This is a genomic window from Bradyrhizobium sp. 18BD (assembly GCF_054185225.1).
Window position 1 is genome coordinate 110,017 of record NZ_JAVAYL010000020.1, and the last position, 54,571, is coordinate 164,587.

The 54,571-nt window shown below is 64.9% G+C and carries 58 protein-coding genes, 1 pseudogene and 1 riboswitch (1 of these 60 cut by a window edge); of the genes and pseudogenes, 32 read left to right on the forward strand and 27 right to left on the reverse strand.

All coding sequences use genetic code 11. From position 1 onward, the window contains the following. From cynS to RAD16_RS30890, 4 genes are all read right to left on the reverse strand, one after another. Window positions 1–13 carry the start of a cyanase gene (gene cynS, locus RAD16_RS30875; RefSeq protein WP_458161593.1) on the reverse strand. 476 nt of this gene lie to the left of the window's left edge, so 13 of the gene's 489 nt are visible here — the first part of the coding sequence; the start codon lies at window positions 11–13; its stop codon lies off the left edge, out of view. A gap of 73 nt (window positions 14–86) precedes the next feature. Continuing rightward, on the reverse strand, window positions 87–1,010 hold the full coding sequence (locus RAD16_RS30880; RefSeq protein WP_458161594.1) for an ABC transporter ATP-binding protein: 924 nt from the start codon (window positions 1,008–1,010) through the stop codon (window positions 87–89). Between the two features lie 5 nt (window positions 1,011–1,015). Next, window positions 1,016–1,855, reverse strand: coding sequence for a nitrate ABC transporter permease (ntrB, locus tag RAD16_RS30885; protein ID WP_458161595.1), 840 nt, complete (start codon window positions 1,853–1,855; stop codon window positions 1,016–1,018). Between the two features lie 4 nt (window positions 1,856–1,859). Further along, window positions 1,860–3,239 (reverse strand): CmpA/NrtA family ABC transporter substrate-binding protein, encoded by a 1,380-nt coding sequence (locus RAD16_RS30890; RefSeq protein ID WP_458161596.1) that lies wholly within the window; start codon window positions 3,237–3,239, stop codon window positions 1,860–1,862. A gap of 160 nt (window positions 3,240–3,399) precedes the next feature. On the opposite strand from RAD16_RS30890, the gene RAD16_RS30895 reads away from it, so the two are divergent. Further along, on the forward strand, window positions 3,400–5,325 hold the full coding sequence (locus RAD16_RS30895) for a sigma 54-interacting transcriptional regulator (RefSeq protein WP_458161597.1): 1,926 nt from the start codon (window positions 3,400–3,402) through the stop codon (window positions 5,323–5,325). 10 nt (window positions 5,326–5,335) lie between these two features. On the opposite strand, the gene RAD16_RS30900 is transcribed toward RAD16_RS30895, so the two are convergent. From RAD16_RS30900 to RAD16_RS30910, 3 genes are all read right to left on the reverse strand, one after another. After that, entirely contained in the window at window positions 5,336–6,214 is an 879-nt protein-coding gene (locus tag RAD16_RS30900) for a sulfurtransferase (protein ID WP_458161598.1), read from the reverse strand. A 69-nt stretch (window positions 6,215–6,283) separates the two neighbouring features. Further along, window positions 6,284–7,396 (reverse strand): acyl-CoA dehydrogenase family protein, encoded by a 1,113-nt coding sequence (locus RAD16_RS30905; RefSeq protein WP_458161599.1) that lies wholly within the window; start codon window positions 7,394–7,396, stop codon window positions 6,284–6,286. 36 nt (window positions 7,397–7,432) lie between these two features. Continuing rightward, window positions 7,433–7,975 carry an OsmC family protein gene (locus tag RAD16_RS30910; protein WP_458161600.1) on the reverse strand — a complete coding sequence of 181 codons (543 nt, stop codon included), beginning with the start codon at window positions 7,973–7,975 and terminating at the stop codon, window positions 7,433–7,435. A 247-nt stretch (window positions 7,976–8,222) separates the two neighbouring features. Here RAD16_RS30910 and RAD16_RS30915 point away from each other — a divergent pair, with 247 nt between their 5' ends. Beyond that, window positions 8,223–8,867: a TetR/AcrR family transcriptional regulator gene (locus tag RAD16_RS30915; RefSeq protein ID WP_458161601.1), complete on the forward strand. Its 645-nt coding sequence runs from the start codon at window positions 8,223–8,225 to the stop codon at window positions 8,865–8,867. Window positions 8,868–8,942: 75 nt separating this feature from the next. Here the strand turns inward: RAD16_RS30915 and RAD16_RS30920 are convergent, their stop codons facing one another. After that, a complete protein-coding gene (locus RAD16_RS30920) occupies window positions 8,943–10,502 on the reverse strand; it encodes an alpha/beta fold hydrolase (RefSeq protein ID WP_458161602.1) in 1,560 nt (519 codons plus the stop codon). Between the two features lie 149 nt (window positions 10,503–10,651). Here RAD16_RS30920 and mddA point away from each other — a divergent pair, with 149 nt between their 5' ends. The 5 genes from mddA (at window position 10,652) to RAD16_RS30945 (ending at window position 15,306) form a co-directional block, all read left to right on the forward strand. Further along, complete coding sequence (gene mddA, locus RAD16_RS30925) at window positions 10,652–11,443, forward strand: methanethiol S-methyltransferase (protein WP_458161603.1); 792 nt, start codon at window positions 10,652–10,654, stop codon at window positions 11,441–11,443. Next, window positions 11,440–12,417 (forward strand): NADPH:quinone oxidoreductase family protein, encoded by a 978-nt coding sequence (locus tag RAD16_RS30930; RefSeq protein ID WP_458161604.1) that lies wholly within the window; start codon window positions 11,440–11,442, stop codon window positions 12,415–12,417. The genes mddA and RAD16_RS30930 overlap by 4 nt, the downstream gene beginning before the upstream one ends. A gap of 36 nt (window positions 12,418–12,453) precedes the next feature. Beyond that, complete coding sequence (locus RAD16_RS30935; RefSeq protein ID WP_458161605.1) at window positions 12,454–13,203, forward strand: hypothetical protein; 750 nt, start codon at window positions 12,454–12,456, stop codon at window positions 13,201–13,203. Window positions 13,204–13,418: 215 nt separating this feature from the next. Next, window positions 13,419–14,627 carry a diguanylate cyclase domain-containing protein gene (locus RAD16_RS30940; protein WP_458161606.1) on the forward strand — a complete coding sequence of 403 codons (1,209 nt, stop codon included), beginning with the start codon at window positions 13,419–13,421 and terminating at the stop codon, window positions 14,625–14,627. Window positions 14,628–14,784: 157 nt separating this feature from the next. After that, complete coding sequence (locus RAD16_RS30945; protein ID WP_458161607.1) at window positions 14,785–15,306, forward strand: hypothetical protein; 522 nt, start codon at window positions 14,785–14,787, stop codon at window positions 15,304–15,306. Window positions 15,307–15,374: 68 nt separating this feature from the next. Here RAD16_RS30945 and RAD16_RS30950 read toward each other — a convergent pair whose 3' ends face one another. Beyond that, window positions 15,375–16,574, reverse strand: coding sequence for a TrmJ/YjtD family RNA methyltransferase (locus RAD16_RS30950; RefSeq protein WP_458161608.1), 1,200 nt, complete (start codon window positions 16,572–16,574; stop codon window positions 15,375–15,377). Between the two features lie 349 nt (window positions 16,575–16,923). On the opposite strand from RAD16_RS30950, the gene RAD16_RS30955 reads away from it, so the two are divergent. Continuing rightward, a complete protein-coding gene (locus tag RAD16_RS30955; RefSeq protein ID WP_458161609.1) occupies window positions 16,924–18,138 on the forward strand; it encodes an NADP-dependent isocitrate dehydrogenase in 1,215 nt (404 codons plus the stop codon). A 99-nt stretch (window positions 18,139–18,237) separates the two neighbouring features. Beyond that, window positions 18,238–18,738, forward strand: coding sequence for a DUF3455 domain-containing protein (locus RAD16_RS30960; RefSeq protein ID WP_458161610.1), 501 nt, complete (start codon window positions 18,238–18,240; stop codon window positions 18,736–18,738). Between the two features lie 4 nt (window positions 18,739–18,742). On the opposite strand, the gene RAD16_RS30965 is transcribed toward RAD16_RS30960, so the two are convergent. Both RAD16_RS30965 and alaS read right to left on the reverse strand, forming a co-directional pair. Then, window positions 18,743–19,969: a cyclic nucleotide-gated ion channel gene (locus RAD16_RS30965; protein ID WP_458161611.1), complete on the reverse strand. Its 1,227-nt coding sequence runs from the start codon at window positions 19,967–19,969 to the stop codon at window positions 18,743–18,745. A gap of 6 nt (window positions 19,970–19,975) precedes the next feature. Continuing rightward, complete coding sequence (alaS, locus tag RAD16_RS30970) at window positions 19,976–22,657, reverse strand: alanine--tRNA ligase (protein ID WP_458161612.1); 2,682 nt, start codon at window positions 22,655–22,657, stop codon at window positions 19,976–19,978. Between the two features lie 233 nt (window positions 22,658–22,890). Continuing rightward, window positions 22,891–22,981, forward strand: a riboswitch (glycine riboswitch). Window positions 22,982–23,127: 146 nt separating this feature from the next. Here alaS and gcvT point away from each other — a divergent pair. From gcvT to gcvP, 3 genes are read left to right on the forward strand one after another with little or no spacing between them, the layout of a single operon-like run. Beyond that, window positions 23,128–24,276, forward strand: a complete 1,149-nt coding sequence (gene gcvT, locus RAD16_RS30975) for a glycine cleavage system aminomethyltransferase GcvT (protein ID WP_458161613.1) — start codon at window positions 23,128–23,130, stop codon at window positions 24,274–24,276. Window positions 24,277–24,286: 10 nt separating this feature from the next. Beyond that, window positions 24,287–24,655 (forward strand): glycine cleavage system protein GcvH, encoded by a 369-nt coding sequence (gene gcvH, locus RAD16_RS30980; RefSeq protein ID WP_458161614.1) that lies wholly within the window; start codon window positions 24,287–24,289, stop codon window positions 24,653–24,655. Window positions 24,656–24,672: 17 nt separating this feature from the next. Further along, on the forward strand, window positions 24,673–27,555 hold the full coding sequence (gene gcvP / locus RAD16_RS30985; RefSeq protein WP_458161615.1) for an aminomethyl-transferring glycine dehydrogenase: 2,883 nt from the start codon (window positions 24,673–24,675) through the stop codon (window positions 27,553–27,555). A 122-nt stretch (window positions 27,556–27,677) separates the two neighbouring features. Here gcvP and RAD16_RS30990 read toward each other — a convergent pair whose 3' ends face one another. Beyond that, a complete protein-coding gene (locus RAD16_RS30990; RefSeq protein WP_458161616.1) occupies window positions 27,678–28,652 on the reverse strand; it encodes a hypothetical protein in 975 nt (324 codons plus the stop codon). 383 nt (window positions 28,653–29,035) lie between these two features. Further along, on the reverse strand, window positions 29,036–30,124 hold the full coding sequence (recA, locus tag RAD16_RS30995) for a recombinase RecA (RefSeq protein ID WP_458161617.1): 1,089 nt from the start codon (window positions 30,122–30,124) through the stop codon (window positions 29,036–29,038). 449 nt (window positions 30,125–30,573) lie between these two features. Here recA and RAD16_RS31000 point away from each other — a divergent pair, with 449 nt between their 5' ends. Further along, window positions 30,574–30,750, forward strand: a complete 177-nt coding sequence (locus RAD16_RS31000; protein WP_458161618.1) for a hypothetical protein — start codon at window positions 30,574–30,576, stop codon at window positions 30,748–30,750. 1,566 nt (window positions 30,751–32,316) lie between these two features. Continuing rightward, window positions 32,317–32,484 (forward strand): hypothetical protein, encoded by a 168-nt coding sequence (locus RAD16_RS31005; RefSeq protein ID WP_458161619.1) that lies wholly within the window; start codon window positions 32,317–32,319, stop codon window positions 32,482–32,484. A gap of 852 nt (window positions 32,485–33,336) precedes the next feature. Here RAD16_RS31005 and RAD16_RS31010 read toward each other — a convergent pair. Further along, window positions 33,337–33,573 carry a DUF2798 domain-containing protein gene (locus tag RAD16_RS31010; protein WP_458161620.1) on the reverse strand — a complete coding sequence of 79 codons (237 nt, stop codon included), beginning with the start codon at window positions 33,571–33,573 and terminating at the stop codon, window positions 33,337–33,339. Window positions 33,574–33,925: 352 nt separating this feature from the next. Here RAD16_RS31010 and RAD16_RS31015 point away from each other — a divergent pair, with 352 nt between their 5' ends. Both RAD16_RS31015 and RAD16_RS31020 read left to right on the forward strand, forming a co-directional pair. After that, entirely contained in the window at window positions 33,926–34,114 is a 189-nt protein-coding gene (locus RAD16_RS31015) for a hypothetical protein (RefSeq protein ID WP_458161621.1), read from the forward strand. A gap of 151 nt (window positions 34,115–34,265) precedes the next feature. Then, the gene (locus tag RAD16_RS31020) at window positions 34,266–34,499 is read left to right on the forward strand and encodes a DUF6894 family protein (protein ID WP_458161622.1); all 234 of its coding nucleotides are present in this window, start codon (window positions 34,266–34,268) and stop codon (window positions 34,497–34,499) included. Between the two features lie 9 nt (window positions 34,500–34,508). Here the strand turns inward: RAD16_RS31020 and RAD16_RS31025 are convergent, their stop codons facing one another. From RAD16_RS31025 to RAD16_RS31035, 3 genes are all read right to left on the reverse strand, one after another. Then, the gene (locus tag RAD16_RS31025) at window positions 34,509–34,763 is read right to left on the reverse strand and encodes a hypothetical protein (RefSeq protein ID WP_458161623.1); all 255 of its coding nucleotides are present in this window, start codon (window positions 34,761–34,763) and stop codon (window positions 34,509–34,511) included. A gap of 132 nt (window positions 34,764–34,895) precedes the next feature. Next, the gene (locus tag RAD16_RS31030; RefSeq protein WP_458161624.1) at window positions 34,896–35,192 is read right to left on the reverse strand and encodes a hypothetical protein; all 297 of its coding nucleotides are present in this window, start codon (window positions 35,190–35,192) and stop codon (window positions 34,896–34,898) included. 86 nt (window positions 35,193–35,278) lie between these two features. Beyond that, a complete protein-coding gene (locus RAD16_RS31035) occupies window positions 35,279–35,410 on the reverse strand; it encodes a peptidylprolyl isomerase (RefSeq protein WP_458161625.1) in 132 nt (43 codons plus the stop codon). Between the two features lie 147 nt (window positions 35,411–35,557). Between RAD16_RS31035 and RAD16_RS31040 the strand changes: the two genes are divergently transcribed. Beyond that, entirely contained in the window at window positions 35,558–36,022 is a 465-nt protein-coding gene (locus RAD16_RS31040) for a PaaI family thioesterase (protein ID WP_458161626.1), read from the forward strand. A 120-nt stretch (window positions 36,023–36,142) separates the two neighbouring features. On the opposite strand, the gene RAD16_RS31045 is transcribed toward RAD16_RS31040, so the two are convergent. Next, window positions 36,143–36,436 carry an HdeA family protein gene (locus RAD16_RS31045; protein ID WP_165425184.1) on the reverse strand — a complete coding sequence of 98 codons (294 nt, stop codon included), beginning with the start codon at window positions 36,434–36,436 and terminating at the stop codon, window positions 36,143–36,145. A 185-nt stretch (window positions 36,437–36,621) separates the two neighbouring features. Here RAD16_RS31045 and RAD16_RS31050 point away from each other — a divergent pair, with 185 nt between their 5' ends. Beyond that, complete coding sequence (locus RAD16_RS31050) at window positions 36,622–36,864, forward strand: PilZ domain-containing protein (protein WP_458161627.1); 243 nt, start codon at window positions 36,622–36,624, stop codon at window positions 36,862–36,864. Between the two features lie 46 nt (window positions 36,865–36,910). On the opposite strand, the gene RAD16_RS31055 is transcribed toward RAD16_RS31050, so the two are convergent. Next, entirely contained in the window at window positions 36,911–38,947 is a 2,037-nt protein-coding gene (locus RAD16_RS31055) for a pyrroloquinoline quinone-dependent dehydrogenase (RefSeq protein ID WP_458161628.1), read from the reverse strand. Between the two features lie 12 nt (window positions 38,948–38,959). After that, window positions 38,960–39,190, reverse strand: coding sequence for a hypothetical protein (locus RAD16_RS31060; protein ID WP_458161629.1), 231 nt, complete (start codon window positions 39,188–39,190; stop codon window positions 38,960–38,962). 167 nt (window positions 39,191–39,357) lie between these two features. Between RAD16_RS31060 and RAD16_RS31065 the strand changes: the two genes are divergently transcribed. The 4 genes from RAD16_RS31065 (at window position 39,358) to RAD16_RS31080 (ending at window position 41,401) form a co-directional block, all read left to right on the forward strand. Beyond that, a complete protein-coding gene (locus tag RAD16_RS31065; protein WP_458161630.1) occupies window positions 39,358–39,762 on the forward strand; it encodes a hypothetical protein in 405 nt (134 codons plus the stop codon). A 128-nt stretch (window positions 39,763–39,890) separates the two neighbouring features. Next, complete coding sequence (locus RAD16_RS31070; RefSeq protein WP_458161631.1) at window positions 39,891–40,472, forward strand: bifunctional transcriptional activator/DNA repair enzyme AdaA; 582 nt, start codon at window positions 39,891–39,893, stop codon at window positions 40,470–40,472. A gap of 16 nt (window positions 40,473–40,488) precedes the next feature. Then, window positions 40,489–40,959 carry a PaaI family thioesterase gene (locus tag RAD16_RS31075; RefSeq protein WP_458161632.1) on the forward strand — a complete coding sequence of 157 codons (471 nt, stop codon included), beginning with the start codon at window positions 40,489–40,491 and terminating at the stop codon, window positions 40,957–40,959. Between the two features lie 121 nt (window positions 40,960–41,080). After that, window positions 41,081–41,401: a hypothetical protein gene (locus tag RAD16_RS31080; RefSeq protein WP_458161633.1), complete on the forward strand. Its 321-nt coding sequence runs from the start codon at window positions 41,081–41,083 to the stop codon at window positions 41,399–41,401. A 71-nt stretch (window positions 41,402–41,472) separates the two neighbouring features. Here RAD16_RS31080 and RAD16_RS31085 read toward each other — a convergent pair whose 3' ends face one another. After that, entirely contained in the window at window positions 41,473–41,940 is a 468-nt protein-coding gene (locus tag RAD16_RS31085; RefSeq protein ID WP_458161634.1) for a DUF6691 family protein, read from the reverse strand. Window positions 41,941–41,945: 5 nt separating this feature from the next. Beyond that, window positions 41,946–42,374, reverse strand: a complete 429-nt coding sequence (locus tag RAD16_RS31090; RefSeq protein ID WP_458161635.1) for a YeeE/YedE family protein — start codon at window positions 42,372–42,374, stop codon at window positions 41,946–41,948. Window positions 42,375–42,544: 170 nt separating this feature from the next. Between RAD16_RS31090 and RAD16_RS31095 the strand changes: the two genes are divergently transcribed. Continuing rightward, window positions 42,545–43,711: a GNAT family N-acetyltransferase gene (locus RAD16_RS31095; protein ID WP_458161636.1), complete on the forward strand. Its 1,167-nt coding sequence runs from the start codon at window positions 42,545–42,547 to the stop codon at window positions 43,709–43,711. A 6-nt stretch (window positions 43,712–43,717) separates the two neighbouring features. On the opposite strand, the gene RAD16_RS31100 is transcribed toward RAD16_RS31095, so the two are convergent. Both RAD16_RS31100 and RAD16_RS31105 read right to left on the reverse strand, forming a co-directional pair. Beyond that, window positions 43,718–44,383 carry a DsbA family oxidoreductase gene (locus tag RAD16_RS31100; RefSeq protein ID WP_458161637.1) on the reverse strand — a complete coding sequence of 222 codons (666 nt, stop codon included), beginning with the start codon at window positions 44,381–44,383 and terminating at the stop codon, window positions 43,718–43,720. 66 nt (window positions 44,384–44,449) lie between these two features. Beyond that, window positions 44,450–45,271 carry a helix-turn-helix domain-containing protein gene (locus RAD16_RS31105; protein ID WP_458161638.1) on the reverse strand — a complete coding sequence of 274 codons (822 nt, stop codon included), beginning with the start codon at window positions 45,269–45,271 and terminating at the stop codon, window positions 44,450–44,452. Between the two features lie 101 nt (window positions 45,272–45,372). Between RAD16_RS31105 and RAD16_RS31110 the strand changes: the two genes are divergently transcribed. Both RAD16_RS31110 and RAD16_RS31115 read left to right on the forward strand, forming a co-directional pair. Continuing rightward, window positions 45,373–45,603 (forward strand): hypothetical protein, encoded by a 231-nt coding sequence (locus tag RAD16_RS31110; RefSeq protein ID WP_458161664.1) that lies wholly within the window; start codon window positions 45,373–45,375, stop codon window positions 45,601–45,603. A 27-nt stretch (window positions 45,604–45,630) separates the two neighbouring features. Further along, window positions 45,631–46,011 (forward strand): annotated as a pseudogene (locus RAD16_RS31115) (hypothetical protein); the annotation flags it as partial. Window positions 46,012–46,174: 163 nt separating this feature from the next. Here RAD16_RS31115 and RAD16_RS31120 read toward each other — a convergent pair. Beyond that, the gene (locus RAD16_RS31120; protein WP_458161639.1) at window positions 46,175–46,729 is read right to left on the reverse strand and encodes an SET domain-containing protein; all 555 of its coding nucleotides are present in this window, start codon (window positions 46,727–46,729) and stop codon (window positions 46,175–46,177) included. 161 nt (window positions 46,730–46,890) lie between these two features. On the opposite strand from RAD16_RS31120, the gene RAD16_RS31125 reads away from it, so the two are divergent. Further along, entirely contained in the window at window positions 46,891–47,493 is a 603-nt protein-coding gene (locus tag RAD16_RS31125; protein ID WP_458161665.1) for a hypothetical protein, read from the forward strand. A gap of 15 nt (window positions 47,494–47,508) precedes the next feature. Here the strand turns inward: RAD16_RS31125 and RAD16_RS31130 are convergent, their stop codons facing one another. Continuing rightward, window positions 47,509–48,240: a TetR/AcrR family transcriptional regulator gene (locus RAD16_RS31130; protein WP_458161640.1), complete on the reverse strand. Its 732-nt coding sequence runs from the start codon at window positions 48,238–48,240 to the stop codon at window positions 47,509–47,511. A gap of 108 nt (window positions 48,241–48,348) precedes the next feature. Here RAD16_RS31130 and RAD16_RS31135 point away from each other — a divergent pair, with 108 nt between their 5' ends. From RAD16_RS31135 to RAD16_RS31160, 6 genes are all read left to right on the forward strand, one after another. Beyond that, window positions 48,349–49,746 (forward strand): carotenoid oxygenase family protein, encoded by a 1,398-nt coding sequence (locus tag RAD16_RS31135; protein WP_458161641.1) that lies wholly within the window; start codon window positions 48,349–48,351, stop codon window positions 49,744–49,746. Between the two features lie 29 nt (window positions 49,747–49,775). Further along, a complete protein-coding gene (locus RAD16_RS31140; protein ID WP_458161642.1) occupies window positions 49,776–50,039 on the forward strand; it encodes a hypothetical protein in 264 nt (87 codons plus the stop codon). Between the two features lie 76 nt (window positions 50,040–50,115). After that, on the forward strand, window positions 50,116–50,691 hold the full coding sequence (locus RAD16_RS31145) for a hypothetical protein (protein ID WP_458161643.1): 576 nt from the start codon (window positions 50,116–50,118) through the stop codon (window positions 50,689–50,691). Window positions 50,692–50,705: 14 nt separating this feature from the next. Next, complete coding sequence (locus RAD16_RS31150) at window positions 50,706–51,260, forward strand: inner membrane-spanning protein YciB (protein WP_458161644.1); 555 nt, start codon at window positions 50,706–50,708, stop codon at window positions 51,258–51,260. Window positions 51,261–51,369: 109 nt separating this feature from the next. Beyond that, entirely contained in the window at window positions 51,370–51,666 is a 297-nt protein-coding gene (locus tag RAD16_RS31155; protein WP_458161645.1) for a hypothetical protein, read from the forward strand. A gap of 16 nt (window positions 51,667–51,682) precedes the next feature. Next, window positions 51,683–52,603: an SH3 domain-containing protein gene (locus RAD16_RS31160; RefSeq protein WP_458161646.1), complete on the forward strand. Its 921-nt coding sequence runs from the start codon at window positions 51,683–51,685 to the stop codon at window positions 52,601–52,603. Between the two features lie 183 nt (window positions 52,604–52,786). Here RAD16_RS31160 and RAD16_RS31165 read toward each other — a convergent pair whose 3' ends face one another. Then, window positions 52,787–54,457 (reverse strand): fumarate hydratase, encoded by a 1,671-nt coding sequence (locus tag RAD16_RS31165; RefSeq protein ID WP_458161647.1) that lies wholly within the window; start codon window positions 54,455–54,457, stop codon window positions 52,787–52,789. Window positions 54,458–54,571 lie beyond the last annotated feature (114 nt).

Here is a 54,571-nt window from a genome sequence, read left to right on the forward strand (position 1 = left end):
CTTCGCGTTTCATGTTGCGTCTCCTTTCAAAAGCATGATCCGGAAAGGTGTGAAGCGGTTTTCCGAAGATCATGCGTCAACAAAAATCAGGCGCTCAATCCGGGAGTGGTCCCCGGCATCCGGGTCTGTCGTGGCTCCTCGCCGTTTGATGCGAGCGAGAGGCCCGGCTTGCCGATATGCACGACCGGCACATTGCGCGGATCGTGATCGGGCTTCTCGGTGGTGAACGTCTTGCTGCGCGTCACCAGGAAATCGATGATGTGGTTGCGCAGCGCGTAATAGAGCGGATGGCGGTGCAGATCGGTGCGGCCGCGGTCCCTCGGCAGCGGATTCTCGACGACTTCGGCGAGCACCGCGCCCGGACCGTTGGTCATCAGGAAAATCTTGTCGGCGAGATAGATCGCCTCGTCCACGTCATGGGTGATCATGAACGCGGTCTGTCCGGTCTCGAGGCAGATGCGCCGCACCTCGTCCTGCAGCGTGCCGCGCGTCAGCGCATCCAGCGCCGAGAACGGCTCGTCCATCAGCATCATCTTCGGCGTGATCGAGAGCGCCCGCGCGATGCCGACGCGCTGCTTCATGCCACCCGAAAGCTCGGACGGCCGCTTGTGCTCGGAGCCGGTGAGCCCCACGAGATCGATGAAGGTCTGCGCATGTGCCTTCACCTTGGTGCGATCCCAGCTCCGCCACTTCGAGCTCACGGCATAGGCGACGTTGCCGAGCACGGTGCGCCAGGGCAGCAGCGCATGGCTCTGGAAGATCACGGCGCGGTCGAGGCTGGTGCCCGAGATCGCCTGCCCGTCGACGATGACCGCGCCCTCGCTCGGCGCATCGAGGCCGGCGAGGATATTGAGCACCGTGGTCTTGCCGCAGCCGGAATGGCCGATCACGCAGCAGAACTCGCCGCGCGCCATCGACAGCCAGAGATTCTCGAACACCGTGGTCGTGGCGCCGCCTGCGCCCGGATAGCGCTTCGCGATGCCTTCGATGGAGACGAATTTGTCGGTCATGGCCCCTACTCCGGAAAGGTGACCATGCGCGTGAAGCGCGCGAGGATCTGGTCGAGCAGCATCCCGACGATCCCGATCAGCAGGATCGCGATGATGACGTTGGTGATCGACAGGTTGTTCCACTCGTTCCAGACGAAGTAGCCGATGCCGGTGCCGCCGACGAGCATTTCCGCTGCGACGATCACGAGCCAGGCGATGCCGATGGAGATGCGCATGCCGGTCAGGATCGTCGGCGCCGCCGCCGGCAGGATCACGGTGAAGGCGCGCCGGACGGTGCCGACCTCCAGCGTCCGCGCAACGTTGATCCATTCCTTGCGCACGCTGGCGACGCCGAACACGGTGTTGAGCAGCATCGGCCAGATCGAGCAGATGAAGATGACGAAAATCGCCGAGATCGAGGAATCCTTGATCGTGTAGAGCGCGAGCGGCATCCAGGCCAGCGGCGAGATCGGCTTCAACACCTGGATGAAGGGATCGAGCGCCTGGCTGAGCAGCGGCGACATGCCGATGAGGAAGCCGAGCGGAATGGCGACGAGCACCGCGAGAAGATAGCCGGTGCCGACGCGCGCGATGGAATAGGCAAGCTGGATGCCGAGCCCCTTGTCGTTCGGCCCGTTGTCGTAGAACGGCCGTTTCAGATGCTCCCAGAGCTTGGCGCCGACGTCGAGCGGCCCGGGCATCGCCGACTTGCCCTGCGTGGCGGTGAGGCCCATCAGCTTGGCGTATTCCGGGCTCATCGTCGTAACCGGCGCCGTCGAGCGCGTGGCGAGATGCCAGATGCCGAGGAACGCGGCCAGCAGCGCGATCGAGACGAGGCCGGCGCGGAGGCGGAGGGAGGATGTCATCTCCTCACGACGCCTTTTTGATCTTGAAGCTGGCGACGTAATCCTCCGGCTTGGCCGGATCGAACGTCTTGCCCATTACCGCGAACGATTTGTAGCTGCTCGCCGGCGGCGACAGGCCCATCTCGGTCATCAGCTTCTTGGTGTCGGTCGCCAGATACACCTGCTCGGCGACCGCCTTGTAGTCGACATCGCCCTTGATCTGGCCCCAGCGCTTCATCTGCGTCAGCATCCACACCGCAAAAGACTGCCAGGGGAATGGATCGAAATCGACGCGCTTGGCGTCGGTCTTCACCCCGCCGAGGCCGTCGGCATAGGTGCCGGTCAGCACCTGCTCCAGCACCGTGACGGGCGCGTTGATGTAGTTGGCGGGCGCGATGGCCTCCGCGATCTGCTTGCGGTTCTCCGCCTTCGACGCATAGGCGGTCGCATCGACGATGGCGCGGGTCAGCGCCGCAAAGCTGTTCGGCGCAGTGATGATGAACTCCTTGCTGGCGGCGAAGCTGCAGCAGGGATGGCCGTCCCAGATCTCCTTGGACAACAGATGCATGAAGCCGACGCTGTCATAGATCGCGCGCTGGCAGATGTTGTCGGGCGCGAGGAAGCCGTCGATGTTGTCGGCGCGCAGGTTCGCGACCATCTCCGGCGGCGGCACTGAACGGAGTTGCACGTCGGTATCGGGGTCGAGCCCATGCTCGGCGAGATAATAGCGCAGCAGATAATTGTGCATGGAGTAGTCGAAGGGGATCGCGAATTTCAGGCCCTTCCAGTCCTTCGGATCGCGCTTGTCCTTGTGCTTGGCGGCGAGCACGATGCCCTGCCCGTTGATGTTCTCGATCGCGGGCACGGCGAAGGGAATGGCGTTGGCACCAAGGCCGAGCGAGATCGCGATCGGCATCGGCGCCAGCATGTGCGCGGCGTCGTATTCCTTGTTGATGGTCTTGTCGCGGATCACGGCCCAGCCGGCTGTCTTGACCACTTCGACATTGAGGCCGTGCTTGGCATAGAAGCCCATCGGCGCCGCCATGATGATCGGCGTCGCGCAGGTGATCGGGATGAAGCCGACCTTGAGGTCCTTCTTCTCGGGCGCGCCGGTCTGCGCAAAGACCTCGGTCGCCGTCTTCAGCGGGAAGAACTGCGACAGCGCTGCAAGCGCGGTGGACGCCCCGACCGATTTCAGGAAGGCGCGCCGCGCCACATCCTGCGGAAACATCGCGCGCATCACGGCGGAGGCGACGACGCCCTCGTAACGCTTCTCCTCGCTCTCAACGGGATCACAACGCAACGCCGCAGCCTGCTCGTGCTCCGCCGCGGACTGGTGCTGGCCACAAACGCAGCCGGGTCGAAGGTTGCGATCGGGATCAAACGGATTGTCGAACGTGGACATCGAACCTCCTGCGCGTCATTGCGAGGAGCAATTACGCAAGGAGCATGCCACCCCTTTCCGGGCAGCCAGTGCCCTGATGATGCAGCACTTTCGGGCGCGCTTGGCCATTACGAAAACTCGTGATAAACGGAATCTCGTAGTTCAATGACGAGATTTCGTAATGGTGCCGACGTCAATGCCAGGCCACGACGATGCGGCCCCAGCGCTCGACCCGCGCGTCGCAGCATTTGAATCCTCGGTCGAGGCAACGCTGCTGGTCGATCCCTATGGCGACCAGATCGTGGATGCCAATCCGGCCGCCTGCACCCTGCTCGGCTACGACCGCGCCCTGCTGCGGCAGACCAAAGCCAGCACCCTGCACGCCGGCGAGCTTCCGGCCCTCACCGTCTTCACCCAGGCGGTGCTGCACAAGGGCGCCTACTGGACCACGACGCTCAATCCGCGCCATGCCACCGGCCAGGATCTCAGGCTCGAATATTCGGGCTGCATCCTGCCCCATGACGGCCGCACGCTGGTGCAGCTCACCCTCACCGATCTCGACGCCCGCCGCCGTCGTAATGTCGATGCCGCCGCCGAAGACCACATGCGCAGCGGCATCTCCACCTGGCAGCGGGTCGAGCGCGTCTTCCAGGACATCGAGCGCGAGAACCAGTTGATCCTGCGCGCTGCCGGCGAAGGCATCTATGGCGTCAATGCCGAGGGCAAGACCACCTTCGTCAATCCCGCCGCCGAGCGCATGCTGGGCTGGACCGCCGAGGAGCTGGTCGGCAAGGAGATCCATCCGATCGTGCACCACACCCATCACGACGGCAGCCACTATCCCGATCACGACTGCCCGATCTATGCGGCGTTCCGCGACGGCGCCGTGCACCAGGTCGATGGCGAAGTGTTCTGGCGCAAGGACGGCTCGCCGGCCTGGGTGGAATACACCTCCACGCCGATCCGCGACCGCGGCGTCGTGGTCGGTGCCGTCGTGGTGTTTCGCGACGTCAGCCAGCGCCGCGAGGCCGACGAGAAGCTGCATGCCGCGCTCACGGAAGTGGACCGCCTGCGCGAGCGGCTGGAGCTGGAGAACGCTTATCTGCAGGAAGAGATCCGCATCGAGACCAATCCGCGCGGCATCATCGGCGGCAGCGAGGCGATCCAGAAGACGCTGCGCCAGGTCAAACTGGTGGCGCCGACCACCGCGGCCGTGATGATCACCGGCGAGTCCGGTACCGGCAAGGAGCTGATCGCGCGGGCCATTCACGAGGACTCCACCCGCAGCGACCGGCCGCTGATCCGCGTCAACTGCGCCGCGATCCCGCGCGAATTGTTCGAGAGCGAGTTCTTCGGCCATGTCCGCGGCGCCTTCACCGGCGCGACGCGCGACCGCATCGGCCGCTTCGAGCTCGCCGACGGCGGCACGCTGTTCCTCGACGAGGTCGGCGAGATCCCGCTCGAATTGCAGGGCAAGCTGCTGCGGGTGTTGCAGGAGGGGAATTTCGAACGCGTCGGCCAGGAGCGTACCCGCGCGGTCGACGTCCGCGTCATCGCCGCGACCAACCGCGACCTCAAGCAGGAGGTCCAGCGCGGCCGCTTTCGCGAGGACCTCTACTTCCGTCTCAACGTGTTTCCGATCGAGACCGTGCCCCTGCGCGAACGGCGCGAGGACATTCCCCTGCTCGCCCAGCATTTTCTGACGCGCGAGAGCAAGGCGCTGAAATCCAATCTGCGCCTATCGGAAGGCGATGCGCGGCGGCTAACGCGCTACGACTGGCCCGGCAATGTCCGCGAATTGCAGAACGTGATCGAGCGCGCCGCGATCCTGTCGCAGAACGGCCGCCTGCGCATCGACCTGCCCGATCCGTCCGGCATGCAGCCCCCGGCCGGCGCGTCGCGTCAGAAGGCCGACGCGCGTCCGGCGGTGATGACGTCAGCGGAAATGCGCGACCACGAGCGCGCCAACATTTTGGCCGCACTCGAGGCCTGCGCCGGAAAAGTGTTCGGCCCCGGTGGCGCGGCCGAGATGCTCGACATCAAGCCGACCACGCTGGCCTCGCGGATCAAGGCGCTGGGGATCGCGCCCCGTCCGCGGGCCATGTGATCGCGCGTGCTCAGGCCGCCTTGGTGGTGACGCCGGATGCGATGGGCAGCCCCTGCTCGATCGGCAGCGAGGGATCGCGCGACCATTCGTTCCAGGAGCCGAAATACATCCGCACATCCTTCACGCCGGCGTTCTTCAGCGCGAGGAAGGTGTTCGAGGCGCGCGCGCCCTTGAAGCAGTAGAGATAGACCGGCGTCGTCGTCGAGATGCCGACGGTGGCGCATTCCGCCAGGATCTCGTCCTTCGACTTGAAGCGCGGGCCTTCGGCGGTCGGCTTCATCATGCGATACCATTCCAGCCACACCGCGCCGGGGATACGGCCCTTGCGCGGGCAGAAATCCTTGCCGTAGGGCGACGAGCTGTCGCCGATCCACTCGTCGACGTCGCGCACGTCGAGGATCGCGATGCCGGGCTTGCCGACGGCGCCGAGCATGGTCTTCGCGTCGATCAGAATCTCGCCCGCTTCCGGCACGATCGCGAACGAGGCCTTGGCCGGCGTCGGCACGTCCGTCGTCACCGGGAAGCCGGCGGCCGACCAGGCGTCGAAACCACCATGCAGCACCTTCACCTTGGGATAGCCGAGCATGGTGAGGAGGTAATAGCCGCGACAGGACTGGCCGAAGCCCGAGTTCATCGACTGCTCGTAGATCACAGCCGTTTCCTTGCCCGACAGGCCGGCACCGCCGAACGCGTCGGCGAATTTGGTCTTGAGCTCGCTGATGCCCTCGGGCGTCGAGGTCGCGAGGAACGTGAAGATCTCGTGCACGTTGACGGCATCAGGCAAGTGCCCGGCGGCGTAGGCATCGGGATTGCGGGTGTCGACGATGACACACGGCTCGCTCTTCAAGAGATCGGCGAGTTCGACGGCAGTGATCAGGACGTCAGTCATGGCAGCCTCTCCGTTGAGGTTGGGGGTTCGTCTCTTGGGGTGGACTCGTAGAACTCAAGGACTTGGAACTCAGGACTCGGCGAGCATCTTGCGCAGCTGCTTGGTGGCCGGCGTGACGATCGCGACGAAATAGGCCTCGCGCAGGCGCCGCTGCGCGCGGTGGCTCTTGAGGTAGCCGCGCGCGCCACAATGCAGCATCGCCGCATGCGCCGCCGCGACGCTGGCCTCGCCGGCGCGAAGCCTGAGCGCAATCACCTTGCGCCAGTAGGTCTCCTCCTCGTTGTAGGGATCGCGCGCCAGCGCCATGGTCTCGGTCTCGAGCTCGGCGGCGAGATCGCGAAAATGCACCGGCTGCTGCGGCAGATAGCGGTTGATGTGACCGAGCGGCGCGTCGACCTCATCCATGATGTTGATGCAGTCGCGGATGACGCCGAGCGCCATGCCGGCCTGGAGCAGGATAAAGCCGGCCCGGATCTTCTTGACGAAGGGACCGGCGGGATCGGCGAGGATCAGCTCATCCGGCACGAAGGCGTCGCGGAACTGCACGCCATAGGTGCCGGTGCCGTCCATCGCGAGGAACGGCTTGCACGGCGTCAGCGTGATGGCGGGATCGGAACAGTCGGCGAGGAACATGACGGTTCCCTGACCGTCCTCGCGCTCGAAGATCGTCCCGAAATAATGGTCGGGGCCGAGATTGGAGACCCAGGGCAGCGCGCCGCGCACGATGTAGCCGCCCTCGACCTTGCGCCCTTTCAGCTTCAGTTTCTCGATGCCGAAGAAGCTCTTCATCGGGTTGGACAGCCCGGTGCCGCCGAGCACACGGCCGGTCGAGAAGGCATCGCCAAAACGCTTGGCGAGCTTCAGATTGGTCGAGTTGGCGGCGTACCAGACCAGCGTGTTCTGGCACCACGCCATGAAGGCGGTGGCGCCGCAGACCTCGCCGATCCCTGCCATCGCCTGGATGGCGCAGCGCAAATCCGCGGGACCTTCGTGGGGCACGTGACTGCCCCACGCCCCGACCGCACCGAATGCGCGCAGCACCTCGGCCGGATAGACCGTGCCCTCGTCGATGCCCGCGGCGAGCGGCGCAAGCTGCTCCCGCGCGATCCGCGCCACCTCTCCTGCAATGGACGGTGCGGGCTGATCCAAAATGTCGACCCGCGATAAAGCCAGTGAACCCATGGTCATCTCCCGCACCTCGTCCTTGTTGCCGTCAGTTCAGATGCCGACCTCGAGATTGACCGGGCGGGTGAAGGTGTTGGCGACCGGCGACCATTTCTTCACATGGGCGACCAGCGCATTGATCTCGTCCGGCGAGATGCCCTCGCACTCCATGTCGACCTTGACGCGCACATCCGTGAAGCCGACCGGCTTGTCGGACATGTCGCCGGTGCCCCAGACCGCGGTGATGTTGAGGTCGCCCTCGAGCTCGAGCTCGAGCTTGTTGACGATCCAGCCGCGGTGCACGGCGTTCGCGTGCAGGCCGACCGCAAGGCAGGAGCCGAGCGCGGCGAGCGAGGCTTCCGACGGGTTCGGCGCGGTGTCGTCGCCCAGAAGGCCTGGCGGCTCGTCGACGATGTAGGGCGGCAGGTTGCGGATGTAGTTGGCGTGGCGGAATTTTCCTTCCGCGACCGTCTTGCATTTCAAGGTCTTAACGACCTTCGGATTGGCCTTGCCGCTCGCGATCAGTTGCTCGAGGCCATTCTTGTCGATGGGCGCAAGGCAACCCGTCAGCACTGTCTTCTGGACGACGGCAGTCATCAGTCTTCTCCCTGGCAGAAGTGGAAATCGGCAGGATACCGAACGGTCTGTTTCCTTGCACGGAGCGTGCCAGAGCGCCCCAAAAACAAAATGCGAAGCATTGAAGCCGCTTAGCGGGGACTGCCTGCGAATTGACCAGACGCGCTTTGCTCAAAGGCGATGCAGATGCGCTTTTCCATGCGAATCTTTTCAGCGCGGAACAGTTGCGGCTTGCTGATGCGGCGCGGCTGCGGGTAAGTTCGTGCGCATGGCAAAGACGTCATCGAAGAAGAATTCCGCATCGCCGCATTCGGGCGCAGGCGACGACGAGTCCGCGCGCGGTCGCCTGCTCAGCGCTGCGACGCATCTGTTCTGCAAGAACGGCATCAACGCCACCGGCATCGATGCGATCATCGAGGAAGCCGGCACGGCAAAGACCACGCTCTATAAATTGTTCGGCTCCAAGACCAACCTCGTCAACGCCGTGCTGGAGAGCGAAGGCAAGCAGTGGCGCGAATGGTTCATCGGCGCCATGGAGCAAGGCGGCGGCGATGCGCAGGCGAAGCTGACGCGCATATTCCCGGCGCTGAAGAGCTGGTTCGCCGAGGAGCGCTTCTACGGCTGCCCCTTCATCAATGCGGTCGGCGAGCACGACAAGGACGCCAAGCAGTTCCGCAACATCGCACTCAAGCACAAGAAGATCGTGCTCGGCCACATCGAGAAGCTCGCCGGCGAGCTCGGCTCCAGCGAGCCTGCCGTGCTCGCCCACCAGCTCGGCCTCATCATCGACGGTGCGATCGTTGCCGCGATGATCTCGCGCGACCCAGGCGTGGCGGATACGGCCGCGCTCACCGCAGGCCCGCTGCTCGGCCAGGCGAAGACGAAGAAGAAGCGCGAGCTAGAGGCGGTGTGACCGCTCTCGCTTCGTAGCCCGCATGAGCGCAGCGACATGCGGGGCCTTTCCCGGATATCGCTTCGCTGATCCGGGCTACGACTTCTGACCTCGCCTCACCCTCTCCATAAACCGCCCGATCGCCGCGAGCACCGGCTGCTGATCGCCGGCGAAGAACCAGTGATCGTTGCCGTCGAGCTCGACGAATTCCGCGCCCGCAATCCGGCGCGCGATATCGCGGCCGGCTGCGATCCGCACCGCCTTGTCGTCGCGACGGTGCAGCACCAATGTCGGCACCGCGATCTCAGGCAGGAGGTCGCGCACATCGGCGTCGCGAAATGCGTCCAGCACGGCCGAGATGCCGCCGGGACTTGAGGCCGCACGCAACAGCCCCGCCCACCACGCGCGCGCCTGGGGATCACCCGCAAGGCTCGGCGCAAAAGCCTCGATCCCGACCGGACCGCCCCATTGCGCGATCAGATGCTTGCTCCAGGAATCGTACTGACTAGCGCGCAGCGCATGCGGATAGTCCTCCGCCCAGCAGCCTTTTGCCAATGCACCGAACAGGATCAGCCCGGCGACGCGGCGCGGCTGATCGACCGCAAACTTGATGCAGGCCGGCCCGCATTCCGATGCACCGAACAGCACGACGCGGCGCGAGCCCGCCGCCTGCAGCACGGTGCCGATATCCTTCGCGGTGACGTCGATGCCGGGGGCCGATCCAACGCGATCCGACAATCCGATGCCGCGACGGTCGAAAACGACGAGGCGCCCCAGCTTCATCAATGACGCCAGGAATGTCCGGCTCGCCGGATGCTCCCAGGCGCGCTCCACATGCGACACGAATCCGGGCATCACCAGGATGTCGAGCTCGCCGCTGCCATAGGTCTGATACGCCAGATGCACGCCAGCGCCCTTGACATAGCGCGTGACGGGGACGGCATCGCTCGGCGTCCCTGCCGGACTCATCAGCGCTTCGGTCTCAGCTTCCGGCGCAACGCCAAGCTCGTCGCGCAGGCGCTGCGTCAGCGCCGCGTGATGCCGCTCCGCCCCGCTGCGATCGCCGGCAAGCAGCAGGCTGCGGATCAGATGCCGGCCATAGACCTCGCTGAGCTGATCGAGCTCGACCAGACGTCCCGCAAACGCGGTCGCGGCAAAATGGTCACCGGCGGCATTCTTGTCCTGCACCAGGCGTTCGAGCGCATGGACGAGCCGCCCTCGCAGCGCCTCGCGGCGAAAGAACGCCCAGTCGTCGAACTCGGAGGAATCCTCCGGAGCGAAGCCCGCGAGGAAGTCGCCCCGATAGATCTGACACGCCGCTTCGAAATCGCCGCGGTCGCAGGCGCTCTCGAACAGATGCGTGTCGATCCGCAGCTCGACTTCCGCAGACCATCGTACGCTGGTGCGATCGGTTTCGAACACCTGCTGGCCGAGTGTGAGCTCGATGCGGTGAAGCAGGCGCCGCAAGCGCGCGAGGCTGGTCTCTCGCGCCGTCTCCGGCCACAGCAGCGTCGCCATGACGTGGCGCGCGACCGCCCCCTTGGCCTCGGCGAGATAAACCAGCAGCGCGAGCCCCTTGCGCAGGGCCAGCTTGATTGGACGGCCGTCAGCATGGACCTCCGGGAACCCGAATGTCTCCAGCAGGAAGTCCGTCATGAAAATCCTTCCTCCCCGCGCGGCCTCCCCGGGGGGACGCACAGGGGACGGTCGGGCGGTAGCCATCGGGCCAGATCGGGTCCGCGGGCCGACGAGCGCTTCAGGCTCCTGCATGCGGCACCGCCGTCACAGGCACAATAGGAAAAACCATGTTCGCGCGCCTCGCAATCCTGCTCTACGCCCTCGTGAGCTATGCCGTATTCACCGTGTCGTTTCTCTATGCCCCCGGTTTCGTCGGCAATTATGTCGTGCCCAAATCGATCGACAAGTCGATCGCCGTCGGCAGCCCTTCGAATGTGACCGAGGCCACGCTCGTCAATCTGCTGCTGCTCGGCCTGTTTGCCGTCCAGCACAGCGTCATGGCGCGCCCCGCCTTCAAGCGATGGTGGGCCAAAGTGCTTCCCGCGGCCTGCCAGCGCAGCACCTATGTGCTGCTCTCCAGCCTGATTCTGCTGCTGCTGTTCTGGCAGTGGCGTCCGATCCCGACACCTATCTGGCAGGCCAGCGGCGTCGCGGCCTGGCTATTGACCGCCATCCACTGGCTCGGCTGGGTCATCGCGCTCGCCTCGACCTACATGATCGATCATTTCGATCTGTTCGGCCTGCGCCAGGCCTTCGTCGCGTGGCGCGGGGCCGAGATGCCCAATCAATCCTTCAGGACGCCGCTGCTCTACAAGATCGTGCGGCACCCGCTGATGCTGGGCTTCCTGCTCGCGTTCTGGGCGACGCCCGAGATGACCGCCGGCCATCTGCTGTTCGCGCTCGCCAACACCGCCTACATCCTGGTGGCCCTCCAGTTCGAGGAACGCGACCTGATCGCCGAGTTCGGCGCGAATTATCAGGAGTATCGCCGGCGCGTTCCCATGCTGCTGCCGCGCCTCTTCACGCGCCACCGCACCGACGATCGCCAACCGTCCCAGCCTGTGGGAGCACCCCAATGAAAGCGGTTCTGTGCCATGCCTTCACCGGCCCCAGAGGCCTGCGCCTCGGTGAGATCGACGAACCGCGGCCGGCGGCCGACGAGATTCTCATCGACGTCCATGCAGCCTCGGTCAGCTTCATGGACCAGTTGCTGGTCTCGGGCCTCTACCAGATGCGGCCGCCGACGCCCTTCGTGCCCGGCACGGAAGCATCCGGTGTCGTCGCCGCGGTCGGCGACAAGGTCACGACGTTCAAGCCCGGCGATCGCGTGGCGTGCAGCAGTTGGACCGGCGGCTACGCCGAACGAATGACGGCAAAGGCATCGAAGAGCGTGCGCCTGCCTGACGGTATCGCGTTCGAAACCGCGGCGGCATTTTTACACAATTACGGCACGGCCTATTATGCGCTGGTCGAGCGGGCGCGGGCCGCGCGCGACGAGACCGTGTTTGTGACCGGCGCCGCCGGCGGTGTCGGGCTCGCCGCCGTCGACCTCGGCCGTCATCTCGGCCTGCACGTCGTCGCCGGCGTTGGCTCCGACGACAAGGCCGCCCTGGTGCGCCGCTACGGTGCGGGCGAGGTCGTCAATTATCGCAGCGAGGATCTGCGCGACCGCATCAAGTCGATCACATCGGGGCAAGGCATCGATATCGGCTTCGACAATGTCGGCGGCACGATCCTGGAGCAGATGGCCCGGCTGATGAACTGGGGCGCGCGGCTGATGCCGATCGGCTTCACCAGCGGCGCCATTCCTTCAATCCCGATGAACCTGCCGCTTCTGAAGAACTATGCCATCGTCGGCGTCTTTGTCGGCGCCTGGGCGGAGAAGTTTTCCGCCGAGGCCGCGCGCATGAACGAGGTGCTGGTGCAGTTGCTGGCCGAGGGACACATCCGCCCGCATATCGATCGCGTCCTCCCTTTGGAGGACGCCGCGGACGCCATGCAGGCCGTGGCCAATCGCACGGTTCAGGGACGAATTGTCCTCAAGATCAGATAGAGTGCGTTGAGGGGCGGCAAGGGAGGATAGTGAGAGTTGGCAGAGATCATCATCGACAAGCGCTTTTGCGGTCCCCCGAACTCCGGCAACGGCGGCTATGTCTGCGGCCGGCTGGCCCAGCTCATTCCCGGCGGTGCCGAGGTAACGCTGCGCGCGCCACCTCCCCTCGACGCGCCGCTCGATGCGACAGCGACGAACGACGGCACATGGGAGCTTCGCGACGGCGCCAAGGTCGTTGCGACCGGACGCGCGGTGGGTGTCGAGCTTGCGCGCGTGGAGACCGCCAGTTTCGAGGAGGCCAGCGCCGCCGAACTGCTGACGCCGGTCAAGCCGCACGAACATCCGCTGCCGACCTGCTTCGTCTGCGGTCCGGCGCGGGCCAAGGGAGACGGCCTGCGCATCTTCGCCGGCCCGCTCGGCCGTCATGCACACATGCCCGTTCTCGCGGCGAGCTGGACACCCGATCCAAATCTCGCCGCCGAGGACGGCCTCGTCGCGCCCGAATTTCTCTGGTCGGCGCTCGACTGCCCCACCGGCTTCGCCTGCAATTGCGATCCGCAGAGCGGCGCCGCCGACCGGACGCCGCTCCTGCTGGGCCGGATGTCCGCCCGCATCGAAACCCGCCCGCGCCCCGGCGACCGCTGCGTCATCACAGCTTGGCCCACCGGCCGCGACGGCCGCAAGCGCATGGCCGAGGCCGCACTCCATGATGAAGCCGGGACGTTGCTGGCGGTCGCGAAGACGACGTGGATTGCAGTGGAGCGCGAGGTACAGCTCGGGCGATGACAGTCTCGCAGGGTGGGCAAAGGCGCGCAGCGCCGTGCCCACGATCTCTCTCAGCTCGTTGATCCCCTGCACCAATCCGTACCTTCCTGCACGGCTACGGTCCCGGCGGCGCCGATTTACCTTGCGTCAAGCACGGTCGGCGATCGGTGGCTGCCTTAAAAGGCTGTTAGGAGCGTTCGTCGTTGTTGGCGCCCGGAATACGGGGACGGTCCGCAATGCAATCGAACGAGGGACTCTATAGTGCGCCGCGCTGGCGCCTGACGCGCTGGCTGGCTGAGCCGGGGCTTGGGGTGCCCGACGACATCCGCGCCGCGCTCATTGCCCAGCTCCATGGATCGCTGCCGGTCTTTGCCGCCGGCGCCGTCAACACCATTGCCGTCGCGGCCGTGATCGCCGCCCGCAAGCCGGCCGCACCGTTCATTGCCTGGCTGGCGATGGAGATCGCGATCTGCCTGGCGCGCCTCGTCGTGCTCGTCAGCGCGCATCGCAGGGCTCGGGCGCATCGCCCGACCCCGACCGACCTTCACCTTCTGCTCGCGGTCGCCTGGAGTGCCAGTGTCGGATTCGGCGCCATCGTCAGCCTTGCGAGCGGCGATTGGGTCGTGGCCATGCTGGCCTCGCTGTCGGCGGCGGCGATGGTCGGCGGCATCTGCTTCCGCAACTTCGGCGCGCCACGGCTGGCCGGGACCATGATCCTGCTGAGCCTCGGTCCGATCGTCCCCGGCGCCGCGCTTGCCGGCGAACCGTTGTTCTACATCGTGTACCTCCAGGTACCGATGTATCTGGCTGCGATGACCGCCGCCGCCTTCCGCCTCAACCGGATGCTGGTCACCACCATGCGTGCCGAGCGCGAGAACAACCATCGCGCCCATCACGACGCGCTCACCGGCCTGCTCAATCGCGCAGGCGTCGTCGAGGCGCTCGGCGCCAGGCTGGGCACCGATGCCGGACGGCCGTTCGCGGTGCTGTTCTTCGATCTCGATAATTTCAAGCCGATCAACGACACGTTCGGGCATGCAGCAGGCGATGCGGTGCTGAAGGCCGTGGCCGGCCGGGCGCGCCGGGCACTGCCTGACGGTGCGATGGTGGCCCGGATGGGTGGCGACGAGTTCGTCGTGCTCGTCGATGGCATCACCGCCGACATGGCGCTGGAGACGGGGCGCCGGCTCATCCGCGAGGTTGCCGTCTCCTATGAGCTGGGCGACGAGAGGCGCGCCAGCGTTGGCGCCAGCGTCGGCATTGCGATGTCGCCGGATCACGGCGCCACGGTCGCTGAATTGCTCGCGGTCGCCGATGCCGCGCTCTACGAGGCGAAGTCTGGCGGCAAATCGCGCTGCTGCTTCGCGTCGGTCGACACCAACCTCGCAGCGCTGCGTCGGCTGCAGCAGAGCGAGCCGAAGGGCGTCGTCGCGAGCGCCGCTTGATGGGGCACGGTGCGCGCTGCCTCGCGCGGCGCAGTTTCGCAGGGTGGGCAACGGCGCGCAGCGCCGTGCCCACCACTTCGCGGACCGCCGCCGCGGACCGTCACAGCATTACCGCAATAACAACTAGGATCATGCAAAACACGAATGGATGTCCTTAGTGATCAGGTCGCTCAGTCGCTTTCTTGTCAGCATGATGCTCGCATGCACGACAATATTCGCCGAAGCGGCGGACGGTCCGGTCACCTACTTTTCGGATGATGCGGCCTTCGATCTTGCGGAGCGTACGCTCCCGCCATCGATCGATCAGGTCACCGTTGCCAAAGTGCGCGTGATGGGACGACCTGCTTATCTCCTTGGTCCTGACCAGTCTGGACGTCCGCCGGTTGAAAAGCCGCGAGAGCCTTATGCCTCGATGCTGAAGGTGCTCGACGTCATTCGTGGCAAGCGGCCAGAGGGCGATCTCGTCAGTGTCACGTACGGCGGAGGCACCTTCACGCACACTTATGCTTTCGGCCCGACCACGCCACGTCAGTTGGCCCAGGAGTATTACGTGGCGATCTACGAAGACACCTTTGGATTACATCTCATCGGAATTCCGATGAGCTCGGAGCGGTACCGGGAATGGCAGCACGAGATCGCCGTATTCGAGCATGAACGGCACAGGTCGCCGCCGAAATAGTCAATCTCGCGATGAACACGGCGCTGCGCGCCACTGCCCACCCTGCGAGACCTTCCGCGTGGCAACGCCTACGCGCCCTGCTCCACCATCCCCTGCAGCCGCACCAGCTCTGCCTCGAGATCGCGCTCCACGTCCGCGGCGCGAATGTCGATCACGCGATAATCCCGCGCCTCGAGCCACGCCCGCCGCGACGCGCGGTCTGCCGCGATGGTCTCGCCTTCGCCCGGATTGACCAGCTCGATCGCGATCCGGTGCGGGAACGAGACGAAGTCCGGGATGTGGCGGCCGACCGGGGTCTGGCGCTTGAACTGGCCGGCGAAACGGCGGTCACGCGTCAGCGCCTGCCAGAGCAGGCGCTCGGCATCGGTCGGGTTGCGGCGGAGCAGGCGCGCAAGGCCGCGCACGGTCGAGCCGCTGTCGGGGACGCCGCCGCCCTGCCCGTGCTCGGCCAGCAGCGCGCGCAGGCGCGTCGCCTGCTCGCCGTCGAGCACGCCGCCCTTGGCCGGCCCCTTGCGCCCTTCCGCGATCGCCATCACCACCCCATGCAGGGTGTGCATGTCCTGCTTGGTCGGCTCCATCCGGCTAAAGATGTTGCGCAGATTGACCAGCATGGTGTCGCGCTTCTCGGCCGGACGCAGGAACTCGACCCGGTCGAGCTCGCGGATGAGGTTGTCGAAGAAGGCCTGCATCTGGTGCTGCGAGGCGCGCTCCGAGCGCTCCGGCATGGCATGCGGCAACTCGCCGGATGTCGCCCGCTTGAACCACTCATAGCCGATCAGCAGCACGGCCTGGGCAAGGTTCAGCGAGGCAAAGCCCGGATTGACCGGGAAGGTGATGATGCGGTTGGAGAGCCCGACCTCCTCGTTGGTCAGCCCCCAACGCTCCCGGCCGAACAGGATACCGGCCTTGCCGCCGGTCGCGACGTGCCCGGCGATCTCGCCGGCTGCCGCTTCCGGCCCGACCACGGGCTTGGCCTGGTCGTGGGGGCGCGCGGTGGTGGCGAACAGCAGGTCGAGATCGGCGACCGCCTGCTCGACCGTGTCGAACAATTCGACCTTTTCCAGAATGTGGTCGGCGCCGGCAGCGGCCCGCTGCGCGGCAATGTTCGGCCAGCCGTCGCGCGGGTTGACGATGCGCAAGGCGCCGAGGGCAAAGTTGCCCATGGCGCGCGCAGCCATGCCGATGTTTTCGCCGAGCTGCGGCTCGACCAGGATCACGATGGGACCGTCGAGGGAAAGGCCCGCCTTGGTCTTGTCAGTCCCCGACATCTCGTCTCGCTTTCACACTGGTTCTCAAGGCCTTGGAAAGGCTCTCTTCAGGAATTGATTCAAAGCCGGGCCTTGCCCCGCTCCTGGGCCGGCTGGCCGTTCGCCTGTCGTTTGCCTGTCCTGACAAAATTCTCAAGCGAAATAACGGGGTTAGATTCGACTTTTGAATCTCGCCTGAAACTTCACCCGCGCCCCGCCGCAGGGCCGCACCCCGCCCCCCATCTACGGAAGCTGGATGAGCTAAAAGTGCATAATCACTTGGCTTTCGCCCGCTGCTATCAGGTGCTAAGAGGCGGCGGATATTCAAATTGGCGCCAGCGGCGCCGTTCCCAAGAGGGCTTCCCCGATCATGGCAAAAATCAAGGTATCCAATCCCGTCGTCGAACTCGATGGCGACGAGATGACCCGGATCATCTGGCAGTACATCAAGGACAAGCTGATCAACCCGTTCCTGGATGTCGAGCTGCAGTATTTCGACCTGGGCATGGAATACCGCGACCACACCAACGATCAGGTGACCATCGACGCCGCCGAGGCGATCAAGAAGGTCGGCGTCGGCGTCAAGTGCGCCACCATCACCCCGGACGAGGCCCGGGTGAAGGAGTTCAACCTCAAGCAGATGTGGAAGTCGCCAAACGGCACCATCCGCAACATCCTCGGCGGCGTGATCTTCCGCGAGCCGATCATCTGCAAGAACGTGCCCCGCCTCGTTCCCGGCTGGACCAAGCCGATCATCATCGGCCGCCACGCCTATGGCGACCAGTACCGCGCCACCGATTTCAAGTTCCCGGGCAAGGGCACGCTGTCGATGAAATTCGTCGGCGAGGACGGCACCGTGATCGAGAAGGAAGTGTTCAAGTCCCCCGACGCCGGCGTCGCCATGGGAATGTACAATCTCGACGATTCCATCATCGACTTCGCCCGTGCCTCGCTGAACTACGGCCTGCTGCGCGGCTACCCGGTCTACCTGTCGACCAAGAACACGATTCTGAAGGTCTATGACGGCCGCTTCAAGGACATCTTCCAGGACATCTACGACCGCGAATTCAAGAAGGAATTCGAGGCCAAGGGCCTGACCTACGAGCACCGCCTGATCGACGACATGGTGGCCTCGGCGCTGAAGTGGTCCGGCGGCTACGTCTGGGCCTGTAAGAACTACGACGGCGACGTGCAGTCCGACACGGTCGCGCAGGGCTACGGCTCGCTCGGCCTGATGACCTCGGTGCTGCTCACCCCCGACGGCAAGACCGTGGAGGCGGAAGCTGCCCACGGCACGGTGACCCGCCACTACCGCGAGCACCAGAAGGGCAAGGAGACCTCGACCAACTCGATCGCGTCGATCTTCGCCTGGACCCGTGGCCTGTCGCATCGCGCCAAGCTCGACAACAACCCGCAGCTCGCCAAGTTCGCGAACACGCTGGAGAAGGTCTGCGTCGACACGGTCGAAGAAGGCTACATGACCAAGGACCTCGCGCTCCTGGTCGGTGCCGACCAGCGTTGGCTCTCGACCACCGGCTTCCTCGACAAGGTCGCGGAAAACCTGACGAAGGCGCTGGCGGCCTAAGCGGCCATCCGCAATTCCGCCCGACTGGGCCAGACATGATCACGGGCTGCGCCGAAAGCGCGGCCCGTTTCTTTTTTGAGAGCTTTTGCGGAGATCGCCATGTTCATCAAGCTTGCTGCCCCCGCCCTGCTGCTCGCGGCCCCGATCGGACCGGCTATCGCCGCCGAACCGCTGCCCGAGGCCATCGCCGCTCCTGGCGAGAGCGTCGTGCTCAGCGTCCACGCCGAGGGCGCGCAGGTCTATGAGTGCAAGGCCGGCACTGACGGCAAGCTCGCCTGGGCTTTTCGCGAGCCGATCGCGACGCTCTTAGCCGAGGGCAAGACCATCGGCCGCCACTATGCCGGCCCGAACTGGGAGCATGCCGACGGCAGCGCGGTCGCCGGCAAGGCCATCGGCAACGCACCGGGCGCCACCGCCGCCGACATCCCCTGGCTGAAGCTGGAGGTCACCGTCCACCGCGGCAGCGGCGTGCTGACGCCAGTCACGACCGTCCAGCGCATCAACACCCATGGCGGCAAGCTCGACGGCGCCTGCGACAAGGCCGGCGATTTCAAAAGCGCGCCCTACTCGGCGGAGTATGTGTTCCTGAAGAAGGGCTGACCGCTCAGCGGTCGGTGCCCTCGCGCTCCGCCTGCGCCAATTCGGCAGCGGCGAGATCACCGGTCTCCTCCAGCCGCGCTTTCGCGGTGTTGTGGACATGGGCGGCGAGCGTCGGCATGCGCTCGATCAGGGCGTGAAAATGCTGAGCGTCCAGCACCAGGAGCCGCGTCTTGCGCGTCGCGGTCACCGTGCCGCTGCGCTTGGTCTTGTGCAGCAGCGCGATCTCGCCGAAGAAGGTGCCGTCCGTGAGCCGCACCTGCTGGTTCGGCAGCGTGATCTCGACCTCGCCCGCGGTGATGAAATACATCGACGAGGCGGGATCCCCCCGCCGCACCAAAATCTCGCCCTGCTCGATGGTGCGGGCGCGCAAGAGCCGCATGATGTCAGCAATCTCGCCTGCCGACAGATGCGAGAACAGCGGCACGCGGGCCAGCATGCCCCAGGTCACGACAAAATCGCGCCGCTTCACCTCTTCGGCAAAGGCGCTCGAGATGATCGCGACCGGCAGCGCGATCATGGCGAAGCCGCTGATGATGGTGAAGACGGAGATGATCTTGCCGAGCGGCGTCACCGGCACGACGTCGCCATACCCGACGGTGCCGAGCGTCACGATCGCCCACCACATCGCATCCGGAATGGTGCCGAGCTTGCTGGGCTGCACGTCGCGCTCGATGGCGTAGAGCAGCGAGGCAAACGTCAGCACCGCGCCGATCAGGATGACGACGCAGCCGATCAGTGCCCGCCGCTCGGCATGCACGGCGGCGAGCAGCGAGCGCATCGCCGGCGAGTAGCGTATCAGCTTGAAGAACGGCAGCACGCCGAGGGCGGCCAGCGTCGCGTGGCGCCCCGTGACCAGCACGATTGCGGCCGGGAGAAACGCCATGAGGTCGATGATGCCGAGCGCGGAGAAGGCATAGCCGAGCCGGTCGGCGAGCGCCGAGCCGTTGCGCGGCGTGTGGCCCGCCACCGTCCACAGCCGCGCCGCATATTCCAGCGCGAACACGATCACGGAGAGGATGGTGACGCCGGAGAACAGCGCACCGAACTCCGCGTCCAGCTCCGGCACCGAGGCCAAAATCATCGCGGCGACGTTGAGCACGATGACGCCGATGATGAGCTGGATGAAGCGCGACCCGGCCGAATAAGCCAGCGGATCGTGCTCCAGCAATTCGTAGAGGCGATCCCTCAAATCGGGATCGCGCAGGCCACGTCCTCGCGGAACGAGGCGCATGGTGCTTTACGCGCCTGCCATCGCTTTTTCGATCGCCGCGAGCGCCTCGGTCGCCTTGGCGCCGTCGGGACCACCAGCCTGCGCCATGTCGGGCCGGCCACCGCCGCCCTTGCCGCCGAGCGCTTCGGAGGCGACGCGCACCAGATTCACGGCGTTGAAGCGCGCGGTGAGATCAGCGGTGACGCCGACCACGACGCCGGCCTTGCCGTCCTCGGTGACGCCGACGATCGCGACCACGCCGGAGCCGATCTGCTTCTTGCCGTCGTCGGCGAGGCTCTTGAGATCCTTCATCTCGATGCCCTCGACCGCGCGCGCCATCAGCTTGACGCCGCCGGCCTCGCGCACGCCCGCGGCTGCGCCGTCGCCGCCGGCGGACGCGCCGCCGCCCATCGCGAGCTTCTTGCGCGCGTCGGACAGCTCGCGCTCGAGCCTCTTGCGCTCCTCCATCAGCGCGGTGATGCGCGCCGGGACGTCGTCGATCGAGGTGCGCAGTTCGTTCGCCGCGGTCCTCGCCAGCGCCATGGTCTCGTTGGCGTGCTTGCGCGCGTAATTGCCGGTCAGCGCCTCGATGCGGCGCACGCCCGAGGCGACCGCGCTCTCGCCCGTCAGCGTGATCAGGCCGATATCGCCGGTGCGCCGCACATGGGTGCCGCCGCAGAGCTCGACCGACCAGCCGAGCGCATTGGCGCCGCGCTCGCGCGCGGTCTTGCCCATCGAGACGACGCGAACCTCGTCGCCATATTTCTCGCCGAACAGCGCGCGCGCGCCCGCCTCGCGGGCTTCGTCGACGCCCATGACACGGGTGGTGACCTCGTCGTTCTCCAACACCACGTCGTTGGCGATGTCCTCGACGCGGGCGAGCTCCTCCGCCGTGATCGGCTTCGGATGCACGAAGTCGAAGCGCAGGCGGTCCGGCGCGACCATCGAGCCGCGCTGGGCGATGTGATCGCCGAGCACCTGGCGCAGCGCCTCGTGAATGAGATGCGTCGCCGAGTGATGCGCGCGGATCGAGGAGCGGCGCGAATGATCGACCTCGAGCTGCAGCGCGGTGCCGACCTTCAGCTCGCCGCTCTCGACGGTGCCGACGTGGACGAAGAAATCGCCGAGCTTCTTCTGGGTGTCGGTGACACGGAACTTGATGCCGCCCTCACCCGTCAGCACGCCGGTGTCGCCGACCTGGCCGCCGGACTCCGCGTAGAACGGCGTCTGGTTCAGCACGATCGCCCCTAGCTCGCCGGCCTTGAGGCTCCTGGCTTCCTGGCCGTCCTTCACCAGCGCGGAGACCACCCCCTCGGCGCTCTCGGTCTCGTAGCCCAGGAATTCGGTGGCCCCGAGCTTTTCGCGCAGCGGGAACCAGATCGCTTCCGAAGCCGCCTCGCCCGATCCCTTCCAGGACTCGCGCGCCTTGGCCTTCTGGCGCTCCATCGCGTCGGTGAACGCAGCCTGGTCGACGCCGATGCCGCGCGACTTCAGCGCGTCCTGCGTCAGGTCCAGCGGGAAGCCGTAGGTATCATACAGCGTGAAGGCGACGTCGCCGTCGAACATGTCGCCCTTCTTCAGGGACGCCGACTTCTCGTCGAGAATGGCCAAGCCGCGTGAAAGAGTCTTGCGGAAGCGGGTCTCTTCCAGCCGCAGCGTTTCCTCGATCAAATTCTCCGCGCGCATCAGGTCGGGATAGGCCTGGCCCATCTCGCGGACCAGCGCCCAGACCAGGCGATGCATCAGCGGCTCCTTGGCGCCGAGAAGCTGCGCATGGCGCATCGCGCGGCGCATGATCCGGCGCAGCACATAGCCACGGCCTTCGTTCGAGGGCAGCACGCCGTCCGCGACCAGGAAGGCCGACGAACGCAGATGGTCGGCGATGACGCGGAACGAGGCGACGGTCTGCTCGTTCGGTCCGCTGCCGAGCGCCGACGACGTCGCGTCGATCAAATGACGGAACAGGTCGGTCTCGAACACGCTGTCCACGCCCTGCATGATGCAGGCCATGCGCTCGAGGCCCATGCCGGTGTCGATCGAGGGACGCGGCAGATCCACGCGCTCTTCCTTCGTCACCTGCTCATATTGCATGAACACCAGGTTCCAGAACTCGAGGAAGCGGTCGCCGTCTTCGTCCGGCGAGCCCGGAGGTCCGCCCCAGATGTGATCGCCGCGGTCGATGAAGATCTCCGAGCACGGGCCGCACGGGCCGGTGTCGCCCATCGCCCAGAAATTGTCCGAGGTCGGAATGCGGATGATGCGGTCGTCGGAGAAGCCGGCGATCTTCTTCCAGAGCCCGTGCGCCTCGTCGTCGGTGTGGTAGACGGTGACGAGCAGCTTGTCCTTGTTGAGCCCAAAATCCTTCGTGATGAGCTTCCAGGCCAGCTCGATCGCGCGCTCTTTAAAGTAGTCGCCGAACGAGAAGTTGCCGAGCATCTCGAAGAAGGTGAGATGGCGCGCGGTGTAGCCGACATTGTCGAGATCGTTGTGCTTGCCGCCGGCGCGCACGCATTTCTGCGAGGTGGTGGCGCGCTGATAGGGCCGCTTCTCCACGCCGGTGAAAACGTTCTTGAACTGCACCATGCCGGCATTGGTGAACATCAACGTCGGATCGTTGCGCGGCACCAATGGCGAGGACGACACGATCTCGTGCCCGTTCTCGGCAAAGAAGTTCAGAAAGGTCGACCTGATCTCGTTGACGCCGCTCATGTTCATCCAATCGGGTGTGCTTGGACCCGCTCATCGCCATCCAAACCGCGAGTTTGGGCTGTTATCTGCGGGCCAAAGCGCTTTTAGACAAGGCCAGCTTCGCTGTCCAGAAACTGTGCAGAGAGATCAGTGGGTTGCCGCAGGCGCGCAATCCCGTTGCAAACCCCGTTGAAAGCCGTCAGGTGCGCGTTGACAGGCTTGGCCGGGCTGTGGTCTGTACCCATCTGTATCGTACGGCCACGTCGGGAGAGACCGGCATCTGGTAGCCGGCGCCGAAGGAGCAACCGCCCCGGAAACTCTCAGGCAAAAGGACCGCGTGGCTTTGACGACATCTGGAAAGAGGCGCTGGCGGGCTTGAGACCCGGATAGCGTCCGCCGACGGGATAATACTCTCAGGCACAGCGACAGATGGGGCTTCGACTGGTTGCTTCCGGGGAATCGTCCCCGGGGAACCGCCGAGGACCCCTGCGATGCCAGTGCGTGACGACAAAGACTCCCTGAAACGTACCCCCCTCTACGACCTCCATGTGACGCTCGGCGGCAAAATGGTGCCGTTCGCGGGCTATGACATGCCCGTGCAGTACCCCGCGGGCGTGCTCAAGGAGCACCTGCAGACCCGCTCCTCCGCCGGCCTGTTCGACGTCTCCCATATGGGACAGATCGCGCTGCGGCCGAAATCGGGGAAGGTCGAGGACGCCGCCCGCGCGCTGGAACGGCTGGTGCCCCAGGACATCGTGGCGATTGCGCCGGGCCGCCAGCGCTACGCCCAGTTCACCAATGCCGATGGCGGCATTCTCGACGATCTGATGGTCGCCAATTTCGGCGATCACCTGTTCCTGGTGGTCAACGCCGCCTGCAATGCCGAGGACGAGGCGCATCTGCGCGCGAATCTCTCGGACACCTGCGTCATCGATTCGCTTGAAGACCGGGCGCTGATCGCGCTGCAGGGTCCGAAGGCGGAATCAGCGCTGGCGAAATTATGTGCAGAGGCGCCCGCCATGAAGTTCATGGACGCCGGCCCGCATAAGGTTGCCGGCCTCGCCTGCTTCGTCTCGCGCTCGGGTTACACCGGCGAGGACGGTTTTGAAATTTCGGTGGCAGCTAGCGATGCCGAGCGCCTCACCAAGACGCTCCTCGAAAATCCCGATGTGATGCCGATCGGCCTCGGCGCCCGCGACAGCCTGCGGCTGGAAGCCGGGCTCTGCCTCTACGGCCACGACATCGACACCGCGACCACGCCGGTCGAAGCCGCGCTCGAATGGTCGGTGCAGAAGAGCCGCCGCACCGGCGGTGCCCGCGCCGGCGGCTTTCCGGGTGCGGAGAAGATCCTTGCGCATTTCGATAACGGCGCCTCCCGCCGCCGCGTCGGCCTGCTCGCCCAGGGCCGCGCGCCGGTGCGCGAGGGCGCGCTGCTGTTCGCCGACGCGACCGCAGGCGAGCCCATTGGAAAAGTCACCTCCGGCGGCTTCGGCCCGAGCCTGAATGCGCCGGTCGCGATGGGCTATGTGCCCACGAGCGCGAGCGCGCTCGGCACGCAAATCTTCGCCGAGGTGCGCGGGCAACGCCTGCCGCTCACCGTCGCCGCCATGCCTTTCGTAAAAAACACCTACAAACGCTGAGGACCTGTGAATGACCACGACGCTGTACACCTCCGACCATGAATGGCTGGCCATCGACGGCGACGTCGCCACCGTCGGGATCACCGACTACGCGCAGTCGCAGCTCGGCGACGTCGTGTTCGTCGAGCTGCCCAAGGTCGGCCGCGCGCTGAAGAAGGCCGAAGCCGCCGCCGTCGTGGAATCGGTCAAGGCCGCCTCCGACGTCTACGCGCCAATCTCCGGCCAAGTGCTCGAGACCAACGAGGCACTTGCCGCCGAGCCGGCGCTGGTGAATTCGGACGCGCAGGGCGCGGCGTGGTTCTTCAAGATCAAGATTGCAGACAAGAGTGAGCTCGGCGGCCTCATGGATGAGGCTGCCTACAAGGCACATACGGCTTAAGGACGATGGAGCAAGCGATGACCGCCCACCGTAAATCCAGCGGCGATACCGCCGCCAGTTTCGTTCGCCGCCACATCGGCCCGTCGGCGCGCGATGTCACCGCCATGCTCGAAACCGTCAGCGCCAGGAGCGTCGACGCGCTGATGGCGGAGACGCTGCCGGCGTCGATCCGGCAGGCCGCCCCGCTCGACCTCGGCAAGCCGCTCAGCGAGACCGAGGCGATCGCGCATATGGGCGAGCTCGCAGCCCAGAACCAGGTCTTCACCTCACTGATCGGGCAAGGCTATTCCGGCACGATCCTGCCCGCGGTGATCCAGCGCAACATTCTGGAAAACCCCGCCTGGTACACGGCCTACACGCCCTACCAGCCCGAGATCAGCCAGGGCCGGCTCGAGGCGCTGCTCAACTTCCAGACCATGATCTGCGACCTCACCGGGCTCGACGTCGCCAACGCCTCGCTGCTCGATGAAGCGACCGCCGCGGCCGAAGCGATGGCGCTCGCCGAGCGGCACTCGCAGGTGAAGGCAAAGGCCTTTTTCGTCGACAAGGACGTGCATCCGCAGACGCTGGCGGTAATGCGCACCCGCGCCGAGCCGCTCGGCTGGACTCTGATCGTCGGCGATCCCCTCGCCGACCTCGACAAGGCGGACGTGCTCGGCGCGCTGCTGCAATATCCGGGTTCTTCGGGCGCGGTGCGCGACCTCCGGCCCGCGATCGCGGCGCTGAAGGCCAAGGGCGCACTCGCCATCGTTGCCGCTGACCTGCTGGCCCTGACGCTGCTCGCCTCGCCCGGCGAGCTCGGTGCCGACATCGCGATCGGTTCGGCGCAACGCTTCGGCGTGCCGATGGGCTATGGCGGACCGCACGCGGCCTATATGGCGGTGCGCGATGCGCTGAAGCGCTCGCTGCCCGGCCGCATCGTCGGCCTCTCCGTGGATTCGCGCGCGATGCCTGCCTATCGCCTCGCGCTGCAGACCCGCGAGCAGCACATCCGCCGCGAGAAGGCGACCTCCAACATCTGCACCGCGCAGGTGCTGCTCGCCGTGATCGCCTCGATGTATGCGGTCTATCACGGTCCCGAGGGCCTGGCGCAGATCGCACGCAACGTGCATCGCCGCGCCGCCGTGCTCGCGGCGGGCCTGCGCAAGCTCGGCTTTGCGCCGAGCAGCGAAAGCTTCTTCGACACGCTGAGCGTGGACGCCGGCGCCAAGCGCGCCGAGATCATCGCGCGCGCGGCGGCCGAGAAGATCAATCTCGGCATCGGTGACGCGGCCCTGCGTATTGCGCTTGACGAGACCACGACGCAAGCGACGGTGGAAGCCGTCTGGCGCGCCTTCGGCGGCACGCTTGCCTATGCCGAGATCGACGCCACCACGCGCGAGGCGCTGCCGGTGGCTCTGAAGCGCACGACCGACTTCCTGACCCATCCGGTGTTCCACGCCCATCGCTCGGAAACCGAGATGCTGCGCTACATGCGCAAGCTCAGCGATCGCGACCTCGCGCTCGACCGCGCCATGATCCCGCTCGGCTCCTGCACGATGAAGCTGAACGCGACCACCGAGATGATGCCGCTGACCTGGCCGGAATTCGCGACGCTGCATCCGTTCGTGCCGCGCGAGCAGGCCGCCGGCTATCACGCGCTGTTCGCACGGCTGGAGAAGTGGCTGTGCGACATCACCGGCTATGACGCGATCTCGCTGCAGCCGAATTCGGGCGCACAAGGCGAATATGCCGGGCTGCTCGCGATCCGCGGCTATCATGCCGCGCGCGGAGAGACGCATCGCAAGATCTGCCTGATCCCCTCCTCCGCCCACGGCACCAACCCGGCCTCGGCCGCGATGGTCGGCATGGACGTGGTGGTGGTCGCCTGCGAGAAGAACGGCGACGTCGACGTCAACGATCTCCGCGCCAAGGCGGAGAAGCACTCGAACGACCTCGCCGCGGTCATGATCACCTATCCCTCGACGCATGGCGTGTTCGAGGAGCACATCCGCGAGATCTGCGACATCGTGCACGGCCATGGCGGCCAGGTGTATCTGGATGGCGCCAACCTCAACGCGCAGGTCGGCCTTAGCAGGCCCGGCGATTACGGTGCCGATGTCAGCCATCTCAATCTGCACAAGACCTTCTGCATCCCGCATGGCGGCGGCGGACCCGGCATGGGCCCGATCGGCGTCAAGGCGCATCTTGCGCCGTTCCTGCCAAGTCATCCTGAAAATCGTCATCCGGCGACGAGAGCCGACACACCGGTCGGCCCGGTCTCGGCCGCGCCGTTCGGCTCGGCCTCGATCCTCACCATCTCCTACATCTACATTTTGATGATGGGCGGCGAAGGATTGAAGCGCGCCACCGAGATCGCGATCCTCAATGCCAACTACATTGCCGCGCGCCTCGATGCGCACTTCCCGGTGCTCTACAAGAACGCCAGGGGCCGCGTCGCCCATGAGTGCATCGTCGATCCCAGGCCGCTGAAGACGACCTCGGGCGTCACCGTGGACGACATCGCCAAGCGCCTGATCGATTACGGCTTCCACGCTCCCACCATGAGCTTCCCGGTACCGGGCACGCTGATGATCGAGCCGACCGAGTCGGAATCCAAGGCCGAGCTGGATCGCTTTTGCGACGCCATGATCGCGATCCGCAAGGAGATCGCCGAGGTCGAAGCCGGCCGCTTCAAGATCGAGGCCTCGCCGCTGCGCCACGCCCCGCACACCGTGCACGACATCGCCGATGATGCGTGGAATCGCGCCTACACCCGCAGCGAAGGCTGCTTCCCCGCGGGCACGTCGCGCACCGACAAATATTGGTGCCCGGTCGGCCGCGTCGACAACGTCTATGGCGATCGCAATCTGGTGTGCTCGTGCCCGCCGGTGAGCGATTACGCGGAAGCCGCGGAGTAGGACGCGACGGAGGTCTCGTAGGGTGGGCAAAGCGAAGCGTGCCCACGACCTTTGCATGCGGTGAAAGATCGTGGGCACGGCGCTTACGCGCCTTTGCCCACCCTACGGCACTGAACGCTTATCTAAGGCGCGACCAACAATCGGCTTTCGCGATCCCACCGCCAGAGCCGTTCGTTGGTCAGCTCGGTCCCGCCCCACCAGCGATAGATCCGGTTGTGGCGCCACATATCGTCCTCGCGCGCAAAAATTGAACGCCCGAGCTCAGTCAGCGTGACCTTCCACTCGCTCTTGCCGAAATAGCGGGCCTCATTGTCGAATGACGGATCGCCCAACAGGACCGGCGGCGCCGAATGGGCCCCCAGTTCGAGCAAAGCATCGCGCGCTTCGCCTTCTTCGAGCACATCGCGCATCCACCACGCCTCGGTGACGCGCCTTGGGTCGGTGTGCCCGTCGTTCACAAAGTCCAGAATATCCATTTCGCTGGCACTCAGTCCCGTCACGCTGTCCGGAAGCTCTTCAAGCAACGCGATGAGCGCCGGTCGAAGTCTCGGCAGGATCATCAGATCCGTCATCAACAGGTCGAAACAGGGTTTTGGCGTTTCAGCCCGATAAGCTTGCCAGGCGCGGCTTGCCGTCACCAAATGGTTGTCGGCCACCTTGAAGGACGGCAGCTTCCATTTTGCGACAGACTCGGGAGCATAGTGCGCAACATGATCGTCCGTGTGCACCAGGCTCAGCTTCGCTGTGATCTCCTTGTATGGGCGAAGCAGGTCCAGCAACCAGACCAGCACAAGCTGATCGTTTGGTCGAGGATCGACCCATATTTCAATTGAGTCGAACTTCGCACACAGCTCGAAGAAACCGATATCGCGCGTTCCGAATCCCTCCAGCGAGCCGCGACAAGCGTCATCAAGCCAATGATCGCCGGAATTGCAGTGCTTTGCCGATCGGCGCTCCAGCCCCATCAAAAGCTGTTCCTCGGAAGGCAACTTCCTCCAGACGAAGCGTAGATAGAATCCGAGCACAACGTTCGCCAGGCCCGACTGGCGAAGCACGCTTTCGTCAAGGTGGTTCGTGGATAAAATCAAATGGGACACACTCACCTCTCAAAATTGATACGCAAGACAAGAACATTCCGAGCGAATACGTACTCATTAATCAGGCGCGATCAGTGAGAGGGCCTCGCGATCCCACCGCCAGAGCCGCTCGTTGGTCAGGTGCGAGCCGCCCCATCAGCGATCGAGCCTCGAGCTCGGCAGCGGACGGCAGCGGTCCCCAGACCAGCCGGCGCTCGATCGCAACACGAGATCGGCAAGGCCGGCGCGTTGGATGGCGCCTGCGGTGGATGCGTCTATGGTCACAATCAGGCACTTAATCGCCCCACCCCACTGTCACGCTCAACACGAAAACGGGCACTGATGACGTCGGCAACTCAACGTCCTCAGCGCCCGCTCCTCGCGAAAAACTTTCGCGTTAGGCCTTACTCTTCCGCCGGCTCGTCGCCGTCGGCGTCGCTCTCGGGCGTGCCGGCCAAAATCTGCTCGGAGATCAGGCCCGAGTTCTGGCGGATCGAGGTCTCGATCTTGGCGGTGATGTCGGGATTGGCCTTCAGGAACGCTTTCGAGTTCTCGCGGCCCTGGCCGAGGCGCTGGCTGTCATAGGAGAACCAGGCGCCGGATTTCTCGACGATGCCGGCCTTGACGCCGAGATCGAGGATCTCGCCCATCTTGGAGACGCCCTCGCCGTACATGATGTCGAACTCGACCTGCTTGAAGGGCGGCGCCAGCTTGTTCTTCACCACCTTGACGCGGGTGGTGTTGCCGACCACTTCGTCGCGCTCCTTGATCGCGCCGATGCGGCGGATGTCGAGGCGGACGGAGGCATAGAACTTCAGCGCGTTACCGCCGGTGGTGGTTTCCGGCGAGCCGTACATCACACCGATCTTCATGCGGATCTGGTTGATGAAGATCACCATGGTGTTGGACTTGTTGATCGACGCTGTGAGCTTGCGCAGCGCCTGGCTCATCAGACGCGCCTGCAGACCCGGCAGCGCATCGCCCATCTCGCCCTCGAGCTCGGCCTTCGGCACCAGTGCCGCGACCGAATCGACCACCAGAACATCCACCGCACCCGAACGCACCAGCGTGTCGCAGATTTCCAGTGCCTGCTCGCCGGTGTCGGGCTGCGAGATCAGCAGCTCGTCGATGTTGACGCCAAGCTTGCGGGCATAGACCGGGTCGAGCGCGTGCTCGGCGTCGATGAACGCGCAGATGCCGCCCTTCTTCTGCGCTTCCGCCACCGTATGCAGCGCCAGGGTGGTTTTGCCCGAGGATTCCGGCCCGTAGATCTCGACGATGCGTCCCTTGGGCAGGCCGCCGATGCCGAGCGCAATATCGAGCCCGAGCGAGCCCGAAGACACCGCCTCGATGTCCATGGACCGGTCGCTCTTGCCGAGCTTCATCACCGATCCCTTGCCGAACTGGCGCTCGATCTGAGAGAGCGCGGCAGCCAGGGCTTTACTCTTGTCCATGGAAGATCCTTCGACGATACGCAGGGCAGTGGCGGACATTGGGTCGTGCTCCTTATGACGAGGATTCGGGTGCGGGACAAACGGTTGGGCAGCGGGTCGTCGATAAAAACAACGTACCCTATCTGTTCTCTGTTCGCAATATGTTCTTTTGCAAATTTGAGGCGCTGGCCTGTTTCCGGCTTCGGTGACCTGGTTTGAATCTGGCAGTGGCTTGTTCTGGCCGACCAATAAAAACGCCGCCTGCTTCAATGATCGCAGGCGGCGGCTTTCCAGCCCCGGGTGGGTTTGCAAAACCCCGGTGCTGATTAATCTGCACAAGTTGTGCCAAGGTTTTGTGTCGCGCAACGGGACACAAGCAGGGGCGGGGTGTCCGGATCGGGACAGCACCCGGATTTGGGTACCGTCCGGTCCCCAAACTTGATTTTTGTTATGTCCCAATCTGCTTGGCGTGCCCTAAAGTCGGGAAAAACAAGCAATCGGCAGGCGCTATGCAGGACTATCAGACCCAGCTCGAAAAGCTCCGGAAGGACGCCGCGGAGTGCGCCCTCATCCGTGACCTCGCGACCGACAGGGCAAAGCAGGAGCTATTTGGTCGTCTTGCCGATCATCTGAGCGTCCTCGCCGATCAGGTGGAAGCGGCCATGCACGAGCGAAAGGTCGGGTAGCCCCGCGCGGCAAGCCTGCGATCCGTGTCCTCATCTGCCCTCGCGGGTGAAAGAAAAAGGCCCCAGCTCCGGGGTAATGGGGGGCATTGAGCTGGGGCCACCATGGTGCCCTTGGGGAAGGGCTTCGGGAAAACTTGGCAAGCTCGCGAATGTTCCTAAACGCCAAGCATCCACAAAGCGAACGCGGCGCAGAGACAAATTCCGCCCACCAGTGTCAGCGCAAGAAAGAATCGCTCCGCTCTATCCATGGCGACCTCCGCCTGGGTCGCGCCCCACGGCTCTCAACGCGGCGGCGCGGGTAAGTGTCCTATCCGTTCCGTCAAAGCGGGTGTCTTAATCAGGACAGCACTCCGCCGGCAAAGTGAGGCCGCCTATGCGGTGTGAAAGCAAAGGGCCGCCGTCCTGAGACAGCGGCCCCTCATGCTTCCGGGTTTCAATGATTCCGAACTGAAAAGGCTTTGCCAGCCCCGGACATTGCCAGTTTTTCCCGGTTAACAAATCCTTGCCACAACAAATGTGAATCGGCCGGGTCATAATTTCAAATCGCGGACTCCTGATCAGGACAGCACCGGGAGAAGAAGCTTCACCGGTCACGCTGCAGCGGTCAGCCTACGTGGCTCACTACGACCTCTGCCGCATCCACGAAGTTCTGCGGACCACTGCCAGCGTCGCGTCTGGACGATTGGGGATTTGATTGATGCGGTGTTGCCGTTGGAGCCGAACCGGCCTGTCCGAATAACGCGCAGCTTCCGCGTCATTGACCGAGACAAGAATTGACTTGAACCCTGGCCTGATCCGAACAGACTAAGCTTTACCGGGGTTTTGCATCATCCCCCTCGGGGCTGGAAAGCCGCCGCCTGCGATCATTTAAGCAGGCGGCGTTTTTGCTTTCCGAGTCCTGGCTCTCCGGGGCTGGCAAGAGCGCCAAGACGTCCATGCAAGACGTCCACGCAAGCATAGATCGAGACATCGCGCCTTAGCCTATGTGAATTCGCGGTGTCCCAATCTACCTCTGCGGGTGTCCAGGACAGCGCCCTATTCAGTGACGAGGGGGCGGCTTTTTGTCGTTCAATCCTCAAGCTGATGCCTGTTTGATTTTCCCGGATCCGCCGCATGGGCGGCCTCTTGCTTTCATCGCAACCCTGCCCGCACGGCTGCGGCGGGGTGACGCCGGAACAACCTGACATTTGTTAAGTTGCCTCTCATCAAGTCGAGAGGATCGCCGTGCCGAGAGATGAGCTGACGAGCAAAGCGGAGCGCTCCCTCGTCACCGTTGCGCTCGGCACCCTGATGCTGATCATGTGCCTCGGCACTCTGCTGTACAGATAATCGCCGACGGCCACGGCGGTCCGTGGCCTCTCATCTGCACGACTGGGTCAAGTCCGCCGGGCTTCAACCGCCGAAGTAGCAGCGCGGCTTGCGCCCCTGTTTCTTCGTATGAAGCTGACGCGCATCAAGGACGCGGGCCCGACGCGCCGTCATGATTCCGCAATCTTGCGGTAGCGAACTTTTTGCGGCCCCAGGCCTTTGATCGGGGGTGAACCGCAGCAATGGGGAGCCTTCGTCATGACGGAAAATGCGCATCAGGATGCGGCCAGGCGCAACCACCTGCTCGAGGCCGCGCATGAGGAGCTGATCAAGTTCGAGCAGAAGGAAAACGAGTTCCGCAAGAAGGATCGCGAAGAGCGTGCCGCCGAGCTGCACCTGCCCCTCCACGTGATCAACGTTCATTAAAGCGCGATGAGATTAGGATGAATCGTCATCGCGCTTTAGGTTGTTGTTTGAGCATGATCTTTTCGGAAAACCGCTGCGCACTTTTCCGGATCATGCTTTAGACCCGGCCGGACTTCCAGCCCGGCACCGCGCCTCCGAGGGATCTGCCCGGAGGCTGACCCTCCGCACATCGAGGTATCTAAATACCAGAAATAAGCCATTGATCGCGCAGCGAAATCGCTGGGCGGTCTACTGTGCATGGGGTTGTTTTCTCACTTTTTGGATCACGCGCCGGCGTCCCCTGGCGCACCCCGCCATCGCGGGAGCTCATCGACTGGACCCAACTGCAAGGCTGCATGCGGCGTTACAGCACCGCCAACAGCACCAGGCCGATCACCAACACCACGAAGCCAGCCGCCGTCGCGGCGGCGAAAGACCGCTCTACGTTATCCATGATGCCACCCCGTTCCCGGCGCGCCACGTTTCCCCCATGGCTGCACCGGGATACAGAATCTCGCCTGCGGCTGTGTCGTGAGTGGTGCGATCGGGTGACGAAATTGGGACGGGTGCGGGGCCAGTCTGGGGCTCAGCAGGACGTTGCGCTTCGGCGCCGTCGTCAGGCGCCTGTAAGGCGGCTCTCCTAGTCTTCGACGCCCGGTGGACCAACACCGGGCCTCCATACCCAGTCGACGACCCCGCTCGCCCCCGAGCGGGGTTTTCTGTTTTGCGGGGCATGCTTGCGCGCCGGCGGGCATCGCCTGTCAGGCTGTCGTAAGCTCGGCCCGCTAGGGTCGTCTGGCTATGGTGTTGCAGCCCAGCACCTCAGCCTCCAATAACCTCTTCCCCGCTTGGCTCTCCCCAAGCGGGGTTTTTTCATGCCCTCTCCTCCCGCGTCAGAAGCAGCGCGACGGCACGGATCGCGGGCGCGGCCAGCAGCACTAGGGGCAGCATCGCAGCCCATGCGAGCAGCCACGACACCATCCAGTGCCTGATGAAGAGCATCGCGCTTGCGGCGGGCAGGCTGGCGATCCCCGCCGCGATCAGCGAGGTCAGGCCGGACTGGATCACGCCGAAGACGAAATGACTGTAGCGGCGCGGAATGCCGAGCATGATGCACCCGTGTTGCTGACCGTCATCAGATCAAGCAAGGCACATGCCGCCAGCGGCATCAGAAAACCGGCCAGGCCTCGGCACGGGCGCGATCAAATGTCCGTGGTTCTCCGACCAAGAACAGAGTTCCGGAGCCGCATATGATTGCATCCGTCCGCCGCAACAATGGTTCCACAGGCTTTTGCGGAACCGACATTCTTTCGGGATTCGATTTCGTTTGTTTCGAGACGCGCGCGTTTTCCGGATTCCCGTGAACTATCTTGGGCTTACCGACAGATTTTGCTTGTCGGCGGACTATTACAACGCCCAACATGTTCGGCAGTGATGGAAGCTGGATCGTGGGGAGGTGGCCATGAATCACAGGGGCGTCGAGTTCACCGTTGCCAAGACCGCAATTCCCGGAATCTGGCAATGGCAGTTTCGCATCGGTGAGCAGCTCAAGACCGGCAAGACCGAGACCAGGATCGACCTGCTGGCGATCCGGCGGGTGCAGCTGCGCATCGATCGGGAGCTCAAGGCGATCGGGCGCGAGACTGCCTGAAGGCTGAGGACTCGGCGCGAAACCGGCGTCCCTATGCGCCGCGCCCCCATGGCTTGTCCGTAGCCGACCGGAATTGATCTGCCGGGCGTTTGGGATTGCACTGTGCGCTTCTGGCCTTGGGGGGCGGGCCACGACGCGATCGGTGCCAGCCATGCCGCTCTATTTCTTTCAAATCCGCAACGGCGTTTATTCGGGCTGCGCGGAGCAGGCGAGGGAATTTCCCGATCGCGCTGCGGCGTGGAAAGAGATGACCAGCGTCTGCGCCGACATGGCCGCAGGGATCGCCCGCAAGCTTCGCGAGAACTCCGAATGGGACATGGAGCTTCTGGACGAGGCCAAGCAGCCCGTGTTCCGCATCCGGATCGTCGCCGAGACGCTCGACTAGGTCGCGCCCCTAATCGGCGCTGGGCAGCCGGCGCATGGTGAATTCGATGTCGCCGCCGGGCAGCTCGCGCCAAGTCTCGACCACGCTCATATAGCCGGCCTTGGGGTAGCGGGCGAAGAAGGCCTGTGCCCTCGCCCGCGCCGCCGCACGCGGCAGGGTGAAGGTCTCGCGCAGATAGCCGTCGCCGCTGCCCGCGACCGGCCTGTCGCCGATCTTGCGCCGGCGCGCCATCCGCTCGGCGAGATCCCGCGGACGATCGGCCATGATCTGCCCTCCTCTACGCAACACCAGCCAACAATGTAGGGGCTGGGCCGGCGAAAGAGGAGTCCCGCACCGAAGGCGTCAGCCGCCTCCGATCGGGCCCAAGGGATCAATTCAAGGGATCAATTCAAGCGATCAATTCGCGCTCGTGCCGGACTTCTTCTTCGGCGCGCTGGTTGCCGCCGATGCCTTCGGCGCGGCCGGCTGTTTCGGCGGATCCGAGCGCATGCCGCCCCAAGGGTCGTTGGACGCCTTGGCGTCCGGAATCTTCTTCAGCGTTTCCTTGTAGGCCTTGTCACGCTCGGCTTCGGCGGCCTTCTCCTCGGGCGTCTTGCTCGGGCCGTCCTGCAGCAGATTGAGATTGGGCATTTGCGCGTAGGCCGGTCCCGCCAGCACGGCCAGCAGCACCGCCGCCATACGGAAAAGCTTCATCATGCACTCCTTGATCTTCCACATGGGTGCGGATCAACCGCGCCCTGTCATCCCTGTCAACAGCCCGCTCGGGGCCGCATCTCGCGCTAGAGCTGATCCGATCGGCACGATTTCGGCGCGTGCAGCCAGTCGTCCCAGATCGGGCCGCACCGGGTGCAGCCGTTCAGCACCAGGCCAAGCGCCACCAGCGAAAACACGAGGACACACCGACGCAACATCGTCCACCCACTCCCAAGCGAGCTATCATATCGGGCCAAGTCGGGCATTTTCAAGCCGGCGGGGCCGGTGCGGGACCGGGTGACTTTGCCGCGCCGATCCGCGCAGAATGACCGAAACATCCGGCAACACAGGAGGAAACGACAGCAATGCCATCGCAGCCAGAAGCCGAGTTCGGCATCAATGTTGCCAGACGCATTCTCGGCGAGGTCTTCGCGCCCTGGGTCCAGGATCTCAACCTCTCGGTCGAGCATATCGAGCACACCCCGCCGCCGGATGCGCCGGACTGGCAGCCGGGCGCGCTGCTGCGCATGCCGTTCTCGGAGCGGCTGTGCCGCAACGGCGGCGTGGTCTGCGGCCAGGCGCTGATGGCGCTCGCCGACACCGCGATGGTGATCGCGAACCTCGCCGCCAACCGCGGCTATCGTCCGATGACGACGGTCGACCAGACCACGCATTTCATGCGCGCGGTCGCTTCCTCGGACGTGATCGCCGACGCGCGCGTGGTGCGGCTCGGACGCACCATGAGTTTTGGCCGCGTCACCCTGCTCTCGGCCGCCGACAACAAGCAGGTGGCGATGGTGTCGAGTGCGTTCGCGATGCTGCCGGGCTGAGCATCATTCCAAAAGAAGAGAGCCGCGTGAGCGCAAGGCGCACCGCGGCTCTCATGATCGTATCGAAGCGAAAGACCGAAGCGCGATGCGATCACGCCCCGGTCGGCACGCTTCAGAAAATTACTTGCCGAGAATTTCGTCGGCCGCCGTGACGACGCTGACGGTCGGATTCTTTCCGCAATAGGCACCGAACTTCTTGGCGTTCTCGATGAACACCTCGGTGTCGATGATCGCGTTGTCCTCGTCGCCCTTGTACCAGCCGTCCATCCAGGTCAGCACGACCGCGATGTTGTCCTCGCCGCTCTCGAGGAATTGCTTGCAGGTCATGGTCGAGAGGTCCCACTTGACGGCGTGGGCGGGCATCGACGTCAGCGAGAGCGCCGCGGCGAACAGGATCGAAAGCGTGGTCTTCATCGGAATCTCCATCGGCGCGTAACGCCATAAATGAAAGGTTTGTGGAACAAGTCGGCAGGAAGTGGACTCACCGCTCCAACGTCGTAAACGAAGTCTGAAGCGATGCACAAGTAGCGCCAGTATTGAGTTTAGATCAACGCAATTTCTAAGCATTACTTTACAAGCGTCATTATGGATTAATGCCGATGATCGAGAAGCGTACAACGCAGCGTCACCGGGTTTTCAAGGGTGGGATGATCACCTTTGAAAACAGCGGTGTAGCGTGCACCGTACGAAACATGTCTGAAGGCGGCGCGGCGATCGACCTTGATGCGGCTGTCACACTGCCGCAATCATTCACACTCTCGATCACGCGCGACAATTTCGCGCGAAATTGCCGTGAAGTTTGGCGCAGCGACAAGCGTATCGGACTGGCTTTCGTACAGTAGTCCATAACGTGTGAATGACCGTTCGCATCGCGCGCGCGATGCGGCGCTATACTCGTCTCGCACGACGATGGCGACGCCGGCGCACGCCTGCGATCACAAGCACCACGATCGCGAGCGCGATCGCCGACGACACGCTGACGAATCGTCCACCCGGACGATCGATCGTGCGCGACCATAGCGAGGGTGCTTCGCCCGGCCGCGCCAGGCGGAATGCAACGACACTGTCGCCGATCGAGGTGCCGCCTTCGGAATGGCCGCCGGCGCCGATTGCGACATATTGCTCGCCCTTCCAGAGATAGGTCATGGGATTGGCGACGCCGGGCACCGGCAGCCGACCCTGCCACAGCTCGCGTCCGCTGCGCGCATCGAACGCGCGCAGATAGGCATCCATCGCACCGGTGAAGACGAGACCACCCGCGGTGACCGCGAGCCCGTTGACGAGCGGCGTGCCCCAGGGCAGCGGCAGGCCGAGCGGCGCCAGATCCTCGGTGGTGCCGACCGTCGAGCGCCAGAGGATTTTTCCGCCCTTGAGATCGACCGCAACCATCTCGCCCCAGGGCGGCTTGTTGCAGAGCAAGCCGAGCGGCGACATCACCACCGCACGCGACATCGCGAACGGCGCGCCGCGTTGCCGGCCGAAATCATGACCGGGCGGCGGATTGAATCCGGCAGCCTCCGCGCGCGGGATCAGCTTGATGAGATGAACGGCGCGGCTGGTGTTGGCATAAAGGATCTCACCAGTCGGATCGAACGCCGCGCCGCCCCAGTTCACACCGCCGCCGGTGAAGGGAAACTCCAGCGTGCCCTGAACTGAAGGCGGCGTGAACAGGCCCTCGTTGCGCGCGTCCGCGAACTTGAGCTCGCAGGACGAGCAGCGCAGACCAGGGAGTAGTGAGAGCGCATCATCGGTCGAGATTGTCTGCGACGTCAGTACAGGCACATGCGTCGGGAATGGCTGCGTCGGCGACAGTATCTCGCCTTCCGCGCCGCCCTGCGGCACCGCGCGCTCTTCCACCGGCCACACCGGTTTGCCGGTGTCGCGATCGAGCACGAACACAAAACCCTGCTTGGTCGGCTGGATCACGACGTCGCGTTGGCCCTCGCCGGTGTCGAGACGCGTCAGCGTGGGCTGCGCCGGCAGATCGTAGTCCCAGACGTCGTGATGCACGGTCTGGAACGCCCATACGAGCTCACCGGTCTCGATGCGAAGCGCAACCACCGAATTGGCGTGCTCGTTGTTGCCCGGCCGCTTGCCGCCCCAGAAATCCGGCGACGGCGAGGTGGTCGGCAGGAAAACGAGCCCGCGTGCCTCGTCGACCGACATCGGGGCCCAGACATTGGCATGACCGGCCTCGATGCCGTCTCGCTTGAGCGGCTCGAACGTCCAGCGCGCCTCACCGGTGCGCGCGTCGAACGCGCGTACCTTCCCGCTCGGCGCATCGACGCGGCTGTTGTCGCCGATCGACGAGCCGACCACGACGACACCGCGGCCGACCGCAGGTGGCGAGGTGATCTGGAATTCGCCGGGCCAATCCAGCCGCATGCCGATGTCGAGCTTGATCTCGCCGCCCTTGCCGAAATCGGCACAGGGGATTCCCATCTTCGCATCGAGCGCGATCAGGCGGACATCATTGGTGCCCATGAAGACGCGCGATCGGCAGACGGCATCCTGCGGCGCCTTGTCATCGATCCAGTATGTGACACCACGGCAGACATAGCGGTTCGCGGGACGCTGATTGGTCGCGATTTTGGGATCGTAACGCCACTTCTGCGCGCCTGTGCCGGGATCGAGCGCAATCACCTCGTTGAAGGGAGAGCAGAAGATCAGGCTGTCCTCGACGAGGAGCGGCGTCGCCTCGAATTTGGTTCGCCGCATCACCTCCGGCGCGCGCGCGGTGAGATCGCCGGTGCGATATTCGAACGCGCGGACCAGTTGGCCGACATTGTCGGGCGTGATCTGTCGCAACGGCGAGAAGCGCGAGCCGCCGGCATCGCCGCCCCAACTCTCCCACGCCGAGCACGGCCGTACCGTAATGAACAGCAACGCAACGAACGCGGCCGCAATGCGCAGACCGGTCCGCAACGCCGCCTCGCTCTATTTCGGTTTCTTGGCGGGCTCGCTTGGGCGGGCCCCGCTCCACGGATCGTATTTCTCCTTGGGCTCGGGAATGCGCTCGAGCGCAGCCTTGTAGGCCTTTTCGTCGACCTTGGGCGTGTTGTCAGCCTTCGGCGCATTGCCCTGGCGCTTGCTGCCGGCCCCCATCTGCGCATGGGCCGATCCGCCCGCCAGCACCAGCACGGCCGCCGCTATGACCAAAACCCTCATTCGCGCAATCCCCCTCGTCTGGGGCACAAACTAGCCTGCAATCCCGTAATAGCAAATGCCGTGGGTCCCAAGTCTCAGCAAAACTTATCTTCAGCAAATGTTGATCGGCCCGGACTTCGCCGGATCGCATTCGTGCCTATCTGTTGGCCCGCAGGGGACCTTCACGGATGTTGCGGATCATTTCTCATGCGGCGCTGCTGGCCGGCGCGCTCGCGCTCGGTGGCTGCGGCTTTGCCGACAGCCGCGCCCCGGTGCCCGAGTTCATGCGCATGAAGGAAGCCGAGCAGCCGCGGCCAGAGCCGCCCCCCGACGTCAAACGCCTGGTACGCGAGCAGATCGATGTCGTCTTCCTGAACACGTCCAATCCACGCGAGATTCACGTCGCTGCGCCGCATCACGAGGTGCGAGGACCGGGCTGGACCGCCTGCGTCCGCGCGCAACTCACCTCGGCAACCGGCTCTTCGCTCGGCGCCCAGACCTATATCGTGACCATCAACGGCGGAAAGGTGGTCGATCGCCGACGGGCGGAAGCGGACGACATCTGCGGGACCGAGACCTACGAGCCGATCTAGGAACAGGTCTCGCCGTCAGCTCTGTGTAAGGGGCCGCACGCTATCGCCCGGCGGCAGCTTCGGTCGTTTCCGGACATGGTCATCGGATCGGACTGGCACGGCGAAACCGCCGCCGCTATAGCGGCCTCATGCCCGACTTCGCCGCGAGCTATGAAGCCCTTCGCCGCCGTGACGCCACAATGGATGGCGTCGTCTTCGTCGCGGTCAAGACGACGGGGATTTATTGCCGCCCGGTCTGTCCTGCGAAAACACCTCTCGCGCGCAACGTCAAATTCTTTCGCAGCGCAGCCGCAGCCGAGCAGGACGGCTTCCGCCCCTGTCTCCGATGCCGTCCTGAAACGGCGCCGTTTTGTCCGGCCTGGAAGGGGACCAGAACCACGGTCGAGCGCGCGCTGGCCCTGATTGAGGCCGGAGAGCTCGATCGGGGTGGCGTGGAACGGCTGGCCGAACTTTTGGGAATCGGTCCGCGCCATCTGACGCGCCTGTTTGCCCGACACCTCGAAGCATCACCGCTGCAAGTTGCGTTGCCACTGCGCATGCAGCGTGCCAAGCGGCTGCTCGATTCGAGCGATCTTCCGATCGAGGCCGTCGCAGAGCGCTCCGGCTTTTCGAGCACGCGACGCATGAGGATCGCCTTCACACAGCTCTATGGCCGTCCGCCCTCGGCATTTCGCGGGAAGACTGCAGGACGAAAATTCAAAAACGGGTGAGCAAAGGGACACCGCGATGGAGATCAGAACCTATGGAACCGTCGATGCCGAACGACAGAAAAACATGAGCGGACTGGAGTTCGTCCAAGGCCTCGCGAGCGGAACGCTGCCCCTCAACACGATCGCACAGACCCTCGGCTATGAAGTCGTGACTGCGGAGAGTGGCCGCGTCCTCGTCGCGCTCGTGCCGACTGGCGCCCATCTCAACCCGGCAGGCACGGTGCATGGCGGTCTCACGGCGACCTTGCTCGACAGTTGCATGGGGCTGGCGATCCAGTCGACGCTCGACAATGGGATTGGCCAGACCACGCTCGAGTTCAAGATCTCGCTGTTGCGGCCGATCACGCCGGAAACCGGTCCGATCATCGCCGAGGGCAAGGTCCTGAATTGCGGCCGTCGCGTCGGAACAGCCGACGGACGCGCGACAGATGCCAAGGGCCGACTGCTCGCCCACGGCACAACCACGTGCCTCATATTTCCGACCTGACATGGAAGGGAACGCCCGCCCCAAAAAGGGTGTCAGTTCCGGGAAAATCCCGCATTCCGGCCGGAACGATCCCCGCCTCCCTTTCTTGTTACCGCCGAGGGCAGTTTCGGAGGAGGACAGGATGAGGACGTTAACGATTGCACTGCTGGCCGGCGTCGGGGCCCTCGCTGCGGCGAGCGGCGCAAAGGCCACCGATATCTACACGACCAGCGAATACGCCAACCCCGAGCTCGTTCAGGAAGTCCGGCTGGTCTGCGATGACGCCGGCAATTGCTATCGCAGCCGCGGCGGCTCGCGCGTGATCGTGCGCGACTCCTACGCGACCATGCCGCGCGACCGCTACTACGAGCGCCGCACCTATCGCGACTGGGATGATGGTCCGCGCGGCGGCGTCGGCATTCGCGCGCCCGGTGTCAGCGTCGGTATCGGCGACCGCTGGTAATCGATGAAGCCATGACAGGCAGGACCGGACGAGACAGTTCGTCCGGTCCTGCCCATGTCCGGTTTCAAGCGTCAGGTTTCAAGCGGATCGGCCGGTGTGACAATGCCGGTCGACGACGGAAGCCGTGCGATGAAACGCGCGAGCACCATGCCGGCGCACATCGCGGCGACGAAGATGAAGGCCGAGATCGAACCGAATCCGAGCGCGGTCAGTGCCGGTCCCGGACAGAAGCCTGCCAATCCCCAGCCGATGCCGAAGATGGCGGGGCCGACGATGATTTTCGGATCGATGTCTGTTCGCGTCGGAACATAGAAGCGTTCGGCGAAGAATGGTCGTGCGAGCTTCAGGACGCGTTTGAAGCCGATGAAGGTCACAGCGACCGCACCCGCCATCACGAAGGCAAGGCTCGCGTCCCATGTGCCCGCGGCGATGCCGCCGACATCCAGAAAATTCAGCACCTTTGCCGGGTTAGACATGCCCGAGATGATGAGGCCGAGGCCGAAGACCAGGCCGATCGCGAATTGAACGAGGATTGCCATCGTCGTCAGCTCCAGTGGCGCATTACGAAGACGGTCGCGACGCCCGTCGCCATGAAAACGACGGTCGCGACCAGCGAGCGCACCGACAGCCGCGACAGGCCACAGACGCCATGGCCGGACGTGCAGCCGTTGCCCCACACCGAACCAAAACCCGTGAGCAATCCGGCCACGATCATCACCGGCGTCGTCGCAGCGATGGTTTGCGCCGGCAGGCTTCCAGTGACGAGGCGGACCAATATCGGCGCGGCGATGAGGCCTGCGACGAAGGCAAGCCGGCCGGCGAATTGGCTGTCCTCGTAAGGTGGAAACAGCCGAGCAGCGATGCCGCTGACGCCGGCAATCCGCCCGGTGGTCCACATCAGGAGCACGGCGGATAGACCGATCAACGCCCCGCCGAAGAGCGAAGCAACCGGTGTGAAAGATGTAGCGATCATCATGATCCTCCGGGTCGAGAACGATCTTCGCGCATCCATCGAGCCGGCCGGCGGCGTCGCGCCCGTATGCTCAATGAGACGTTAACAATACCACTCGAATTGATGCGGCGTCCCAACGGTATCTTCCAATCTTTGCGCTAAGCATGCCCTCTGAACGGGGACGACGGGACGTGGTCGACATCGCGCACCAGGCAGCGATCAATCCGGCATCGAAGGATGCCGCGACGGCGCGTGCGCGCGTCCCGCTGACATCCATCGACCCCGGCCAATGGCGCGCGCTGGCACAGCGCGCGACCGAGCCGAACGGATATTACCTGCCCGCCTGGGAGCTTGCCGTCAGCGCCACCGCGCGCGGGCGCAACGATGCTTCGGCACTTGCGGCATTCAGCGGCTCTTCGGCGCGGCTGATCGGGCTGATGCCCGTGATCTCGCTCTGGCGCGCCCTGAAGATCCCCCTGCCCGCGCTGGTCAGCGCGCATCCCTATGGCACCCTCTGCAGCCCGCTGATCGACCGCGACGCCGCGACCGAGGCGGCCACGCGCCTGTTGCAGCAGGCGCGCAAGTCCGGCGCGCATGCGCTGGTGCTGAACGACGTTGCGCTCGACGGCGCTGCGATGAGTACGATCAAACAAGTTCTGAGCCACGACGGTTTGAAGCCGCGCGTGCTGTCCTCCTACATCCGCGCCAGCCTCGATGCGACGCAGGATGGCGAGACGCTGCTGCGCGACGCACTCGGCACCAAGAAGCTCAAGGAGCTGCGCCGTCAGCGCCATCGCCTCGCAGAGCACGGCCCTGTCGTCTTCGACGTCGCGCGCAAGCCGGACGAGATCAGGCCGGCGCTCGAAACATTCCTGCAGCTCGAAGCCAGCGGCTGGAAGGGCAAGCGCGGCACGGCGCTGGTCCAGCATGCCGGCGATGCGACCTTCATCCGTCGCGCGGTGCCGGCGCTGGCAGAGACTGCGCAATGCGAGATCGTCACGCTCCGCGCCGGCACGACGCCGGTGGCGGCCGGCATCGTGCTGCGTCATCAGGACCGCGCCTTCTTCTTCAAGCTCGGCATCGACGAACGCTTCGCCAAATATTCGCCGGGCGTGCAGCTCACGCTCGACCTCACCCGTCACCTCTGCGCCGATCCCGCCATTGCCAGCGCGGATTCCACGGCAAGCGCGGATCATCCCATGATCAACCCGATCTGGCGGGGGCGCTTTGCGATCGGTGATGTCTTGATCCCGCTGCGGCGGAATGACCCGGTCGTCGCGCTGATTCACGCAGCACTGGCCGGCTTCAACGTCGCGCACGAGGGCGCGCGACGCGTGGTCCATCTGCTCCGCAAATGAGCGAAGTTACTCCGCCGCCTGCGCGTTGATCTCTTCCGAGACTTGGCGGATGGCACGGGCGAGCAGGTTCGGGTCCTGCGCACCGGAGACAGCGTATTTCTGCGCGAAGACGTAGGTCGGCACGCCGGAAATGCCCTTCTGGGCGGCTTCCTGCGCGTCGGCCGAAACGCGCGCGACATCCTCGTCGGTGGCGAGGCGCTTGCGCACGTCGCCGGCATCGAGGCCGACGTCGGCGGCCGCCTGCACCAGCACGTTCACATCGGTGAGATCGCCGCCGTCGCGGAAGTACAGCTCCATCAGGCGCTGCTTCATCTCGGGCGCCTTGCCGATCGCCTCGGCCCACAGGATCAGGCGATGGCAGTCGGTCGTGTTGGGCTGGCGCGCGACCAGCTCGGGCTTGTAGATGAGGCCTTCCTCGCTCGCGGCGGCGACGACGCGGCCGGCAATGCCCTTATAGGCCTCGACCGAGCCGAACTTGGTCGTGAGGTAGTCCTCGCGGCTGATGCCTTCGCGCGGCACCCAGGGATTGAGGAAGAAGGGACGGAAATTCAGTTTCACTGGGACATCAGGAACGAGCGCCAGCGCGCTCTCGATCCGGTGCTTGCCGATATAGCACCACGGGCACACCACGTCGGAGACGACATCGATCTGGAGCGGTTTTAGGGTGCTCATGAGCGCCTCCTTCGGGCGGTGCGGGTTCGCCCCAAGATAAGCCGAACCCGCTCCGTGGCAAGGCCGCTAGGACATGGTTGCGGCCATCTGCCTGAGCCGCTCGGCGGTGCGCTCATCGGCCGGAAAGAAGGTCTCCAGCGCCAGCTCGGACAGGGTGATGTCCACGGGCGTACCGAACACCATGGTGGTGGAGAAGAAACTTAGTATCTCTCCGTCCAGGCGCAGCTTGAAGGGGATGGCGACATTGTCGCTCGACAGCGGCGCCGAGCGCGCCGGAATGGGATAGCTCTTGAGGTCGTGATAGAGCTTGATCAGTTCCGGATCGGCGGTGGCTTCGCATTGCCGGTGCAACCGCTCAAGCAGATGCCCACACCATTCCGCGAGATTGACGGTGCGCGGCGCCAGCCCCTCGGGATGAAAGGCGAGCCGGAGCACGTTGAAGGGCTGGCCGAGCAGCCGCTGCGGGACGCCCTCGAGCAACGGCGCCACCATGCGGTTGGCGGAGACCAGGTTCCAGTGCCGGTCATAGGCTAGCGCCGGATTGGGCTCGTGCGCCCTAAGGACGAGGTCGATCGCCTGACGGGCTGATTTCAAGGCGGGATCCTCCAGCGGGCGCTGCGGAAAGGCCGGCGCGTAACCGGCGGCGACCAGCAGCACGTTGCGTTCGCGCAAGGGCACGTCGAGGCGCTCGGCGAGCCGCAGCACCATGTCGCGCGAGGGCGCGGCACGGCCGGTCTCGACGAAGCTCAGATGCCGCGCGGAGATCTCCGCCTCGCCCGCGAGATCGAGCTGGCTCATGCGGCGGCGCTGCCGCCATTCGCGCAAATGATCGCCGATATGGACCGGCTGGCTGCGCTCGGTGGGGGCCGTGGATGCATGTGCGCTCATGGTCAAAAACCTAGCATGCAGATTTCGGCCCTTCCATTACCCGCGAGGTAATCGAATTGGGCCTCGCCCGCGCGCATCTTCGGTCGCAACAGGAGATGACCATGATCGCGCTGCTGCTCTACCGGACCATCGCAGACAACGTCCTGCCCTGGGCCGCCACGCTGGCGACCCGGATGCTGGCGCGCAGCCTCAACATGCCCGAGCCGCTGGTGCATTCGACCGGCGACTACGTCGTCGCGCAGGTCACGGCTTTCGAGCACAGCGTCGCCAGGGGCCTCTGCCCGTACCGCCTCGCCCGCCTGCTTCGCGCCTGGTGGCGCGGACTGCATTGAGTTTCACCCTAGCCAAGGAGACTTCAGATGATCGACGCATCCACCTTCCTCCGCCGCGCGCTGCTTGCCGACGCCATCTTCAGCGGCATCGCCGCCCTCGGCTTCATCTTGGGCGCCGGCGCGTTTGCCTCGCTGTTCAACCTGCCCGAAGCGCTGCTGCGGGAGACCGGCCTGTTCCTGATCGCCTACACCGCGCTGGTCGGCTGGCTTGCCTCACGGGCGTCAGTGGCAAAGCCGCTCGTGCTGCTGGTGGTGATCGGCAACGCAGCCTGGACGGTCGGCAGCATCGCGCTGCTGCTCTCGGGCGCGGTCTCGCCGAATCTCGCCGGCGAGCTCATGGTGGTTACGCAGGCGATTGCGACCGGTGTGTTTGCGGAGCTGCAATATGTGGGATTGCGGAAGAGCGGGCGTGGGTGGTGGCGTGAGGCCGCATCACGCGCTGTCGTCGCCCGGCCTTGTGCGCAATTGCGCACTGGACCGGGCGACCCATTATTCCAGACGTCAGTGATCGAATCGAGAAGCCGCGGCGTACTGGATGCCCCTTCGCGGGGCATGACACCGTGGCTAACGGCTACGCCCGCGCGCGGGCCTTGCTGAACGCGTGACCGTTGAGCTTCTTCTTTTTGGCGCCCTTGGCGCCCGCCTTCTGCGCCTTGCGCTCGCTGCGCGCCTTCACCTTGGCGCGCTCGGCGCGGGCTTCGGCACGCTGCTTCTTGCGCTTGTTCTCGCAGGAGGGACACTTGCAGCCGATCGGCTTCAGATAGGCTTTGAAGTAGTCGGTGCCGTAATCGTAATTGATCTCGTCGCCGGGCTCGATGTTCTTGATGGCGCGGATGAAGACCTTGCGCTCGCGCGGCCGGACGTCGGACTCGGCGTTGGGGCGGCAGGAATGGTTGATGTAGCGGGCGAGATTCTTGCGCACCGAGCCGTCGATGGTCCAGCGGCCGTTGAGCTCGAACAGATATTTGTTCTCGATCTCGTCATGCGCCGGAATGCGCGAGTCCAGGATCGGTCCGAAATAGCGGATGATCCTTGTGCCCTTCTTGATCGGCATGGTGGCGAAGAGGCCAAGGCCGGTCTTGGAACGGCCGACACGATAAGCTTTGCGGGAAGCGATGATGGGCATGATCGAATGAGGTGACGCGAACGAGGCGCGCTAAGCGCGGGCGGAAGCCGCCCTTCTAGAACGATTCCGCGCCGCTGTCAGGTCAATCCCGCCCTTGTTTGAACCTTGCCCACAATGAAGACGTCTGATGGAAGGAGTTCCCGCGACATCAAGGCGTCATGATGAACCGTATCCGCATAAGCCTGGCCATCCTGATGAGCTGCATCGCCCTGAACGGCGCCAGCGCCCAATCCATGGGCAGCAGCTACACCTCCACCGCACCGAAGGATTGCCGCCAGATCGGCAAGCCCAGCGATCTCGACGGCAGCACGACGCGAGTCTGCCCGGGCAAGGCTGGCCTCGTCGTGCTGATCGCCGAGGATGATCTCCGCGAAATCGTCTCGGTCGGCAGCAGCCGCAAGGCTGCCGCAGAGGAACCGGCGGCGAAGGTCTGGTTCGGCCCGTTCAATTCCTCCGAGACCACCGTCGAATGGCGCAACGCGGGCGCAAAGCCCTTTGCGATGATCCAGCGCTGGCACATCGCCGACAACAACGATCCCGACAAGCGGGGACGTCCCAACACCAAGGCGATGCTGGTGGTGACGCGGCTGCCGCCGGGCCCGGTCTGCCATGTCGCCTATGTCGATACCATCGCCAACCCCAACGCCAATGAGCTCGCGCGCAAGGCGGCCGACGATTTTGCCCGCAGCTTCGCTTGCGACAAGGACGAGGTGAAGATCATCGGCACACGCGGCCGCGCGGTTGAGCTCGCGACAATGCGCTAAGACTTTCCCGGCCGATCAGGGACCCGGGAGCTTGCCCGTGATCGGCGCCGTCAACATCGCCTCGAGCAGCCGTTCGGCCGTCGTGCCTTCGGGCAGCCGTCCCAGAATGTCCTCGAGCCGTCCGTCGAGCAGCAGCATGGTGAAGCCGTGCACCATCGACCACGCGCGCGCGATCGCTGCGCCCTGGTTCAGCGTCAGCGCATCGCCGCTGATCTGCTCCTGCCGCATCATGCCGACGGCATTGGCGAGCCCGGCGAAGGACGCCTCCGCCGCCTCGTGCAGCGAGGGCCTGGAATAATCGAGCCGCTCGGTGCGGAACATGATGCCGTACATGCCGGGATGGGCCTGCGCGTAGGCGACATAGGCCTTCGGCCGCGCCAGCGCACGCTCGAGCGGCGTGGTGGCGGCGTCGCAGGACGAGGCCATCGCCGTGTTGAACTGACGGAAGCCGACCGCCGCGAGCTCGCTGAGCAGGCCGGTGAGATCGCCGAAATGATGGGTCGGCGCGGCATGCGAGACGCCCGCCTCGCGCGCCACCGCGCGCAATGTCAGGCCGGCAAGCCCCTCACGCTCCAGCACCCGCTCGGCGGCCTGGAGCAGCGCCTCGCGCAATGCGCCGTGATGATACGGCGTCTCCGTCTTCGCGCTTGCCGGACGGCGCGCGGCGCGCGCACCGGTTGCCGGCGGCGTCTTCCTCGGGGTGCGCACAGCGCGCGCGGTTTCGGTCCTGGTTTCACTCTTGCCCATGGACCCATGCTATATGACGCAATATTGACAGTGTAAAGATTTCGCTTGACCAGCGCGACAAACCACTCTATGTCATCTTTACGATGTAAAGATAGGGAGGGATCCGTCGTGCAGCAGGCCGCCGTCACCGAGCGCCGCAACAATCTCGCGCCGATTCCTTTCGAGGCCGACGCGCCCTTCCTGAAGATCGTCGGCGAATTGCCGCGCGATCTGAACGGGGTGCTCTACCGCAACGGCCCCAATCCGCAGTTCGACTCCCCCGGCGCGCACTGGTTCGTCGGCGACGGCATGCTGCACGCCTTCCATCTCGAGAACGGCCGCGCCAGCTACCGCAACCGCTGGGTCCGCACGCCGAAATGGCTGGCCGAGCATGATGCCGGCCGTGCGCTGTTCGGCGGCTTCGGCCGCAAGCTGGCGGATGCGCCGAAAGACCTTACCGATGGCGGCGTCGCCAACACCAACATCATCTTCCACGCCGGCAAGCTGCTGGCGCTGGAAGAAGCGCACCTGCCGACCGAGATCGAGCCGGGCACGCTGGCAACGCGCGGCTATCACAATTACCAGGGCCGCGTCGCCGGCAGCTTTACGGCGCATCCGAAGGTCGATCCCGTCACCGGCGAGCTCGTGTTCTTCGGCTACAACGCCGCGGGGCCGCTGACGTCCGCCCTCTCCTACGGATCGATCGACGCCTCCGGCAAGGCGACGCGTTTCGAACGGTTCGAGGCGCCCTATGCCAGCATGGTGCACGACTTCATCGTCACGGCGAACCACGTGCTGTTTCCGATCCTGCCCATTACCGGCAGCATGGAGCGCGCGATTAGCGGACGGCCGCCCTATGCGTGGGAGCCGGACAAGGGCGCCTATGTCGGCGTGATGAAGCGTAGCGGCACGGCGAAAGACATCGTCTGGTTTCGCGGCGAGGCCTGCTACGTCTTCCACATCATGAATGCCTGGGAGGATGGTGACCGCATCGTTGCCGACGTCATGCAGTTCGAGGAGGCACCGCTGTTTCCGCATCCTGACGGGCGGCCGACCGATCCGGAGAAATCGCGCGCCCGCCATTGCCGCTGGACGTTCGATCTCGCTGGCAATACCGACCGCTTCCAGCAGACTTATCTGGACGATCTCACCGGCGAATTCCCGCGCATCGACGATCGCCGTGCCGGGCTGAAGAGCCGTCACGGCTGGTACGCCTGCGCCAATCCGAAGCTGCCGATGTTCGGCGCGCTGTCGGGCATCGTCCATGTCGACGGCAACGGCAAACGGCTCGGCCATTATCTGCTGCCGGCCGGCGACACCATCTCCGAGCCAGTCTTCGTCGAACGGTCGAAGGACGCAGCCGAGGGCGACGGCTGGCTGCTCGCCGTGGTCTGGCGCGCGCGGGAGAACCGCAGCGACCTCGCCGTGTTCAATGCCACCGATGTCGAGGCCGGTCCCGTCGCGCTGGTCCAGCTCGGCCACCGCGTGCCGGACGGCTTTCACGGCAATTGGGTGGGTGCGGCGTAGCGCGCCACCGACGGACAGAGGAGTTTCACATGCAGATGCCCTCGCTCACCGCGGACTGTCTGGTCGTCCTCGCTCTGGCCTGCGCTGCGCTCGCATTCCAGGCGATCCGGCTGCGGCGGAGCAGCCAGACCATCTTCAACGGCGGCATCCTGCTCGCCCTGGGCCTGTTGGCGGCCTCCGCACTGCCGCTCCTGGCGCGCCTGCCCTGGGCGGAATTGACCGAGGAGGCCTCCGACCAAGCCGTTGCAGCGCTTCATCTCTTAGAGGTCGCCTACGTCATTTTGACACTGTAAAGATTTCGCTTGACCCGGCGCCGCGCCCGAACTATTGATCTTTACATCGTAAAGATTGGCCAGACCGAGGCGGCCCATGGCGATTTTCCTGATCCTTGCGCCCTATGGCGCCTTCACGTTCCTGATGCTGGTGACGTCGGCCACTTCAAGCGTGTTCGCGGCCGCCGCGATCTGCCTCGCCACCATCGCAATCGATGTCGCGCGCGGCCGCTCCGTGAAGATCCTGGCCGCGGGTTCGGCGATCGTGTTCGCCGCCATCGGTCTTTACCTCGCCCTGATCGACCCCGCGCTCGGCACGCTCGGCGTCAAGCTGTCGGTCGATATCGGCGTCTTCGTCATCTCGCTCGGCTCGATGCTGGTCCGCCGTCCGTTCACGCTGCAATATGCGCTTGAAGCGGTCCCGGCCGAAACCGCGGCGATGTCAGGCTTCCTCACGGCCAACTACGTCATCACCGGCGCGTGGACCGCGGCCGCTTTGTTGATGGCGACCGCCAACATCGCCCTGCTCTACTTCCCCGGCCTGCCGCTGTGGTCGAGCCTCGCGGTCGCCTTCGCCGCCCGCAACAGCGCCATCTACTTCACAAAATGGTACCCCGAGTATCGCCAGATCAAGTACGGTACGGCCGCCCGCGCACTGCCCCACGCCCACTGAAGACAGGACAGACGATGAAAGACGTATTCCGCCGGCTCGTCTCTGATTTCCTTTCCACCATCGTCTTCCTGGTGATCTATCTCGCGACCGACAACGTCATCCTCGCAACCGCCGTCGCCATCCTCGGCGCCATCGGCCAAGTGGTGTGGTCGCGCATCAAGGGCCAGACCCTGGGCTACATGACCTGGGCAAGCCTCGGCCTCGTCATCGTGCTCGGCGGCGCAACGCTGCTCACCCACGACCCGCGCTTTGTGCTGGCAAAGCCTGCGATCGGACATGTCGCGATCGGCATCATCATGCTCAAGCGCGGCTGGATGCTGCGCTATCTGCCCGCGATCGTGACCGAGACCATTCCGGAATACGTCACCGTCGCGGGCTACGCCTGGGCCGCGCTGATGTTCGCGCTCGCCGCAGGCACCGTCGCCGTCGCCATGACCGGCGACATGAAGCTGTGGGCCTTCTATATTTCGGTGGTGCTGATCGGCGCGAAAGTCCTTGCGTTCGCCATCCAGTACGTTGCCTTCCGCCTCCTGGTCGGCAGCCGCATGCGCGCTGCCGCCCGCGCCTGAGGCCGCGTCAAAGAGAGCGTTAGGCACGCCGCGCGAGTTGGGTTATAGGCGTTGCCGGCTAGCCCCCGCGGATTGTCGCGAGGCGCTGGGAAAAAAATGGGAGACGCGAATGGCCGTGGACGGCAACTGGACTCTGACCATGACGACGCCCATGGGCGAGCGCACGGCGACGCTGAGCCTGACGGCCGCGGGCGGTACACTCACGGGCACGCAGGGTGCGGAAGGCAATACCGCCGAGATTTTCGACGGCACCGTCAGCGGCGACGCCGTCAACTGGAAAGTCTCGATCACGAATCCGATGCCGTTGACGCTCGAGTTCATCGGAACGGTGTCCGGCGACAGCATGAGCGGCGAGATGGGTATCGGCCCGATGGGCAGCTTCCCGTTCACCGGCGCGCGCGCCTAAGGTCCGCGCGGCATCCATGCGTGCGCTCCGTCTCATCGCGGCGGTGATCCTGTGTGCCGCGACACAAGCGGCGCGCGCGGATGACACTGAACCGGCGTGGCGCGCAAGCGCGCTCGCCATGGTGCCGGCAGGCTATGTCGCAGGCCTTGCCTACCGGACTGACGGCGCGACCGGCTACCTCGCCGTCTATCCCGCGACGTCGAACGATCCGAAGACACCGGCAAGCGTGTTCGCTGCGCGCCAGTCGCTCGTGGTCACGCTTACACCGGATGCGACGCGCGCACTCTCGGCCGAACTGAAGCCGCGCACCGCGCCGGACCCTAATAACGACGATACTGAATTCGCAAAATGGCACGCCGATCTTGCGGCGAAGCGCGCAACGCTGCCTGAGGGCACCGAGCCCTGCGATCTCGGCGCCTGGTCGATCGACAAGGATCCTGCTGGACTCAACGTCCGCGCCGAGCCGTCAGTGAAGGCGCGCGTGCTCGGCACCCTGCCTCCGCCCTACAAGCTCAAGCTCGGCGGCGCCGAGAACACCCCTGATGGCGGCTGGCTGACCGAATTCCGCATCATCGGCTTCAAGGACGGCTGGTTTCTGATCGAAGGCGCCAAGCCTCCGGGCAAGGATTACGAGGACGAGAAGCGATATCCGCGGAGCGCACCGAAGCCTTACGCGGGCCGCGGCTGGGTCGCCTCCAACAAGGTCGGCGCGAATTACGCCAATGGCGCCACGCGCACGGGCGGCCTGTTCCAGGCGCCGTTCGTCGATGCCAAATGGACGCCCGCGCAGCGCGAGCTTGGCGGGGCGATCGACACCGACGGCGGCCCGAAACGCATTTTTGCTTGCAGCGGAATCTGGGGCCTGGTCGAAAGCGAGGACAACGTCCGCGGCTGGTGGCGCGCGCTCTGCTCGAACCAGGTTACGAATTGCAGTTAGCTCGTTCATCTCCCTCTCCCCGCTCGCGGGGCCGCGACGAGCTACGCTCACTCTGAGAGGGTAGGGATGAGGGGCAGTCTCCGCGAGGGCGGTGGCAGTTGGACTCCTGGAGAGTCCCCTCACCCGGACTTTGCGCCACGCGCAAAGTCCGACCTCTCTTCGCAAGCGGGGCGAGGTGAAGAGCTAGCCCAGATTCAACTCCTTGAAGAAATCGTTCCCCTTGTCATCGATGATGATGAACGCGGGGAAGTCGACGACTTCGATGCGCCAGATCGCTTCCATGCCGAGCTCGGGATATTCGAGCACCTCGACCTTCTTGATGCAGTGCTCGGCGAGGTTCGCAGCCGCACCGCCGATCGAGCCGAGATAGAAGCCGCCATACTTCTTGCAGGCTTCGCGCACGGCGGGCGCACGGTTGCCCTTGGCCACCATCACCATCGAACCACCGGCGGCCTGGAACTGGTCGACGAAGGAATCCATGCGGCCCGCGGTAGTCGGACCGAACGCGCCGGAGGCGTAGCCCTCGGGCGTCTTGGCCGGGCCGGCGTAATAGACCGGATGGTTCTTGAAGTAATCCGGCAGCGGCTCGCCCTTCTCCAGCCGCTCGCGCAGCTTGGCATGGGCGCTATCGCGCGCGACGATCATGGTGCCGGTCATCGACACCCGCGTCTTGATCGGGTTCTTCGAGAACGTCGCCAGGATGTCCTTCATCGGCTGGTTGAGGTCGATCTTGACGACCTCACCGCCGAGCGACTCCTCGACCTGCGGCAGATACTGCGCGGGGTTATGCTCGAGCTCTTCGAGATAGACACCGTCCTTGGTGATCTTGCCAAGCACCTGGCGGTCGGCCGAGCACGACACGCCGAGCCCGATCGGCAGCGAGGCGCCGTGGCGCGGCATGCGGATCACGCGGACGTCGTGGCAGAAATACTTGCCGCCGAACTGCGCGCCGACGCCGAGCGACTGCGTCATCTTGTGGATTTCCTTCTCCATCTCGACGTCGCGGAAGGCGTTGCCGTCGGGCGAGCCGTGGGTCGGCAGCGCGTCGAGATAGCGGGCGGAAGCGAGCTTCACCGTCTTCATGCAGAGCTCGGCCGAGGTGCCGCCGATCACGATGGCGAGGTGATAAGGCGGGCACGCCGCGGTACCGAGGGTGAGGATCTTCTCCTTCAGGAACGCGAGCAGCCGGTCCTTGGTCAGCACCGAGGGCGTGGCCTGGAACAGAAAGCTCTTGTTGGCGGAGCCGCCGCCCTTCGCCATGAACATGAACTTGTAGGCCGAATCTACTTCTGAAGAGCCGCCCTCGGCGTAGATCTCGCACTGCGCCGGCATGTTGTTGGCGGTGTTCTTCTCCTCGTACATCGAGAGCGGTGCGACCTGCGAGTAGCGCAGATTGCGACGCAGGTAAGCATCGCGCGCGCCTTCCGACAGCGCCGCCTCGTCGTCACCGTCGGTGATGACGTTGCAGCCCTTCTTGCCCATGATAATCGCGGTGCCGGTGTCCTGGCACATCGGCAGCACGCCGCCGGCCGCGATGTTGGCGTTCTTCAGAAAGTCGAGCGCGACGAACTTGTCATTGGGGCTCGCTTCGCCGTCCTCCAGGATCGCGCGGAGCTGCTTCAGATGGCCCGGACGCAGATAGTGGTTGATGTCGCCAAAAGCCGCCTCCGACAGCGCCCGCAGCGCCTCGCGCGAGACCACCAGCATGTCCTTGCCCAGGACCTTCTCGACCCGGACACCCTCGGATGTGATCTTCTTGTAGGGCGTCTCGTCCTTGCCGAGCGGGAACAGCGGAGTGTGCTTGTAGGGCGGAACGGGCTTTGCGGGATCGGGGAAGGCGGTGGGAGCGTTCATGGAGCGAATCTCGGGGTTTTGGAGCCCTTGCGGGCCTCTAAGCATAGAAACGTTCTAAGCTTTTTTGCTATAAAGGGAAGGGTATCTATTTTAGGCTGTTGGCCTCCCCTACAC

Excerpts from the sequence above, each read along its gene's own strand:
- RAD16_RS30880 (WP_458161594.1), bottom strand. The coding sequence starts at position 1,010 with ATGACCGACAAATTCGTCTCCATCGAAGGCATCGCGAAGCGCTATCCG.
- ntrB (WP_458161595.1), bottom strand. The coding sequence starts at position 1,855 with ATGACATCCTCCCTCCGCCTCCGCGCCGGCCTCGTCTCGATCGCGCTG.
- RAD16_RS30890 (WP_458161596.1), bottom strand. The coding sequence starts at position 3,239 with ATGTCCACGTTCGACAATCCGTTTGATCCCGATCGCAACCTTCGACCC.
- RAD16_RS30895 (WP_458161597.1), top strand. The coding sequence starts at position 3,400 with ATGGTGCCGACGTCAATGCCAGGCCACGACGATGCGGCCCCAGCGCTC.
- RAD16_RS30900 (WP_458161598.1), bottom strand. The coding sequence starts at position 6,214 with ATGACTGACGTCCTGATCACTGCCGTCGAACTCGCCGATCTCTTGAAG.
- RAD16_RS30905 (WP_458161599.1), bottom strand. The coding sequence starts at position 7,396 with ATGGGTTCACTGGCTTTATCGCGGGTCGACATTTTGGATCAGCCCGCA.
- RAD16_RS30910 (WP_458161600.1), bottom strand. The coding sequence starts at position 7,975 with ATGACTGCCGTCGTCCAGAAGACAGTGCTGACGGGTTGCCTTGCGCCC.
- RAD16_RS30915 (WP_458161601.1), top strand. The coding sequence starts at position 8,223 with ATGGCAAAGACGTCATCGAAGAAGAATTCCGCATCGCCGCATTCGGGC.
- RAD16_RS30920 (WP_458161602.1), bottom strand. The coding sequence starts at position 10,502 with ATGACGGACTTCCTGCTGGAGACATTCGGGTTCCCGGAGGTCCATGCT.
- mddA (WP_458161603.1), top strand. The coding sequence starts at position 10,652 with ATGTTCGCGCGCCTCGCAATCCTGCTCTACGCCCTCGTGAGCTATGCC.
- RAD16_RS30930 (WP_458161604.1), top strand. The coding sequence starts at position 11,440 with ATGAAAGCGGTTCTGTGCCATGCCTTCACCGGCCCCAGAGGCCTGCGC.
- RAD16_RS30940 (WP_458161606.1), top strand. The coding sequence starts at position 13,419 with ATGCAATCGAACGAGGGACTCTATAGTGCGCCGCGCTGGCGCCTGACG.
- RAD16_RS30950 (WP_458161608.1), bottom strand. The coding sequence starts at position 16,574 with ATGTCGGGGACTGACAAGACCAAGGCGGGCCTTTCCCTCGACGGTCCC.
- RAD16_RS30955 (WP_458161609.1), top strand. The coding sequence starts at position 16,924 with ATGGCAAAAATCAAGGTATCCAATCCCGTCGTCGAACTCGATGGCGAC.
- RAD16_RS30960 (WP_458161610.1), top strand. The coding sequence starts at position 18,238 with ATGTTCATCAAGCTTGCTGCCCCCGCCCTGCTGCTCGCGGCCCCGATC.
- RAD16_RS30965 (WP_458161611.1), bottom strand. The coding sequence starts at position 19,969 with ATGCGCCTCGTTCCGCGAGGACGTGGCCTGCGCGATCCCGATTTGAGG.
- alaS (WP_458161612.1), bottom strand. The coding sequence starts at position 22,657 with ATGAGCGGCGTCAACGAGATCAGGTCGACCTTTCTGAACTTCTTTGCC.
- gcvT (WP_458161613.1), top strand. The coding sequence starts at position 23,128 with ATGCCAGTGCGTGACGACAAAGACTCCCTGAAACGTACCCCCCTCTAC.
- gcvH (WP_458161614.1), top strand. The coding sequence starts at position 24,287 with ATGACCACGACGCTGTACACCTCCGACCATGAATGGCTGGCCATCGAC.
- gcvP (WP_458161615.1), top strand. The coding sequence starts at position 24,673 with ATGACCGCCCACCGTAAATCCAGCGGCGATACCGCCGCCAGTTTCGTT.
- recA (WP_458161617.1), bottom strand. The coding sequence starts at position 30,124 with ATGTCCGCCACTGCCCTGCGTATCGTCGAAGGATCTTCCATGGACAAG.
- RAD16_RS31000 (WP_458161618.1), top strand. The coding sequence starts at position 30,574 with ATGCAGGACTATCAGACCCAGCTCGAAAAGCTCCGGAAGGACGCCGCG.
- RAD16_RS31005 (WP_458161619.1), top strand. The coding sequence starts at position 32,317 with ATGACGGAAAATGCGCATCAGGATGCGGCCAGGCGCAACCACCTGCTC.
- RAD16_RS31010 (WP_458161620.1), bottom strand. The coding sequence starts at position 33,573 with ATGCTCGGCATTCCGCGCCGCTACAGTCATTTCGTCTTCGGCGTGATC.
- RAD16_RS31015 (WP_458161621.1), top strand. The coding sequence starts at position 33,926 with ATGAATCACAGGGGCGTCGAGTTCACCGTTGCCAAGACCGCAATTCCC.
- RAD16_RS31020 (WP_458161622.1), top strand. The coding sequence starts at position 34,266 with ATGCCGCTCTATTTCTTTCAAATCCGCAACGGCGTTTATTCGGGCTGC.
- RAD16_RS31025 (WP_458161623.1), bottom strand. The coding sequence starts at position 34,763 with ATGGCCGATCGTCCGCGGGATCTCGCCGAGCGGATGGCGCGCCGGCGC.
- RAD16_RS31030 (WP_458161624.1), bottom strand. The coding sequence starts at position 35,192 with ATGAAGCTTTTCCGTATGGCGGCGGTGCTGCTGGCCGTGCTGGCGGGA.
- RAD16_RS31035 (WP_458161625.1), bottom strand. The coding sequence starts at position 35,410 with ATGTTGCGTCGGTGTGTCCTCGTGTTTTCGCTGGTGGCGCTTGGCCTG.
- RAD16_RS31040 (WP_458161626.1), top strand. The coding sequence starts at position 35,558 with ATGCCATCGCAGCCAGAAGCCGAGTTCGGCATCAATGTTGCCAGACGC.
- RAD16_RS31045 (WP_165425184.1), bottom strand. The coding sequence starts at position 36,436 with ATGAAGACCACGCTTTCGATCCTGTTCGCCGCGGCGCTCTCGCTGACG.
- RAD16_RS31050 (WP_458161627.1), top strand. The coding sequence starts at position 36,622 with ATGATCGAGAAGCGTACAACGCAGCGTCACCGGGTTTTCAAGGGTGGG.
- RAD16_RS31060 (WP_458161629.1), bottom strand. The coding sequence starts at position 39,190 with ATGAGGGTTTTGGTCATAGCGGCGGCCGTGCTGGTGCTGGCGGGCGGA.
- RAD16_RS31065 (WP_458161630.1), top strand. The coding sequence starts at position 39,358 with ATGTTGCGGATCATTTCTCATGCGGCGCTGCTGGCCGGCGCGCTCGCG.
- RAD16_RS31070 (WP_458161631.1), top strand. The coding sequence starts at position 39,891 with ATGCCCGACTTCGCCGCGAGCTATGAAGCCCTTCGCCGCCGTGACGCC.
- RAD16_RS31075 (WP_458161632.1), top strand. The coding sequence starts at position 40,489 with ATGGAGATCAGAACCTATGGAACCGTCGATGCCGAACGACAGAAAAAC.
- RAD16_RS31080 (WP_458161633.1), top strand. The coding sequence starts at position 41,081 with ATGAGGACGTTAACGATTGCACTGCTGGCCGGCGTCGGGGCCCTCGCT.
- RAD16_RS31085 (WP_458161634.1), bottom strand. The coding sequence starts at position 41,940 with ATGGCAATCCTCGTTCAATTCGCGATCGGCCTGGTCTTCGGCCTCGGC.
- RAD16_RS31090 (WP_458161635.1), bottom strand. The coding sequence starts at position 42,374 with ATGATCGCTACATCTTTCACACCGGTTGCTTCGCTCTTCGGCGGGGCG.
- RAD16_RS31100 (WP_458161637.1), bottom strand. The coding sequence starts at position 44,383 with ATGAGCACCCTAAAACCGCTCCAGATCGATGTCGTCTCCGACGTGGTG.
- RAD16_RS31105 (WP_458161638.1), bottom strand. The coding sequence starts at position 45,271 with ATGAGCGCACATGCATCCACGGCCCCCACCGAGCGCAGCCAGCCGGTC.
- RAD16_RS31110 (WP_458161664.1), top strand. The coding sequence starts at position 45,373 with ATGATCGCGCTGCTGCTCTACCGGACCATCGCAGACAACGTCCTGCCC.
- RAD16_RS31120 (WP_458161639.1), bottom strand. The coding sequence starts at position 46,729 with ATGCCCATCATCGCTTCCCGCAAAGCTTATCGTGTCGGCCGTTCCAAG.
- RAD16_RS31125 (WP_458161665.1), top strand. The coding sequence starts at position 46,891 with ATGAACCGTATCCGCATAAGCCTGGCCATCCTGATGAGCTGCATCGCC.
- RAD16_RS31130 (WP_458161640.1), bottom strand. The coding sequence starts at position 48,240 with ATGGGCAAGAGTGAAACCAGGACCGAAACCGCGCGCGCTGTGCGCACC.
- RAD16_RS31140 (WP_458161642.1), top strand. The coding sequence starts at position 49,776 with ATGCAGATGCCCTCGCTCACCGCGGACTGTCTGGTCGTCCTCGCTCTG.
- RAD16_RS31145 (WP_458161643.1), top strand. The coding sequence starts at position 50,116 with ATGGCGATTTTCCTGATCCTTGCGCCCTATGGCGCCTTCACGTTCCTG.
- RAD16_RS31150 (WP_458161644.1), top strand. The coding sequence starts at position 50,706 with ATGAAAGACGTATTCCGCCGGCTCGTCTCTGATTTCCTTTCCACCATC.
- RAD16_RS31155 (WP_458161645.1), top strand. The coding sequence starts at position 51,370 with ATGGCCGTGGACGGCAACTGGACTCTGACCATGACGACGCCCATGGGC.
- RAD16_RS31160 (WP_458161646.1), top strand. The coding sequence starts at position 51,683 with ATGCGTGCGCTCCGTCTCATCGCGGCGGTGATCCTGTGTGCCGCGACA.
- RAD16_RS31165 (WP_458161647.1), bottom strand. The coding sequence starts at position 54,457 with ATGAACGCTCCCACCGCCTTCCCCGATCCCGCAAAGCCCGTTCCGCCC.